Below are 55930 nucleotides of genomic sequence, written 5' to 3' on the forward strand. Positions count from 1 at the left end.
CAGCGCGCGGTTTCTGATGCAAAAGATTGTCACAATCAGCCCGCGCTGCAATGGCTGCAGCGCCATGGGCTAAGCTCGATCGGGGCCATCCTGGCCGGCGTCGGCCAGCGTTTCCTGGCGCGGCGTTGGCTCGGCCGGGGCCGGCAACTCACCCTTTTTCCGACCCGAGAACATGGTCCACCACACAATAGCGACCAGAATGGCCAATGCCAGCAGTGCTTCAAGCAAAATCAGACCCATGAATTTCCATCTCCTGCGCCGTTTTTCACTGGCGCTGATTGTAGGAACCCTGGTGGCCTGCACCACCACCAAGCAGCAAAACGATCCGGCACCGGTGCCCGAGATGGCGCCGCATGGCGGGCCAGCCTCCACGGCCAAGCCGCCGTTCACCGCCAATGTACCGACAAAAAGCCGCTGGGTGGCGGTGGACTGGGGCGAGCTGCCCGGCGTGCCCCAGGATTCCTTGAACGAGGCCTGGAATGCCTGGATCAAGAACTGCGAGCGTCCCAGTACCGTGTTCGCCAATCTGTGCGGCGAGGTGCGCCGCCTGAGCATTGCCTCGGAAGACGAGCAGCGCAGCTGGATGATGAACACGCTGCAGCCCTATCGCATTGAAGCGACCACGGGCAGCCCCGACGGCATGCTGACCGCCTATTACGAGCCCTTGTACGAGGCGCGCCGGGTGCAGGGCAACGGCTTCAACGTGCCCATCTATCAGGTCCCGCAGGGCTTTGGCAAGCGCAAGCCCTGGTTCACGCGCCAGCAGATCGACACCATCCCCGAGGCGCAGGCCGCCCTGGCCGGCCGCGCCATTGCCTGGCTGCGCGACCCGGTGGACATGCTGGTGCTGCATATCCAGGGTTCGGGCCGGCTGATGCTGACCGAGGCCGATGGCCGTCAGCGCATGATCCGCGTGGCCTATGCCGGCACCAACGATCAGCCCTACAAGAGCGTGGGCCGCTGGCTGCTCGACCAGAACCTGGTGCGCGATGCCACCTGGCCCGGCATCAGCGCCTGGATTGCCGCCAACCCCTCGCGTGTCAACGAGATGCTCTGGAGCAATCCGCGCTATGTGTTCTTCCGCGAGGAGGCGCTCAATGACTTCGATGCCCAGTTCGGTCCCAAGGGCGCGCAGGGCGTGGCACTGACGCCGGGCCGCTCCATTGCCGTGGACCGCAACAGCATTCCCTATGGCACGCCGGTCTGGCTGTCCACGCCCGGACCTACGGTCTCGCTCAACCGCCTGGTGTTCGCGCAGGATACGGGCAGCGCCATTCTGGGCGCCGTGCGCGCCGACTATTTCATGGGCTGGGGGGCCGAGGCCGGTGATGTGGCGGGCCGCATCAAGCAGCCGCTCAAGCTCTGGGCCTTCTGGCCCAAGGCCTTGGCCGGATCGGCGCCGCATCTGCGCTGATACAGAAACAGGAGCTGCCAGCGCTTGTCAGTCAATGAATTTCGATAAATAACTATCTGAAATCATTGCACTGAAAGCGCTAGCAGCTCTTTTTTAAAGAGCGTCGGTGAAGTAACGCTGCACCACGGGCGGCTCCTTGCCCTTGTGAAAGCTCAGCTTGCGGTCGCGCAGCGCCACATCGGCGGTCGTCACGCGCTCGAAGCGGCGCAGATGCTCGGTCCAGGACTCGTCGGTGATCTGCTCCACGAAGCGCTCTGGCTGGCTCATGCTGTGCAGCAGGCTCCAGGACAGCGCGCCCTGGCGCAGGCGGCTGCGCCGGCTCAGCTGCATCAGATCGCGGAAGGCGCCGGCCCTGGCCGGATCGATCAGGTACTCGATGGTCACCACCACGCGGCCGGCTTCGGGCGTCGACGCTGCCGTCGGCGGCGTGAAGGCGCGCGAAGGGCTGAGGTCTTCCTCGATGTCGCGGTCCGGGTTCAGGCGCTGCACGATCAGCAGGGCCGTCAGCCCGCTGACGGCGGCCACGGCCATGCTGATCTGTACCGAGGCCAGGCTGGCGATCTTGCCCCAGATGGCGGCGCCGATGGCCGTGCTGCCCATGATGGACATCTGGTAGATGGACATGCCGCGCGCCCGCACCCAGTTGGGCAGGGCCATCTGCGCAGCCACGCCCAGCGTGTTGGCCGTGGCCAGCAGGGCCAGGCCCGAGAGCATCATGCCCGGCACGGCCACGGCGATATGGGGGGCGAAGGCCACGGTCAGCGTGGCCAGACTTTGCGCGGCCACGCCGGCCAGCACCGTGCGCTCGCCCGACAGCATCTGGCGTATGCGCGGCAGCAGCATGGCGCCCAGGATGGCGCCCGCGCCCATGGACGCCAGCAGCAGCGTGAAGGTGCCGGCACTGCCGCTGCTGGCCGTGCCGTGGTCCAGGCGCTGGGCCGTCAGCGGCAGCAGCGCCATGATGGCGGCGGCCTGCAAAAAGTAGCAGACGGTGCGCAGCAGCACGGCATGCATGCGTGGCGACTCCTGGATGAACTGCAGGCCCACGCGCATGGCCGAGCCCAGGCGCTCGCGGCCCAGCGGGTTGGCGGGCTGCTGACGCTTCCAGCGCAGCAGCACAAAGCCCGAGACGATGGACAGCACGGCATTGAGCACAAATACCCAGGCGCTGCCCAGGCTGGCAATCAGGGCCCCGGCCACCAGCGGACCGATGATGCGCGAGGCATTCATGGCCACGCCGTTGAGCGCCATCGCAAAAGGCAGGTGGTGCTTGGGCACCAGCTCCGGGATCAGCGCCGAGAACACCGGCCAGCGCATGGCCAGGCCGATGCCGTTGGCAAACACCAGGGCCAGCAGCAGATAGGGCGTCAGCTGGCCCGAGAGCACGGCCAGGCACAGCAGCAGCGCCACGGCCGCCACCCAGAACTGGGTGACGATGAAATAGCGGCGCCGGTCCAGGATGTCGGCCAGCGCGCCGCTGGGCAGGGCCAGCAGCATGACCGGCAGGGTGGAGGCCGACTGCACCAGCGCCACCAGCACCGGCGAGGTGGTCAGCGATGTCATCAGCCAGGCGGCCGCCACATCGTTCATCCACATGCAGATATTGGCCGTCATCCAGATCATCCACAGCATGCGGAAGGTGGGCGTGGCCAGCGGTGTCCAGACGCCCGGGGCCGCGGCCGGCGGCGCGCCGCCGTCATGCATGGCCGAGGGATCTTCCAGCAGCTTGCCTGCAGGGACCTGGCCGGAGTCTGAAATTATTGGATTGTGGGAAGCGCGTGCTGCGGAATCATCGTGGGCCATGGTGCACGATTCTGTAGCAGGAAAGTTGTGCTGACAAATACGTAGTTCCTCACAGCGCCAGGCTGCGGCGGCCATCTGTCGCAGCGGTGACGGGTGCTATTGATTAGTGAGCTTGCTGCGTATGTAATTCAATGATTTCAATGCCAATTCAGCAGGTATTTCCCATGGATCAAGCGGTACACGCTTCACTTTTGAAGTGCCCCGGCCGTGCTCAGGCATGCGTCAGCGTGCTGGGCAGCGGCAGCGCGCTGCTGGACTTCACTTCGCCCAGCGAAAAGATCGTGTGCACGTCTTTGACGTTGGGCAGGCGCAGCAGCACATTGCGCACAAAGCCCGAAAAGCTCTCCAGATCCCTGGCCACGACCTGCAGCTCGAAGGTGCCTGCGCCGCTGATGTAGTGGCAGGTGGTGACCTCGGGCAGCAGGCGAATGGCTTCCTCCATGCGCAGCGTGATGTCGGCCGTGTTCTGTGCGGCATCCACGCGCACAAAGGCCAGCACGCCCAGGCCCAGCTTGTGGCGGTCCAGCGTGGCGTGATAGCCGGTGATATAGCCCGACTCCTCCAGCGCACGCACGCGCCGCCAGCAGGGCGCGGCGGACAGGCCCACGCGCTGGGCCAGCTCGGCATTGGTGAGGCGGCCATCCAGCTGCAGCTCATTCAGGATGGCCCAGTCGAAGCGATCAAGTTGATTCATGAGGCGGAATTTACAGAAAGATTCTTTCAAAAACTAGGTTAATCCCGGCAATAAAAAGAAAGCTCTATTCAGGGCGTTTTCCGTAAACTTTGCTCAAACAACTTGCGTTCCGTGCCTCTGGCGCAGGAATGCCCAAAGCAATATGCTGCTCTGGTAGCCAACAGCTGCCACGGGTGGTCACCCACATGGAGACAAGCCATGAATGCCCCTTTGCCCGATGAAGTCCGTCGTGCCCTGGAGTCTGTGACTCTGGACGACAAATATTCCCTGGCCCGCGGCCGCGCCTTTATGAGCGGCGTGCAGGCCCTGGTCCGCCTGCCCATGCTGCAGCGCCTGCGCGATGCGCAGGCCGGGCTCAATACCGCCGGCTTCATCAGCGGCTATCGCGGCTCGCCCCTTGGCACCTACGACCAGTCGCTGTGGGCCGCCAAAAAGCATATGGAGGCGAATCACATCGTCTTTCAGCCCGGCGTGAACGAAGAGCTGGGTGCCACGGCGGTTTGGGGCACGCAGCAGCTCGATCTCTATCCCGAGACCAAGAAGTTCGACGGTGTCTTCGGCATCTGGTATGGCAAGGGGCCGGGCGTGGACCGCTGCTCCGATGTGTTCAAGCACGCCAATATGGCGGGCACGGCCAAGCATGGTGGCGTGATTGCGATCGCGGGTGACGACCACATCAGCAAGTCTTCCACGGCCGCGCACCAGAGCGACCACATCTTCAAGGCCTGCGGCACGCCGGTGTTCTTCCCCAGCAATGTGCAGGACATCCTGGACATGGGCCTGCATGCCTTTGCCATGAGCCGTTTCTCGGGCCTGTGGTCGGGCATGAAGACGATCCAGGAGGTGGTGGAGTCCTCCTCCTCGGTCCTGGTGGACCCGGATCGCGTCAACATCATCCTGCCCGAAGACTTTCAGATGCCGGACGGCGGCCTGCATATCCGCTGGCCCGATCCGCCGCTGGAGCAGGAAGCGCGGTTGATGAACTACAAGTGGTATGCGGCCCTGGCCTATGTGCGCGCCAACAAGCTCAACCACAACGTGATCGAGGGGCCCAACGACCGCTTCGGCATCATCGCCAGCGGCAAGGCCTATAACGACACACGTCAGGCCATGGCCGACCTGGGGCTGGACGAGGACACCTGCCATCAGTTGGGCATCAGGCTGCACAAGGTGAATGTGGTCTGGCCGCTGGAGGCCACGATCACGCGCGATTTCGCGCGCGGCCTGCAGGAAATTCTGGTGGTCGAGGAAAAGCGCCAGGTCATCGAATACCAGATCAAGGAGGAGCTCTACAACTGGCGCGACGATGTGCGCCCCAATGTGGTGGGCAAGTTCAGCGACGAGCATGGCGGCGAATGGTCGCTGCCCAACCCCAGTACCGACTGGCTGCTGCGTCCCACGGCCGACCTGACCCCCGCCATCATTGCGCGCGCCATTGCCCAGCGCCTGAAGAAGCTGGGCGTGCCCGAGCATGTGCAAGCGCGCATGCAGCAGCGTCTGGCCGTGCTCGACGCCCGCGAAGCGGCGATCAAGGCGGCCAAGGAGGTCTCGACCGGTGACCGCACGCCCTGGTTCTGCAGCGGCTGCCCGCACAACACCTCGACACGCGTGCCCGAAGGCTCGCGCGCCGTGGCCGGCATCGGCTGCCACTACATGACCACCTGGATGCCCGACCGCCGCACCAGCACCTTCACGCAGATGGGCGGCGAGGGCGTGACCTGGGTGGGCCAGGCGCCTTTCACCAAGGAAGCCCATGTCTTCGCCAACCTGGGCGACGGCACCTACTTCCACAGCGGGCTGCTGGCGATACGCCAGAGCATTGCGGCCGGCACCAACATCACCTACAAGGTGCTCTACAACGACGCTGTGGCCATGACGGGCGGCCAGCGCGTGGGCGAGCGGCCCGAAGGCCATTCGGTGCTGCAGATCATGAACAGCCTGCTCTCCGAGGGCGTGCGCAAGCTGGTCATCGTCACCGACGAGCCCGAGAAATACGATGGCGTGAAGCTGGGCGAGGGCGTGACCGTGCACCACCGCGACGAACTGGATGCGATCCAGCGCCAGTTCCGAGAGCTTGAGGGCTGCACGGCCATCATCTACGACCAGACCTGCGCCACGGAAAAGCGCCGCCGCCGCAAACGCGGTACCTTGAGCACGCCCGACAAGACCGTGGTCATCAACGAGCTGGTCTGCGAGGGCTGTGGCGATTGCTCGGTGCAGTCCAACTGCCTGTCGGTGGAACCCGTGGAGACCGAGTTCGGCCGCAAGCGCCGCATCAACCAGAACAGCTGCAACAAGGACTATTCCTGCGTCAAGGGCTTCTGCCCCAGCTTCGTCACCGTCGAGGGCGGTCAGCTCAAGAAGCCCAAGCAGGAGAAGAAGGGCAGCCTGGATGCCCTGCCCAACATTCCCGAGCCCATGCTGCCCGTGGCCGAGCAGGCCTGGGGCATCGTGGTGGCCGGTGTCGGCGGCACGGGCGTGATCACCATCGGCTCGCTGCTGGGCATGGCCGCGCACCTGGAAGGCAAGGGTGTGGTCACCCAGGATGCGGCCGGTCTGGCGCAGAAGGGCGGCTCCACCTGGAGCCATATCCAGATCGCCAACCGCGCCGATGCCATCTACACCACCAAGGTGGACATGGCCAAGGCCGATCTGGTCATCGGCTGCGACCCGATCGTGGCGGCCACGCCCACCACCTTGTCGGTGATGCAGCCGGGGCGCACCTATGTTGCGCTCAACAGCCATGCCGCGCCCACGGCCACCTTCGTGGGCAACCCGGACTGGCAGTCGCCGGCCGCACGCTGCGCCACGGCGCTGGCCGAGGCCGTGGGTCATGGCGCCCTGGGCAGCTTCGACGCCGAGAAGGCCTCCACGGCCCTGCTGGGCGACAGCATCTACGCCAATCCCATGATGCTGGGCTACGCCTGGCAAAAGGGCAAGGTGCCGCTGAGCCATGCCTCGCTGATGCGTGCCATGGAGCTCAACGGCGTGCAGGTGGCGCGCAATCAGGAGGCTTTTGAATGGGGCCGCCGCTGCGCCCATGATCTGGAGGCCGTGCGCGCTCTGTATCAGGCATCGCAGGTGATCCAGTTCGTCAAGAAGCCGTCGCTCGAGGAAATGCTGGACAAGCGTGTGGAATTCCTCACGGCCTACCAGAACGCGGCCTATGCCCAGCAATACCGCGAATTTGTGGCCAAGGTGCGCGCGGCGGAAGAGCCGCTGCAGCAAGGCACGCGGCTGTCCCAGGCCGTGGCGCGCTATCTGTTCAAGCTGATGGCGTACAAGGACGAGTACGAGGTGGCGCGTCTGCACACCGAGGCGGCGTTCACCCAGAAGATCAGCGACATGTTCGAGGGCGACTACAAGCTCGTGCATCACCTGGCGCCTCCCGGCTTTGCCAGGAAGGACGAGCAGGGCCATCTGCTCAAAAAATCCTATGGCCCCTGGATGCGCAAGGCCATGGGCTGGCTGGCCGGCATGAAGGGATTGCGCGGCACGGCGCTCGATCCCTTCGGCCGCACCGAGGAGCGCCGCACCGAGCGCGCCCTGATCGTCGAATACCGCCAGTGCATCGACACCCTGCTGACAGGCCTCACGGCCGACAAGCTGGCGCTGGCTGTGGAGATTGCCTCCATCCCCGAGGACATTCGCGGTTACGGCCATGTGAAGGAGCACCATCTGGCGGCGGCGCGCATCAAGTGGCAGGCGCTGATGACGCGCTGGAACGGCGTTGCGGCGCCTGCGGCCGCAGCGGTGCGGCGGATGGCAGTGAACTAATTGCGCCGAAGCGCATCAGAACAAGGCCGGGGCGACCCGGCCTTTGTATTCATGGCCAGAGGCGTGGTGCTGGCGGTGGTTTATCGAAAGTTGATAGCTGCCAGCGCCTGTATTGACTGATATTCAAATATAAAACAGTCAGAAAACAATACAGGTAATGCGCTAATAGCTATGCTTTTTGCAGGATCTGTTGATGTGGGAAGGGAGGTCCTCATCGCATCAGGGAATGCCTGTGCTGCGCGGCTGCCCATGCAAATCTTGGGCGCAAGCCAGCCGAATACAATGTCCCGCTGACCTGGCCAGACGCGCAACCGTGCATCTGCCGGGACCTATTCCTGACAAATTCACTCTTTCGGAGTCTTTTTCGTGTTCATTTCTTCTGCTTTCGCCCAGACCGCTCCTGCCGCCGCTGCTGAAGGCGGCTTCATGGGTTCGCTCACCGGCATGCTGCCTCTGGTGCTGATGTTCGTGGTGCTGTACTTCGTGATGATTCGTCCCCAGATGAAGCGCCAGAAGGAACACCGCTCCATGATCGACGCGCTGGCCAAGGGTGACGAAGTGGCTACCGCCGGCGGCATCATCGGCACCGTGACCCGCATGGCCGAGCAATTCATCTACATCGAAGTGGCTTCCGGCGTGGAAGTCCAGATCCAGCGCTCGGCTGTGGTGCAAGTGCTGCCCAAGGGCACGGCCAAGTAAGCCTGTCCGCTGTGGATTTTGAGGGGTACGGCGCTCGAACAGAGTGTGCGTACCCGTTGTGCGTTGCTGTAAAAAAAAGAGCGCGATCATGAACCGATACCCGGTCTGGAAGTACGCGATCATCGTGATCGCGCTGCTGGTGGGGGTGCTCTACACCCTGCCCAATTTCTTTGGTGAAGCGCCTGCGGTGCAGGTGTCCTCGGCCAAGTCCACCGTGAAGGTGGACAACGCAGTGCTGCAAAAGGTGGAATCCGCCTTGAGCGCGGCCAGCGTCAAAGCCACTTCGCTGTCGCTGGAGGGCACTTCGGTGCGCGCCCGCTTCGATACGCCCGACGAGCAGCTCAAGGCCAAGGACGTCATCCAGAAGGCTCTGGTTGCCGACCCCTCCGATCCCGCCTACATCGTGGCGCTGAACCTGGTGTCGCGCTCGCCCGACTGGCTGACGGCCATCGGTGCCAAGCCCATGTATCTGGGTCTGGACCTGCGCGGCGGCGTGCACTTCATGCTGCAGGTGGACATGGCCGCGGCCCTGACCAAGAAGGCCGAGAGCTATGCGGGCGATCTGCGCTCCACCATGCGCGACAAGAACATCCGCCACGGCGGTGTCAGCCGCGACGGCAACAACGTCACCATCCGCGTGCGCGACGAAGCCACGCTGACGGCGGCGCGCAACCTGATCGCGGACCAGTTTCCCGATCTGACGGCCACTTCCTCGCCTGATGGCACCGGCTTCAAGCTGGTGGCCTCGATCAAGCCCGAGGCCCTGCGCAAGGTGCAGGAGCAGGCGCTCAAGCAGAACATCGTCACGCTGCACAACCGTATCAACGAGCTGGGCGTGGCCGAGCCCGTGATCCAGCAGCAGGGCCTGGACCGCATCGTGGTGCAGCTGCCCGGCGTGCAGGACACCGCCAAGGCCAAGGACATTCTGGGCCGTACCGCCACGCTGGAAGTGCGCATGGTGGACGAGTCCGCCGAAGCGCGTTCGGCCGAGATGGGTTCCGGCCCCGTGCCCTTCGGCTCCGAGAAGTATCTGGACCGCAACGGCCAGAGCATCATCGTGCAAAAGCAGGTGACGCTGACCGGCGAGAATCTGACGGACGCCCAGCCCGGCTTTGACAGCCAGACCCAGGAGCCCACCGTCAACCTGACGCTGGACGCCAAGGGCGCGCGCATCTTCAAGGACGTGACGCGCGAGAACGTGGGCAAGCGCATGGCCATCATCCTGTTCGAAAAGGGCAAGGGCGAGGTGGTGACGGCTCCCGTGATCCGTGGCGAGATCGGCGGCGGCCGCGTGCAGATCTCCGGACGCATGACCACGGCGGAAGCCAACGACACCTCGCTGCTGCTGCGCGCCGGTTCGCTGGCCGCACCCATGGAGATCATCGAGGAATACACCATCGGCCCGAGCCTGGGTGCTGACAACATCAACCGCGGTATCCACTCCGTGGTCTGGGGCATGGTGGCGATTGCGGCCTTCATGTGCATGTACTACATGCTGTTCGGCGTGTTCTCCACGATTGCCCTGTCGGTGAACGTGCTGCTGCTGCTGGCCATTCTGTCCATGCTGCAAGCCACGCTGACCCTGCCCGGCATTGCCGCCATGGCGCTGGCGCTGGGCGTGGCCATCGACTCCAACGTGCTGATCAACGAACGCATCCGCGAAGAGCTGCGTGCCGGTGCCTCGCCCCAGGCGGCCATCCATGCCGGCTACGAGAATGCCTGGCACACGATTCTGGACTCCAACGTGACCACGCTGATCGCCGGCCTGGCCCTGCTGGCCTTCGGTTCGGGCGTGGTGCGCGGCTTTGCCGTGGTGCACTGCATCGGCATTCTGACCAGCATGTTCTCGGCCGTGTTCTTCTCTCGCGGCCTGGTCAACCTCTGGTATGGCGGCAAGAAGAAGCTCAAGAGCGTCTCCATCGGTCAGGTCTGGAAGCCTGAGGGTGAGGGTCTTCGTTCCGTGGCCGGTCGCGGCAGCAACAACTAAGGAGGAAGATCATGGAGTTCTTCCGCATCAAAAAAGACATTCCGTTCATGAGGTACGCGTTGGTCTTCAACGCGATCTCCTTCATCACCTTTGCGCTGGCCGTCTTCTTCCTGTTCTCGCGCGGCCTGCATCTGTCGGTGGAGTTCACGGGCGGTACGGTCATGGAAGTGGCCTATACCCAGCCGGCCGATATCGGCAAGGTGCGTGAAACCGTTTCCAAGCTCGGCTATGCCGATGTGATCGTGCAGAATTTCGGCACATCCAAGGATGTGATGATCCGTCTGCCCGTGCAAAAAGGCGTGACGACTGCCCAGCAAAGCGAGCAGGTGATCACTGCGCTGAAGGCCGAGGATGCCGAGGTCACCCTGCGCCGTACCGAGTTTGTCGGCCCCCAGGTGGGCGACGAGCTGATGCATAACGGCCTGATGGCGCTGGGCATGGTGGTGCTGGGCATCATCATCTATCTGGCCTTCCGCTTCGAGTGGAAGTTCGGTGTGGCCGCCATCATTGCCAACTTGCACGATGTGATCATCATCCTGGGCTTCTTCGCCTTCTTCCAGTGGGAGTTCTCGCTCTCCGTGCTGGCGGGCGTGCTGGCCGTGCTGGGCTACTCGGTCAATGAGTCCGTGGTGATCTTCGACCGTATCCGCGAAGCCTTCCGCAAGTTCCGCAAGCTCAGCACGCACGAGGTGATCGACCACGCCATCACCTCGACCATGAGCCGAACCATCATCACCCACGCCTCGACCGAAGCCATGGTGCTGTCCATGTTCTTCTTCGGTGGCCCCAGCCTGCACTACTTTGCGCTGGCACTGACGATCGGCATCTTGTTCGGTATCTATTCTTCGGTGTTCGTGGCGGCTGCCATTGCCATGTGGCTCGGCGTCAAGCGCGAGGATCTGGTCAAGGCTCCGACCAAGCCCGGCTCGCAAGACCCCAACGATCCCAACGCGGGAGCCGTGGTCTGACGCTTTGACCATTACGGCGGGCGCATAACCGCTCCCGCCGACTTACACTTACGGAATGGCTCCATCGCAGTCTTCCTCCACCGCGCCTGCGGCCCCGCAACAGCTGGGCTGGCAGGCGCGTTTGCGTTGGGTCCATGGCATTTGCCAGGGCCTGTCCAAGGTCGCCCAGCAGCTGGATGAATTTCTTGCCAACCAGACCGGCGTCGTCTCCACGGCCCAGGAGATGCAGGAGTGGCGCGAAGCCTGGGTCGGTTTTCAGCAGCACAAGGACGCCTGGGTACAAGCTTGTTCGCAGGCGCTGCAGCAGGCTGCGCGCAAGCCGCCTTCCCAAGCAGGCGAGAGCAGCGCTTCGGGATCGGCTCCGCTGAACTTCGAGCTGCTCAGCGACGACGTCGTCGAAAACAAGATTCTGGCCTCCCGCATGGCCCTGGCCATGGGAGAGACGCTGCAGCCCGGTTTCGAGGCCATGCGCCTGCGCATGCAGGCACTGGAAGGGCATGAGCTGCCTTCCCGGGACATGTTCCGGGCCGAGACCATTTGCCTGCATCTGGTCGAGCAATGGCTGAGCTGCGGCATGGAGCGCAAGCATTTGCTGCGGGCCGTGGAGCCTTTGCAGAATGCGCTGGCGCCGTTGATGGAGTCCGAATACGGCATTTTGCACAAGCTGCTGGATGCCAAAGGCGTCAGCAAGGCCCAGGATGCCCCGCTGCGGGTGAAGCGCACGGAGGGCGGCCCGTCTACCGGTGCCATTCCTCTGGGCGGCGCCAGCGGCTTTGGCCATGCTGCCGAGACCGGTTGGAGCAGCTCTGCCATGCAGCAGTTCATGCCCGCAGGTATGGCGGCAGGTTTCGGCGCCGAGCCGGGTATTGCCCTACCGCCAGGCGCCAGCGCCGGTCTCGGCATGCTGGCGCGGGCGCGCCATCGCGCGCTGGATGCCATGAATCAGCTGCGCCAGGTGCTGAGCCAGCCGGCGGTCGGCATTCCAGGCCTGATGCCCGGTGCCCCGCTGGTTCCCATGCCTCCGGCCTCTGCCGCCCTGGCGCAGGCGCTGCAGGAGCAGCAACAGCTGATGGTGGCCGAGTTCCAGGCGCAGTATCCGGCTGCGGCCGGTTCGGCCATGGCCATGCCTGCCATGGACTACAGCCCGGCAGCGATCGGCCAGTTGGTCAATCAGGTGCGCGAGCGCTCGGCCGACTGGAAGCAAAAGGCCCAGACAACGGGGGAGAAAGCGACCATCGAGGTGGTGGCGCTGATGTTCCAGAGCATTCTTTCGGAAGACCGGCTGCCGCCGTCCATTCGTGTCTGGTTCGCGCGCCTGCAGGTGCCGGTGTTGCGCGTGGCCCTGGCCGAGCCGCAGTTCTTCAGCGACCTGAATCACCCGGCGCGCAAGTTGATCGACCGCATGGGCTCCTGCGTCATGGGCTTCGATGCCAGCAGCATCAATGGCAATGCGCTGGAGACGGAGATTCGCCGCGTGGTCCAGGTGATAGAGCAGTATCCCGAGACCGGGCAGAAGGTCTTCGCCCTGGTGCTGCGCGAGTTCGAGGCCTTTCTCACCAAGCACTTTGCCCAGAACCGGTCCACGGCCAAGATCACCAGCGTGGCCCAGCAGGTGGAGCAGAAGGAAACGCTGGCCATCCAGTACACCATCGAGCTGCGCAATATGCTCACCGATATGCCGGTGCGCGAAGAGGTGCGCGACTTTCTCTTCAAGTCCTGGGCCGATGTGCTGGCCATGGCCACCGTGCGCTATGGCGCCAAGGATGCGCGGGCCATGCGCTTCAAGCAGGCGGCCAGCGAGCTGGTCTGGTCGGCCAGTGCCAAGCCATCGCGTCAGGAGCGTGCGCGCGTCATCCAGGGTCTGCCGACCTTGCTGCAGACCTTGCGCGAAGGGCTGGAGCTGGTGAGCGTGACGGGCGATGCGCAGTCGACCGCGATCAAGGTATTGACCGATACGCTGGCGCAGGCATTCATGTCCAAGACTGCGGCCATCCCGGCCGAGCGTATCGAGGCCATGGCCAAGCGTCTGTCGGAGCTGGAAAAATACATCAGCGAGGATGGCAAGCTCGACGATATGCCGCTGTCCAGCGAGAGCATAGAGCTGATGCTGGGCGTGGATGCGGGCGACCTGAACGTCATTCCCAACACGGACAGCCCGGTGGAACCGGCGATGCTGGAGTGGGCCCGATCGCTGGAAAGCGGCCGCTGGTTCACGCTGGACCACAACGGCAGCCGCGTACAGGTGCAATATGTCTGGCACAGCCGTCGCCGGCATCTGCATCTGTTCGCCTCGCTGGATGGCCATTGCTATCTGCTGCAGGCGCAGCGCATGGCCACCTATCTGCAGGCCGGCCTGCTGGCCGTGCATGACGCCGAGGCGCTGACGGTGCGCGCCACGCGCGATGCGCTGCAGAAGATTCAGGCGAATCCGGAAAGGCTGGCCTGATCTAAAGGCGCTAGGTGTCCTCCCGGTGTCTCTTTGCGCAGGGGCGCGAGTTCCGGGGCGTTTCAGCCTTGTGTGAGTCGCTGGTACAGGCCGCCCGGCAGGCGCGCGACCAGCCCATCGAGCTCCAGCTCCATCAACTGCGCCTGCAGATGGGCGGCATCCCAGCCCGTGCGATCGCTCAAGGACTCCGGCGTCATGGGATCATGGCCCAGCGCCCGCAGCAGCGGGTGCTCGGATATGGATGTCTTGTTTCCGATGGTTTCTTGCGCCTGTTCAACTTGGATTGGAGCGGGTTCCAGCCCCTGAAGCTCTTCGAGCACGTTGTCGGCAGTTTCCACCAGCTTGGCTCCCTGGCGTATCAGCGCATGGCAGCCCTTGGACTGCGGTGCGTGGATGGAGCCGGGAATGGCAAAGACTTCACGCCCCTGTTCGTTGGCCAGGCGGGCCGTTATCAGCGAGCCCGACTGCAGGGCGGCCTCCACCACCAGTGTGCCTTGCGACAGGCCCGAGATGATGCGGTTGCGCTGCGGAAAATGCTGGGGAAGGGGGCCGCTGCCCAGCGGGTATTCGCTGATGACCATTCCCTGGAGCGCAATTTGCTGCGCCAGTCTGGCGTGAGCGCGCGGATAGACCTGATCCAGTCCGGTGCCGACCACGGCAATCGTGCAGGGGTGTGTGCCTGAACGGGCTTGAAGCGCTCCCTCATGGGCGGCTGCATCGATGCCGCGTGCCAGACCCGAGACGATGCACAGACCTTGTTCGGCCAGTGCCTGTGCCATGCTGCGTGCATTGATGAGGCCCTGGGCCGAGGGATTGCGGCTGCCCACCATGGCCAGGGTGGCAGGATAGGGAAACCAGGGCCGGGCAGATGCCAGCAAGGTCGCCGAGCCCTGGACAAACAGCAGCAGGGGCGGATCTTCGGTCTGCAGCAGGCAGTCAGGATATTGGGGGTGGCCCAGATGGATCACGGTGTGCAGCAGCCCCGACGCGGGGGAGGCCAGCCAACTGGCCAGTACGCTGCAATGCTGTTCCCAGTCGGCGGGAGGCTCGGATCCGGCCTTGATCTGGGCCTGGGTGGCGCATTCCGCCCAGATGGACGGCGGCAGCCGCCAGACCGCCTCGGCACTGCCGGCCCTGGTCAGCAGACGGCGTGCCGTGGTGCGCCCCAGGCCGGGCGTCAAGAGCAGGCGCAGCCAGGCCAGGGTCTCGGCATCGGGCCAGGCATGGTGCGTATCTTGGGAGGCGGTGGGCACCATGCTTTGGCTCCATGTCAGGGCAGAGGCGACTGCAGGCCGTCGCCCACATTCACGCCGCGCTGGGCCGTGGTGATGAGCGCGTAGGAAACCCGGTCAAACACCTTGAAGACCATGGCATAGCCATTGGCCTCGTCGGGCAGCTTCACGCGGTCACGGCTGGGGCTGGTCTTGTCCACAATGACATTGCCCTTGCTGACGAGTTCCAGCACCGCGCCGATGTCCATGCCGTCCCGGGCCCCCTTGTTGATGGCAATGACCTGGTTCTGGGCCGCGTTATAGCCCACCGAGTCGCCGTAGATGGAGACCACGGCGGCGTCCACCGCCTGGCGCGGTGCATGAGGCACATAGCTCAGGTATTGCTGCTCGGGCGAGGGCAGCAGACGGTCGCCGGCGCGGATTTCGTTCTTGGAGCGGATGATGTCCACCGTGCCGGGCGCCGTCTGTGCGGGCTGGCCTGGCTCGGATGCCAGCAAGGTCTCGCCACGCGCCACGGTGGCACTGCCCAGGTACTTGGCTTCGTAGCCCAGGATTTCCCCGGTGACGGGGTCCTTGAGAGGCGTGGCATCGCGGAAGATGCGGTAGCTAGCGGGCTGTCCCTTGCCGGTGGTGATCAGCGCACCGCCGGAGTTGCGCACATAGGCGCGATCGCCATTGGCCATGAGCACGCGCTTGTCCTGGGTGGCGATGATGCGCGGCGCCTGTGCCAGGGCCTGGCTGTCCACGACCAGTGGCTCGGCCAGGAAGGGCTCGATCAGGTGCGGCGGCAGCGTGGGCAGGGCCAGATCGTTCAGTGAGGATTCACGTGTCTGCGGTGACACGCGCACCACTTCGGGATCGCCGTTAGGAGCCGTGGTCGACAGACGGGCATAGCCGTTGCTGCGCACCAGATACAGCACCTGGCCGGGGTAGATCAGATGCGGGTTGGCGATGCTGGAGAGGTTCATGCCCCAGAGTTCGGGCCAGCGCCAGGGCTGGCGCAGATACAGGCCCGAAATGCCCCAGAGCGTGTCGCCGCGCTTGACGGTGTATTGCGCGGGAGCGCTGGGCGCCAGTTCGCTTTCGGGGATGCCTTGCTGAGCGACTTGCTGTGCAGTGGAGCGCTGGGTGGCGGTCACAGGGTAGCTCTGGGCGTGGACCGAAGTCAGGGCTGCAAGCAATGTGGCACCGATGCTCAGGGTGCGTGCAGTGGCAAATGCGGTCATGAAATTCCTTCTGGCGGGATTCGTTTGCTGCAGCGTCCCTCGCGTCGCCGCACTGTGGCCGATCTTGGCATAGCCAGCCTACAAGTCTTACAAATGTGTCGAAATTCTCGATGCAAGGCCTCGATAGATCAATGTTTATTGAGGGCGTGACAAGCGTTTGGCGTCAAATGTTGGGACAATAACGACAGATTTACCGACACACCATGGCCATTCTTCCCATTCTCTGCTATCCCGATCCCCGTCTTCACAAGGTTGCCAAGCCCGTGGCGCAGGTGGATGAGCGCATCCAGACCCTGGTGAAAGACATGCTCGAGACCATGTACGACGCCCAGGGCATCGGCCTGGCCGCGACGCAGATCGATGTGCATGAGCGGGTCATCGTGATCGACGTGTCCGAGGAGCGCAACGAGCCCATGGCGCTGATCAACCCCGAGATCCTCTGGGCCAGTGACGAAACGCAACTGGGCGAAGAAGGCTGCCTGTCCGTGCCCGGCATCTACGACGGGGTGGAGCGCTCCATTGCCGTCAAGGTCAAGGCCCTCGACGAGAACGGCAACAGCCGCGAGATCGACGCAGAAGGCATGCTGGCCATCTGCATCCAGCACGAGATGGATCACCTGCTGGGCAAGGTGTTTGTCGAATACCTCTCGCCGCTGAAACGCAACCGCATCAAGACCAAGCTGGTCAAGGCCCAGAAGCAGGCCCTGCGGGCCTGATCGGAGCTTCCATGTCCCTGTCTCGCCTGCAAACCCTGTTGACTGCAAGTCTGCTGGCAGTGGGGCTGGCGGGTTGCATGGTGCCCCAGTGGCAAAAGCCCGGCATGCCTCAGGCCGAGGTGGAAAGAGGCATGGGCAAGCCCACTCTGGTCGTGGCCTTGCCCGAGGGCGGCCAGCGCCTGGTCTACAGCCAGCAGCCGGCCGGTCAGCAGGTCTATCACATGGATTTCGATGCCCAGCGCAAGCTGGTGCGCGTGGAGCAGGTGCTGGATACAGCGCACTTTTTTGCGCTGCGCAATGGCGTGGATACCCGCGACGATGTCTATCGCATGTTCGGCCCGCCCGCCATAGTCGAGGGGGTCTACAGCTTCAAAGGTGACATCTGGACCTACCGTTTTCTGGACAATACCTTTGGTCGGCGTGCTCATGTGCACATAGACCCGCAAGGTGTGGTGCAGAAGGTCATGTTCACTGATGAGAGCATGTACCTCAGAGAGCCGCACCGTTGAAGACCTGGCAGCCGACGGCTGCCTTTTTAATTTGTGAGTTCCATGAAAGTCATTTTTGCGGGTACGCCCGAATTTGCGCGCGTGGCCCTGGAGAGTCTGCTGGCCGCAGGTTTTGAAGTTCCGCTGGTGCTGACCCAGCCTGATCGCCCCGCCGGGCGCGGCATGAAGCTGCAAGCCTCTCCCGTCAAGCAGTGCGCGCTTGAACAGGGCATTGCCGTGGCCCAGCCGCTGAGCCTGCGTCTGGACGGCAAGTATCCCGAAGACGCTGCTGCCGCCAAGGCCGCGATCGAGGCCGCTCAGGCCGATGTGATGGTGGTGGCGGCCTATGGCCTGATCCTGCCGCAATGGGTGCTCGACACGCCGCGCCTGGGTTGCCTGAACATTCATGCCAGCCTGCTGCCGCGCTGGCGCGGTGCAGCGCCGATTCATCGCGCCATCGAGGCCGGAGACGCCGAGACCGGTGTCACCATCATGCAGATGGATGCCGGTCTGGATACCGGCGATATGTGCGTGATCGAGCGTCTGCCGATTGCTGCGCACGACACCACGGCCAGCCTGCACGACAAGCTGGCCACGCTGGGTGGTCGTCTGATCGTGGAAGCACTGGAAATGGCGGCCTGCGGTGGCCTGTCGCGCACGCCCCAGCCTGCCGCTGGTGTGACCTATGCCCACAAGATCGAGAAGGCGGAGAGCCTGATTGACTGGAGCGAAAACGCCGAAGTCATCGCACGCCGCCTGCGTGCCTTCAACCCCTTCCCAGGCGGCGCCACCAGCCTGGACGGCGAAGCCATCAAGGTTTGGGAGGCCAGGGCCGAGGAAGGCTCTGGTGCGCCCGGCATGGTGCTGTCGGCCGATGCTCAGGGGGTGCGCGTGGCCTGCGGCAGCGGCGTGCTCAATATGACGCTGTTGCAGCGTGCGGGTGGCAAGCGCCTGGCCGCCGGCGATTTTCTGCGCGGTTTCGAGCTCCCGGTTGGTGCGCTGCTGGGAGAGGGCGCTGGCGAGGTATGACGGATATGGCGATCACGCTGGGTCAGCGTGCGAAATCGATAGTCAGGGATCCGTTTTTCTGGGTCGGCTCCAAGGAGATGGGGGGCACGGCCCTGGGCATCGCCGCCTGGGGGCTGGTGACTGGCGTGGCCATGGTCAAGAGCGGTCTTTCCGTGCCTCTGGCGCTGTTCATGGGCCTGAGCGTCTATGCGGGCAGCGCCCAACTGGCCGTGCTGCCGCTGATGGCCGTGGGGGCGCCGCTGTGGGTGGTCTGGTTCACCGCCATCTGCGTGAACCTGCGTTTCGTGATCCTGTCCAGCATGTGGCGCAGCTATTTCGCCCATCTGAGTCTGCGTCATCGCCTGGCGGTCGCCTATTTCAGCGGCGATGTGATTTTCGTGAACTTCATGCGCCGCTACCCCGAGGCCAGGCCGCAGGCCGAGCAGTTGCCCTATTTCTGGGGTGCAGCACTGACCAACTGGCTGGCCTGGCAGATCCCGTCCACGCTGGGCATTTTTCTGGCCGACCAGATTCCCCTGTCCTGGGGCCTGGGCTTTGCCGGTGTGCTGGCACTGCTGGGCGTGCTGCTGTCCATGCTCAAGGATCGCGCGACCTGGGTGGCGTCCATCGTGGCCTGCACGGCCGCCGTGGCGGCTTTTGCGTTGCCGCTCAAGCTCAACATCCTGGTGGCGATTGCCGCCGCCGTGGCTGCAGGCCTGATGGCCGAGCAGTTGCAAAAGCAGGCCGGCCAGCTGTCAGCGGCAAAGAATGAGGAGCCGCGGTCATGATGAGCAGTTTCTGGGTCATCGTCGCCTGTATCGGTCTGGCCCTCATCACGCTGATCACGCGTGCCTTCTTCATGATTCCCGAGCGTGAGCTGCCGCTGCCCACCTGGCTCAAACGCGGGCTCAAATACGCGCCGCTGGCGGCCTTGGCCGCAGTGATTGCGCCCGAGATCGTGATGAGCAATGGTCAGCTGATAGGCAGCCTGGCCGATGCGCGACTGCCTGCGCTGGCCGCTTCTGTGGTGTATTTTTTTTACAAGCGCAGCATTCTTGGAACCATCGCACTGGGAATGGCGATCTACCTGCCGCTGCATATCGGCATGGGCTGGTAGCCCCAAGGCCAGAGAAAACAGGAGCTGCGTGCTCCTGTTTTCATATGGTCTGCCGCTGAAAAGGCCTGAAATCCAGTTACAGCGTGCGCAAGATGCTCCTGTTTTTGAGTCGAGTAAGCCGTTAAAAACGATGGCTGCAAAGGGCGAACGACCTAAAATGCAGACAGATTTTTTGTTTTCCAACCTTTGTATGGGCGACTTTCGGAGTCGCTTTTTTGCTGCATGAACATCATCCGCTTCTCCGATCTGTGCGCTCAGGGCAAGGCCCAGGGTCAACGTGTTTTCATCCGTGCCGACCTGAACGTGCCCCTGAACGAGGCTGGTGAAATCACCGAAGACACGCGTGTGCGCGCTTCCGTGCCGGCCATCGAGATGGCGCTGAAGGCTGGCGCTGCGGTGATGGTCACCAGTCACCTGGGCCGCCCCACCGAAGGTGAATTCAAGCCCCAGGATTCGCTGGCTCCCGTGGCCAAGCGTCTGTCCGAGCTGCTGGGCCGCGATGTGCCTCTGGTGGCCGACTGGGTGGACGGCGTGCAGATTGCTCCCGGCCAGGTCGTGCTGCTGGAGAACTGCCGTGTCAACGTGGGCGAGAAGAAGAACAAGCCCGAGCTGGCCCAGAAGCTGGCCAAGCTCTGCGACATCTTTGTGAACGACGCTTTCGGCACCGCTCACCGCGCCGAAGGCACGACCTACGGCATCGCCGAATACGCCCCCATCGCCTGCGCCGGTCCGCTGCTGTCGGCCGAGATCGACGCGCTGAACAAGGCGTTGGCCGCGCCTGCACGCCCCCTGGCCGCCATCGTCGCCGGCTCCAAGGTGTCCACCAAGCTGACCATCCTCAAGAGCCTAGCCGACAAGGTCGATCAGCTCATCGTGGGCGGCGGCATTGCCAACACCTTCATGCTGGCTGCCGGCCTGAAGATCGGCAAGTCGCTGGCCGAACCCGATCTGGTGGCCGATGCCAAGGCCGTGATCGACGCCATGGCTGCCCGTGGCGCCAATGTGCCGGTGCCCACTGACGTGGTTACCGCCAAGACCTTTGCTGCCGACGCCGTGGCCACCGTCAAGAAAGCCTCCGAAGTGGCGGACGATGACATGATTCTGGACATCGGTCCGGAAACCGCAGCCCTGCTGGCCGAGCAGCTCAAAAAGGCCGGCACCATCGTCTGGAACGGTCCCGTGGGCGTGTTCGAGTTCGACCAGTTTGCCAATGGCACCAAGGTCATCGCCCAGGCGATTGCCGAGTCCCCAGCCTTCAGCATTGCCGGCGGTGGCGACACCCTGGCCGCCATTGCCAAGTACGGCATTGAAAAGGACGTGGGCTACATCTCCACCGGCGGCGGTGCCTTCCTGGAAGTGCTGGAAGGCAAGAAGCTGCCGGCCTTCGAAATCCTGGAAAAGCGCGCCAACGGCTGATTTGATTGAGATAGGGCGCTAACCTATATGGTTAGGCTGATATCAGCTATCAAAAAAGGATCGACTAGTCGATCCTTTTTTTGTTGGAGCAGATCAGAATGCAGACATCTGGAGTGTGCAAAAGTAACTCGGCGGCGCAAGTGATTGGCGGGACTGTCGGAGTCGCTTAGCATTCAGCCTGCGTTGATGGTCAACCATGGCGCGCTATGAATTTCTTTTGCCCTGAGCGGCCGGGATGTGAATCCGGAGTTGTCCACCCGGATGGCATGCGGCGTTCGCGTTCTACTCACTGCTTATGTTCGCTTCCACACCTCAGGATTTGTCGGCGCTGGTCCAGGCGATGACAACTTCGGTTGCCACCGATACCGCCCAAAACGTGCTCAGTGCCGCGCAATGGGAGTTGTTGGCGCCGTATCTGCAGCCGATCAACCTGGCGGCCAGCGAAGTGTTGTTTGCCGAAGGGGCGCTGGATCGCAATCTGTACATGGTGGAATACGGCTCGCTGAGCGTGCATTACCAGGATTCGAAGGAAAGAATCCGCCTGGCCTTGGTGGGGCCGGGGGCGATTGTGGGGGAGGGCGCCTTCTTCGCCCATAGGCCACGCAAGGCCACGGTGCAGGCCGCAGCGCCCAGCCGTCTATGGTGTCTGACAGCGCTGCGTTATTCGGAAATTGCCAATCGCCAGCCTGCGCTGGCCCTGGCGCTGCTGACCATGGCAGGTCAGGTACTGGCACGCCGTGCAGGGGACAGTCGCCGCCGGGTGGCGAGCACCTGAGCGAAGATTTTTTTGTATCTGGCGCGGGTTGGGCGCTTGATCCACGTCGGACAAAGGCTAATATTTCAGCCAATGTCACAAGCTGCTTCAGACCAGGAGGCAGAATGTGTCCTATTGTAAATACAGCCTGATCGAGTGTGCTCATGTCCCTGTTTCGATGGTTTTCTCGCGCGCCTCGCCAAGACGATGGCACGCCAGCATCGCGCCACGAGGATGATCCGGGGGCGCGTCAGTCGCAGCGCCGGGAGCGCTCCGCCAGACGCGAGCAGCTGTACGTCATCGTGCGCGAAGCCATGGTCAGGGTCGGCATTCTCTCTGCCGGCTACAAGTTCAAGGTGCTCTCGCTGGACAACGTCGGCCAGCGCTTTGTCGTGATGGTGGATCTGGCCCCCGCGTATGCGGCAGATGCCTCGCAGCAAAGACGTATCGAGGCCTTGATTGCAGAGCTCGCCAGAACCCGCATGGATGCCGGGGTTCACGCCGTGTACTGGCGCGTGAATGGGCAGCTGCAAGCCGCCGCCACCCCCGATTTTGCGCAGACACAGTTTGACGGCTTTGCCCCAACAATGACCGCGCCGCGCCAGGCGCCGCCTGCCGTGGCGGTGCAAGCGGGCCGCCCCTTCGAGCCCATTGACGCGCAGGAGATGGATGCTTTCAAGCAGGCAGTGGCCATGGCCGCTGCCTCCTCTGCGGCAGGCGCGCGCCACTCCCGCCAGGCACCCTTGCTGGGTCCTGGCTCAGGCCACGAGGAAGGTGGCGAATTTGCCGTCTCCGGCCTGGGCTCTCTGGGTGCGACGCAGTATGGGGAGTTGCGCTGATCAGGGCTGTGAGCAGCTCGGTCAGTGTCCGGCGAAATCCACCAGGGTGAACAGCGGCAGGCCGCTGTCCTTGAGATGCTTGGAGCCGCCCAGTTCCGGCAGGTCCACGATCGCCGCGCCTTCCACCACCGTTGCCCCCAGCTTTTCCAGCAGCTTCTTGCCGGCCATCATGGTGCCGCCGGTGGCGATCAGATCGTCAATCAGCAGTACACGGTCTCCCGATTTGACGGCATCGGTATGCAGTTCCACGGTGGCGCTACCGTATTCGAGCTCATAGGTTTCTTCAACCGTGGTGAAGGGCAGCTTGCCTTTTTTGCGGATGGGCACAAAGCCGATATTGAGCTCGTGTGCGATCACTGCACCCAGAATGAATCCGCGGGCATCCAGACCTGCGACCACGTCGGGACGAAGCTTGGGGTCCATGTAACGGTGCACAAAGGCGTCGGTCATGACGCGAAAGACCTTGGGGTCCTGCAGCAGGGGCGTGATGTCGCGGAACTGCACGCCCGGTGCAGGCCAGTCCGGCACGGTGCGGATATGGTCGCGCAGATAGTCGTTGACGCTGGTGGAGGTTTGCATGGCTAGCCCGAGTTCTTTGAATGCTCGTCAGTGTATGGGCTCAGGCGTGAAATGCGGGCCAAAGGGATGTTGCCCGCTGCCCGGCAGGCAGGGGCTGGCTAAAATCCGGGCATGAATTCTGATGCTGCCAATTCGCGTCTGATCGACGCACCGCGAGCTTTGAACCTGGCCCGCGAGGCCCTGGATATCGAGGCCGCCGCCCTGCGTTCCATGTCCGAGCGCCTCAATGGCGCATTCACGGCCGTGGTGCAGCGCATTTTGCAGCTGCCGGGCCGGGTGGTGGTCATGGGCATGGGCAAAAGCGGGCATGTGGGCCGCAAGGTGGCCGCAACCCTGGCATCCACCGGGACTCCCGCCTTTTTCGTGCACCCGGCTGAAGCCAGCCATGGGGACCTGGGCATGCTGACGCAGGATGATCTGGTGCTGGCCTTGTCCAATAGCGGCGAGACCGACGAGCTGACCGGCGTGTTGCCCGCCATCCAGCGTATGGGCGTTCCGCTGGTGGCCGTGACCGGCGGGCTGAGCTCGACACTGGCCAAGCATGCCGACTGGGTTCTGGATACCCGTGTCGACAAGGAAGCCTGTCCTTTGAATCTGGCACCCACTGCCAGCACGACAGCGCAACTGGCCATGGGAGACGCGCTGGCCGTGGCCTTGCTCGACGCCCGGGGCTTTGGGGCCGAGGATTTTGCGCGCTCGCATCCCGGTGGAGCGCTGGGTCGGCGCCTGCTGACCCATGTGCGCGACGTGATGCGCCGCGGTGCCGATGTGCCCCAGGTGGCCCAGGATGTGAGCAGTGTGGAGCTGATGCGCGAGATGAGCGCCAAGGGCCTGGGCTGCTCTGCCGTGGTCAACGCCGGCGGCGAGCTGGTGGGCATTTTCACCGACGGAGACTTGCGCCGCTGCGTGGAAGCCGGCGTGGATCTGCGCAGCCGTGTGGCCAGCGATGTCATGCACGCCAAGCCTCTGACGATCAAGCCTGACCTGCTGGCGGTGGCCGCGGCCCGCATGATGGAAGAGCATGGCGTTACCGCTGTGCTGGTGACCGATGACAGCCAGCACCTGCAGGGTGTGGTGCATATTCGCGACCTGATGCGCGCCAAGGTGATTTGATGAACCGACCTGCTCTGACACCCAGCCAGCAATGGGATCCGCAGTTGTTGCTCAAGGCCCAGGGAATCCGCGTGGTCTTCTTCGATGTGGATGGCGTTCTGACCGATGGCGGTCTTTACTTCTCGGGCGAGGGCGAGGTCCTCAAGCGTTTCCACACGCTGGACGGCCATGGCCTGAAGATGCTGCAAAAAGCCGGCATCACGCCGGCCGTGGTAACAGGGCGCGACTCCGCTCCGCTGCGTTTGCGCCTGAAGCAGCTGGGCATTGAGCATGCGCGCTTTGGCACCGAGGACAAGGTGCCTGCTGCCGAGTCCATCCTGGCGGAACTGGGGCTGCACTGGGAGCAGGCGGGCGCCATGGGGGACGACTGGCCCGACCTGCCCGTCATGCGTCGCAGCCACTTTGCCTGCGCCCCGGCCAATGCGCATGACGAGGCTCAGCATGTGGCGGACTGGGTCAGTGCCAGGCATGGCGGGGAGGGCGCGGTGCGGCAGTTCTGCGATCTGCTGTTGGCCGCCAATGGCGCTTATGCCGCGCTGCTCGCGGGGTATGGCACATGAGCGGGCAATGGCGCCGTGTCGGCGATAAGGCCTCGATGTACCTGCCGGTGCTCATCATGGGCCTGCTGGCATTGGGAACCTGGTGGCTGGTGCGCAATGCCCCCAAGCCGCTTTCCAGCGGCACGGAGAAGGCCGTACGGCACGATCCGGACTATTTCCTCAAGGACTTTGTCATCAAGAATTTCGAGGCGTCGGGACGTCTCAAAAGCCGTCTGAATGGCACGACGGGTGAACATTTCCCCGATACCGATACGCTGGAAATCCAGGACGCGCGCATGCTGAGCTTCACGCCGGACGGGCGCAAGACTATTGGCAGCTCCAACCGTGCCCTGAGCAATGGCGATGGCTCGGAAATCCAGATGTTCGGGCAAGCCGTCATCACGCGCGAGCCCGTGCCTGCCACTGCGACCCAGAAGGCCTTGCCGGCCATGCAGCTGGAGAGCGAGTTTCTGCAGCTCTGGCCCAATGAGGAGCGCGCCAGCACCAACAAGCCGGTGGTCATGACCCGCGGCAGCGACAAATTTACCGGTGACAGCATGCAGTACGGGCATCTTGATCAGATTCTGCAAATGCAGGGGCGGGTCAAGGGCGTCATTCAGCCCAGCCAGAAGCCATAAGCCATGGCAGGACACGGAGCTGGACTTGTCTACATCACCGGTGCCTCCAGCGGCATAGGCCAGGCCCTGGCCTGGCACTATTACCAGCGGGGCTGGTCAGTTGCCCTGGTGGCAAGACGCACCGAAGTCATGGAGCAATGGGCGCAGTCCAGGCACATGGACGCATCCCGCTACGCCGTCTATGGCGCGGATGTCACGGACATCGACAGCATCTGCAGTGCCGCAAAGGCCTGCCTGGAGCGCCAGGGCCTGCCCGACGTCGTGATCGCCAACGCGGGCATCAGCTGGGGTGTGGACACTTCCTTGCGCGAGGATCTCGAGGTCATGCAGCAGGTGCTGGCCAGCAATGCCATGGGGCTGGCTGCAAGCTTTCAGCCATTTATTGCCCCCATGGTGAAGCGGGGCAGCGGTCGTCTGGTGGGTATTTGCAGTGTGGCCGGTATTCGCGGATTACCGGGCCATGCCGCATATTCAGCGAGTAAGGCGGCTGCTATTGCCTATTGCGAAAGTCTGCGCGTGGAATTGCAGAAAACCGGCGTCTCGGTGACCAGCTTATTGCCGGGCTACGTTGACACCCCGTTGACTCGGCATAACCCGTATTCCATGCCTTTTCTGCTGACGCCCGAAGAATTCGCAAGGCGTGCCGTTCGCGTCATCGACCGCAAAGCCCGATATGCAATTATTCCCTGGCAGATGCGGGTTGTCGGCGGCGTAATGCGGGTATTGCCCGCTTATCTATGGGATAGATTGACCCTGGGGAAAACCAGAAAGCCCAGGCATCTCCAAAAGGATTGAACGAGAAAGTGCAGGGGCATTGAGAAAATGACTATGCATTTGAATATCTTGGCAAATAAATAAAGGCACGATGACGTGCCTTTATTTACAGAGGTGAAAGAGGCTTATTCGCCGTGGTTATTGCCACCACCGTAGCCGCCGCGGCCACCGTGACGCGGTCCAGAGCCATAGGGGCTGCGGAAGCCGCCTTCGCCGCGGCCGCCACCGCCGTAGCCGCCACCGTCGCCGCGGCCATAGCCACCGCCTTCATTACGGCCGCCACCATAACCGCCATCGCGATTACCGCCGCCAAAGCCGCCTTCACTGCGGAAGCCACCGCCATAACCGCCGGTGCGAGGAGGACGGGGTTCCATGGGACGCGCTTCATTCACGACGAGGCTGCGGCCACCCAAGGGTTGGCCATTCATGCCTTGAATGGCAGCCTGTGCTTCCGCTTCACTGGCCATTTCCACAAAACCAAAGCCTTTGGAGCGGCCGGTGTCTCGTTCCATCATGACGCGCGCACTTGCGACGGCTCCAAACTGGCCGAACGCCTGCTCCAGATCGTTGTCGCGCACACCATAGGGAAGGTTGCCGACATACAGCTTATTGCCCATTAATAACTCCTAGCTCCTCAATGCTTCAATGGCGCGATTGAATTCAAGATGGTCGTTGCACTTTTATGGAAAAACGCGCGAAGGACCCCTGAACACCTATTCGCTTGTGAACGGGAAATTCCCCGAGAAAAGAATTATGACGGAGAACAAGGAAAAAAATAAATGCTCGAAAACCGCGTTGCTAACGTTTAGCAACAAAAAAAGGATCCGAAGATCCTTTTTTTGTTATTGGCAATAACTGATTAGTAGCTATTGCGACGGCCGTAGCCGCCATCGCCACGGCCGCCGCCGAAGCCGCCGTCACCACGGCCACCGCCGAAACCGCCACCGCCTTCACGGCCGCCACCGAAGCCGCCGCCAAAACCGCCGGAACGGGGAGGACGGGGTTCCATGGGACGTGCTTCGTTCACGACCAGGTCACGGCCGCCACGGTTTTGGCCGTGCAGGCCCTGGATAGCGGCTTGTGCCTCGGCATCGCTGCCCATTTCCACAAAGCCGAAGCCCTTGGAACGGCCGGTGTCGCGCTCCATCATCACCTTGGCGCTGTTCACAGTGCCGAATTCGCTGAAGCTGTCTTGCAGATCTTGGTCGCGGAAAGAGTAAGGCAGATTGCCTACGTAAAGCTTGTTGCCCATGCTGGACTCCTGAAAAAACTTGAAAACGCGATGGAGCCCTAGGGAGTCAGCCTTGGATGACAACATTAGAGACGCTAACGCACTTGCCCCCACCCAGAAATTGCTTTCCAGACAAAGACTCATGCATTATGAATCACAAGAGAAGCCGTAGTATTTCGAAAAGATCAAATTTCGTGCTTGTAACAACATTGTCCGGATGGGAGTTACCCTGAAATACAAAATTTTGAATATTCAAATAAGCAGTTGTCTTACAGGGTTAAACAGATAGAATGACGGCTTACTTTCTTTGGGGAGTAGGCCGTTCGGCAGCCAGCTGCCGGATGCATGCGTCAACAGACTTGGGTCCTCGTGACCTATGGCGCATGCGGCACAGCGTGCAATGCGCAGTGCGACTGGCCGAGACCATTGATTACGTACCGAGAAAACCTATGAAGAGATAGGCCGGAGTCGGTGCGTGATCAATGCGTTCTGGCAACTCCGGCCGTCTTTCCCCATCATGGAAGCTTTCCTCATATCCACCTCCATCGTCGCCCTGGCCGAGATGGGGGACAAGACCCAACTCCTCTCATTGGTACTGGCGGCCAAGTTCCGCAAACCCCTGCCCATTGTTGCGGGCATTTTTGTGGCGACCCTGGTCAACCATGCCCTGGCCGGCGCCGTGGGCAACTGGATCACCACGGTGCTCGGCCCCGATGTGCTGCGCTGGATACTTGGCGTTTCATTCATCCTCATGGCAGGCTGGATGCTGATCCCCGACAAACTCGACGATGACGACACCGGCAATGGTGCCGGGCGCTGGGGTGTTTTTGGCACCACGCTGCTGCTGTTCTTCCTGGCCGAGATGGGTGACAAGACCCAGCTGGCCACGGTGGGCCTGGCCGCCAAGTACCCGCTGGCCTACTACTGGGTGGTGGCCGGCACCACGCTGGGCATGATGCTGGCCAATGCGCCGGTGGTGTGGTTTGGCGAGAAGATCACCAAGAAGCTGCCCATCAAGACGATTCACCGGGTGTGTGCGGTGATCTTCCTGGTCCTGGGTATTGCCGCTCTCCTGACCAAGGTATGACGCTACAGGAAATGTAGCTTTCTGCATTTGCCTGATAGGGGATGCGGTGTTGTGACATCCGCAGCCCTCGGGCAGGCGCAGCGAATGCAGTACACTGCACTTTTCACGCGCCGATTTGCCAAAGCTTGCGGGCGCTTTATAAATCCAGCTAAAGACCCGTCCGCGAAGTGACAGTACACCGACCCGGCCTCGTTTTTAGCGATGCCGGGTTTTTTCATATGTCCTTCATCGCGACACCTCAGTTCATGCATTTTGATGAACCGCTGCCCTTGCAAAGCGGCGGTTCCATCGCCGATTACGACCTTGCCTTCGAGACCTATGGCCAGCTCAATGCCGACAAGAGCAATGCCATCGTGGTCTGTCATGCGCTCAATGCCTCCCACCATGTAGCCGGCAGCTATGAGGGCCAGCCCAAGAGCGAAGGCTGGTGGGACAACATGATCGGCCCGGGCAAGCCCGTCGATACCGACAAGTTCTTTGTCATCGGCATCAACAATCTGGGCTCCTGCTTCGGCTCTACCGGCCCCATGCACACCAACCCGGCCACGGGCAAGCCCTATGGCGCGGATTTCCCAGTGGTGACGGTGGAAGACTGGGTGGATGCGCAGGCGCGTCTGCTGGACCGGCTGGGAATTCAGACGCTGGCCGCCGTGCTGGGTGGCAGCCTGGGCGGCATGCAGGCCCTGTCCTGGTCGCTGCGCTATCCCGAGCGCATGCGCCATGCCGTGGTGGTGGCCAGCGCGCCCAATCTGAACGCCGAGAACATTGCCTTCAACGAGGTGGCGCGTCGCGCCATCGTCACCGACCCGGATTTCAACGGCGGCCATTTCTACGAGCATGGCGTGGTGCCCGCGCGCGGCCTGCGCATCGCGCGCATGGTCGGTCACATCACCTATCTCAGCGATGACGTGATGAACCAGAAGTTCGGCCGTCAGCTGCGCGACGGCCTGAAGCTCAAGTACAGCACCCAGGATGTGGAGTTCCAGATCGAGAGCTATCTGCGCTACCAGGGCGAGAAGTTCAGCGGCTACTTCGATGCCAACACCTATCTGCTCATCACGCGCGCCCTGGACTATTTCGATCCGGCGCGCTCCCATGACGGCGATCTGACCCGGGCACTGGCCGTGGCCAAGGCCCGCTTCCTGCTGGTGAGCTTCACGACGGACTGGCGCTTTGCGCCGGCACGCAGCCGCGAGATCGTCAAGTCGCTGCTGGAGAACAACCGCGACGTCAGCTATGCCGAGATCGACGCACCCCATGGTCATGATGCGTTTTTGCTCGACGACCCGCGCTATATGAGCGTGATGCGCTCCTATTTCGAGGGCATTGCCAAGGAACTGAAGACCACCGAACGCGCAGGAGACGCCGCATGACCGAGTTGACCACCATGAAAGCCATTGCCCAGTTGGTGCCGCAGGGCGCACGCGTGCTGGACCTGGGTTGTGGCGACGGCGCGCTGCTGGAGCATCTGGTGCGCGAGCGCGGCTGCACGGGTTATGGCGTGGAGCTGGACGACGCCAATGTGCTGGCCTGTACGCGCCGTGGCGTGAACGTGCTGCAGCTCAATCTGGAGGACGGCCTGGCCATCTTCGGCGACAACAGCTTTGACGTGGTGCTGCAGATCGACACGCTGCAGCATCTGCGCAATGCCGAGGTGATGCTGCGGGAGACGGCCCGCATCGGCAAGCAGGGCGTGGTCGCCTTCCCCAACTTCGCACATTGGCAAAACCGTCTGTCCGTGCTGCGCGGGCGCATGCCGGTCACGCGTCGTCTGCCCTATCAGTGGTATGACACGCCGAATATCCGCGTGGGTACGTACAAGGACTTTGAAGTGCTGGCCACCAAGAACCGCTTGCGCATTCGCGACTCCTTCGGCCTGCAGAACGGCCAGGTGGTGCGCAGCCTGCCCAATCTGCTGGCAACGACGGCGGTGTTTCACTTCGAGCATGCCTGATTTGCTATTTAAAAAATAGCTTACAGCGCTTTATCTGTAATGAATTTGATGTCGATTGATATTGAATTTGTTGATTGATAAGCGCAATGAGCTATCAAATGGGAAGTAATAACCTTGCAGGAGTGAATCGGCGCGGGGGCCTTGGCTGTCGGCCAGGCACATGCGCTGGCCGGTGCGCTGATCATCGTCAGCGTGAATGTCCCAGAAACGGCAGAGTGCCGGCCGACCAGGCTGGCAGCCCCAATGGGGGGGCGCCGGCACTGCCATGCCAATGCCTGCGGTGCAGCCACCGGCAATGGCGCACAATCACGGGCATGGCGCGGGCCTGCCATGGCTCGTCGCCCCGTCACAGAAGGAGCCGACCATGAACGCACGTACTCCCGCCAATCTGCTGCAGCCCCAGGATGCGCTGCAGCACATCACCCAGCAGTGGGACCAGAGCATTGTCCCGGAGCTGACGAACTACATCACCATCCCCGCCAAGTCGCCCATGTTTGCGCCCGATTGGGAGCAGCAAGGCCATATCGCCACCGTGCTGCGCAACGCTGCGGCCTGGGTGGAAGCGCAGAAGGTGGCCGGGCTGAAGCTGGAAGTGATTCAACAGCCGGGTCGCACGCCGCTCATCTTCTTCGAGGTGGAAGGCACGGCCGAGAAGGCCTCGACCAGCCCCACGGTGCTGATGTACGGCCACCTCGACAAGCAACCCGAGTTCGAAGGCTGGCGCAACGATCTGGGTCCCTGGACGCCCAAGTACGAAGACGGCAAACTCTATGGCCGTGGTGGAGCCGATGACGGCTATGCGGTCTATGCCAGCGTGGCTGCGATTCAGGAGCTCAAGCGCCAGAACGTGCCCCATCCGCGCATCGTGGCCATCATCGAGACCTGCGAGGAAAGCGGCTCGGCCGATCTGCTGCCCTATGTGGATGCCTTGCGCCCGCGCCTGGGCGATGTGGGCCTGGTGATCTGTCTGGACAGCGGTGCCGGCAACTACGACCAGCTGTGGCTGACCACCAGCCTGCGCGGCATGGCCAGCGGAACGCTCAAGGTGCAGATCCTCACAGAGGGCGTGCACTCGGGCGATGCCTCGGGCGTGGTGCCCTCGTCCTTTCGCATCATGCGCCAGGTGCTGGACCGTCTTGAAGACAGCAAGAACGGCCGCGTGCTGCCACAGAGCTTTCACTGCGAGGTGCCAGACGAACGCATGGCGCAGATCCGTGCCACGGCGGAGATCCTCGGCGAGGATGCCTATGCGCGCTTTCCCTGGGCGCATTACGACTGCGGCGGCTCGGCCCGTGTGTCCCTGCCCACGACCACCGATCCGGTCCAGGCCCTGGTGCGCCGCACCTGGGAGCCCACGCTGAGCGTGACCGGTGTGGAGGGCATGCCCAATCTGCAAAATGCCGGCAATGTGCTGCGTCCCTACACGGCCTTCAAGCTCAGCCTGCGGCTGCCGCCGCTGGTCGATGCCGCAGCCTGCGTGCAGGAGATGAAGGCCCTGCTCGAGGACAATGCGCCCTATGAAGCCAGGGTGACCTGGGAAGGCCTGTCCAGCTCCAGTGGCTGGAATGCCCCGGGCATGGACGGCTGGTTCGAGAATGCGCTCAATGCCGCCAGCCGGGCCCACTTCGGCGCCGGTTGCGGCTATATCGGCCAGGGCGGCACGATTCCGCTGATGAATATGTTGAGCAAGGGCTTCCCCAAGGCGCAGATGATGGTCTGCGGCGTGCTGGGCCCCAAGAGCAATGCTCACGGTCCCAACGAGTTCCTTCATGTGCCCTATGCCAAGAAGCTCACGGCTTCGGTGGCCGAGGTGATTGCCGCCATGGCCCGTCATCAGACCGAGGCTGCGCAGGCCTGATGCAAGTATCGAGAGCACAGCCGCTGGCGATGGTCACCAAAGCTTCCGGCGCTCTCTTCCTTGATAACACCATGACCGGTCGCCATGATCGGACCGGGGACTGCCACGGTTGACGGGCGCTGGCGGCGGCTGCATCCTGCAAGCTCTTGCCAGCCTGATGAGATCGTGCATGACGCCCACCGATTCCAGTACCCATCCGCCCCGGCTGCTGCATATGGCCGCATCGGACGCCACCCAGCTTGCGCTGCGCGACTGGCCGCTGGCGCCGGGCGTCAAGTCCCGTGCCCAGGTGTTGCTGGTGCACGGCCTGGGCGAGCACAGCGGACGCTATGCCGCACTGGCGCAGCGGCTCAACGAGCTTGGCTTTGCGGTGCGGGCCTATGACCAGTACGGCCACGGCCTGTCGGGCGGGCCGCAGGGCGGCCTGACCAGCGATATGCGCTTGCTCGACGATCTGGCGGTGGTGCTGGATGCTACCCGTGCAGCCATGCCCAAGCATCAGCCCCTGGTGCTGCTGGGGCACAGTCTGGGTGGACTGGTGGCGGCGGATTTTGTTGCGTCCGGCCTGCGTCATGTGGATGGACTGGTGCTGTCCTCTCCGGCGCTGGCCCTGCATCTGTCGGGAGTGCAGAAGGCGCTGGTGGCGAGCCTGCCCAGGCTGCTGCCCAATTTGCGCGTGGCCAATGGCGTGCAGTCCGCGCATCTCTCGCATGATCCCGCAGTGGCCCTGGCCTATGACGCCGATGCACTGCAGCACAGACGCATCAGCGCCCGGCTGGCGCGCTATATGGCCGAGGCCGGCCGCCATGTGCTGTCCAAGGCGCCAGCCTGGTGCGTGCCCACGCTGCTGCTGTGGGCGGGCGAGGACAAGCTGGTCAACCCGGCTGGCAGCGCGGCCTTTGCCGCCCAGGCTCCGAGCGATCTGGTGCAGGCCCAGTGCTTCGAGGCGGCCTATCACGAGATCTTCAACGAGAGCCCCGAGCTGGCAGCCCCCGTGTTTGCGCGATTGGAGCAGTGGCTGGAACAGCAGTTTCCAGCCCCCTGATTACCACTGCTGTGGCGGCTGCTTGCGGCCTTTTTCCACGGGGTTGGCACGCAGTTTTTCCGCCGGGTAGGGGCGCAGAAACTCCTTGGCCTTGTTGACCTTGGCATTGAGCCAGGCGTCGTATGCGCCTTCGTTGAGGATGGCCGGCATGGCCTTGTCGTTGCCGGGCTGGCCGTAGCGGTTCATCAGCGCATGGGCATTGGCATTGATGGTGATGAGGGCATAGCTGACGATGACCTCGCCGTCCTCGCCCACCCAGCGTGCCCAGACACCGGCGGCGCCCATGGGCTGGTTGTCCACACGGGTGATGCGTGTGGGCAGGGGCTTGCCGGGGCGCAGGTCGTCGACCTGAAAGGACTGCAGCGGCACGATGCAGCGCTGGCCGGCCAGCCAGGCATCGCGGAATGCCGTTCCCGTGGTCAGATTGTCTATCTTTGCATTCACCAGCTTGAGCGCGCGCAGGCGGCCGTCAGACGCCGACTTCACCCAGTGCGGCACCAGACCGAAGCTGGCGGGCACCAGCACCCGCTCCACAGGCAGTGCAGGCGCTCCTTCTTCGGGAGCTGTAAACGTTCGGCCCAGCAGCGCTGCAGAGGATTCTGCGGCTGCATTGACGATGATGAGACCCATGCGCCTTGGGGTCAGCACGGCCTCGGGCAGAGACTCGGGGGCCTCCACGCGAAAGTTCTGCGTATAAAACTCGGGCTTGGCCAGAGAGAGGTGACAGCTGCTCATTGATTTACTCCAGGGCCAGCAGGGACAGGGCGGCAACAGATGCCGTTTCAGCGCGCAGCACGCGGGAGCCTAGGCTGGCAGGTTTCCAGCCCTGCTCCAGGGCCCAGTCTTCTTCCTGGGCTGTCAGACCCCCTTCGGGGCCATGCAGCACCCAGACTGCCTGGGCATCGCCGGCGGCGGTACGCAGCGGCTGATTGCCTTCGCGCAGCGACAGCACCAGACGCGCCGCATCGGCCGCTGCTGCCTGCTGGCTGCGCAGCCAGTCGGCCAGCGACTGGGGCGCGTGAATCACGGGCACCTGGTTGCGGCCGCATTGCTCGCAGGCCGAGACGGCAATCGACTGCCAGCGCTCGATCTTCTTGTCGGCGCGGTCGCCCTTGAGTTTGAGCACGCTGCGCGCCGCCATTACAGGCTGAATGCTGGCCACGCCCAGCTCGGTGGCTTTTTCCACCAGCCAGTCCATGCGCTCATTGGCAGGCATGCCCACAACGAGGTGTACGGCACGGGCGGCTTCACGCTCGGCCGGACTGTGGCTGTCCACGCGCACGCCGACATCGCTGCGGCCCATATGGGTGATAGTGGCTTGAAACTCGCCACCGGTAAAACCGTTGCCGGTCTGGCCCTCGAACAGGGTGATGACATCGCCGGGCTGGTGGCGCAGCACCTGCACATGGCGGGCAGCACCTGCAGGCAGGTCCAGCTCGTTGCCAAGATGCAAAGGGATAGGGCAGTGATAGCGCGGCATAGGGAAAAATTCGGGGTTCGTGATTCATGGTGCCACGCAGAGTCCGTGGCTCGCAAAACTGGCGCTGAATCACCTCAGGGACGCCAAGCAAGGGCCGCCCCGCAGCGAGGGCGTCGTCCCCCTCCCGCATTGCGAAGCAAGGCGAGAGAGGGGGAAGCCGCAAGCGGCTCAGGGGGTGTGTTCACATCCGCCCGTAGGCGTAACCCACCTGCGTCTGGATGCCCTCGATCTCGTCGATCAATTTGAGGAACGGGCCCAGCGCGCGATAGCGGTTGCAGGTGGAGCGGATGTAGTGGATGAAACGAGGTGCATCGGCCAGATACTTGGGCTTGCCGTCGCGCAGTGTCAGGCGCGCAAAGATACCCGCAACCTTGAGGTGGCGCTGCAGACCCATCCATTCAACCCCACGGTAGAACTCGCCGAAGTCGTCACCCCAGCCGCTGGCGCTGTTGGCGCCCACCAGACCAGCCTTGCGGGCCTTTTCCCAGTAACGGATGGTGATGTCGATGATGAAGTCCTCTTCCCAGCTGATGAAGGCATCGCGCAGCAAGCTGGCGATGTCATAGGTGATGGGGCCATAGACGGCATCCTGAAAGTCCAGCACGCCCAGGGGTGCGCCGCTGACCACAGGCTGCATCAGGTTGCGCATCATGAAGTCACGGTGCACATAGACGCAAGGAGCCTGCAGATTGTGGGCAACGATCTGATCGAAGGTCTTGCCGAGCAGGGCCTGCTGCTTGTCGTCCAGCGTGAACTGACGGTGCTTGGCGATGTACCAGTCGGGAAACAGTTGCAGCTCGCGGCGCAGCAGGGCTTCGTCATAGAGCGGCAAGGCCCCGGCATTGCCGGCCTTGGAGGCCAGTTGCCAGTCCAGCAGGACCTCGACGGCGGAGCGGTACCAGGCTTCGGCATCCTGGGGCTTTTCGGGATCCAGAGCCTCGATGACGGTCTGACCACCCAGGTCGCTCAGCAGCATGAAGCCATGGCCGGCGTCCCAGTCCAGAATCTGCGGCACGCACAGGCCGGCCTGGTTCATCAGGCCCTGAACCTTGGCAAAAGGCGCGCAATCTTCCTTGTCGGGCGGCGCGTCCATGACGATCAGGCTGCTGCCATCGCTGCGATCCAGGCGCAGATAGCGGCGAAAGCTGGCATCGGCCGAAGCGGCGCGCAGGGTTGCGGGAAGCAGCTGGTGCTTTTCAGCCAGCGGTGCCAGCCAGGCGTCGAATGCGGCGTGGCGGGCAGAATCTGCCCAGGCAACGCCAACTGTGGGGGTGATAGGAGCGGTCATGGATAATCGGATTTTACAAACCGATGCCGCCGCATCTGTGGACAGTGGTGCTAGGCTCTCGGTTTCCTGTTGACGTGTGCCCGGGCACGCGCGCTTTTGACGTTCAAGATCATCGTGCAATCCCCATCCCATCCGCGAGATTTCCTACCTGTCCGCTCTGCTCGTCCGATGCGGGCGGGAACCGCCCGGCCGGTGATTCGTCCTCTGGCATGGGCTGTGGCACTGGCATGGGCGGGCGCTGGCATGCAGGTCCATGCCCAGTCTGCCGAAACGAGCGGATCGTCCTCCTCCAGCGTCGCGGGCGAGTTGCCGGCCCTGGAGCTCAAGTCCAGCAGCGCGCTGCAAGAAAGCTACCCGCAGGAGGTGCGCGACCAGCAGCCCACCTATATCAAGGGTGACAGCCTCTCCGGCCAGCCCGATATCAAGGCCTCGGTCCATGGCGAGGCAGAGCTGCGCCGTGGCGACACCATGATCCGTGCGGACAAGCTGGACTACGCGGTTCCGGATGACAGGATCAACGCCGTGGGCTCGGTCCATATCAACCAGGCCGGCAATGTCTACGAGGGCACGGCGCTGGATCTGCAGATGGATGCCTTCAAGGGCCAGTTCGACAATGCCAACTATCGCTTTCTGGCCACCGGCGGCCATGGCGAGTCGTCGCGCGTGGATTTCATCGACAAGAGCCGTTCGGTGGTCCATGACGCCACCTACACCACCTGCCAGCGCGATGACGAGGCCAGCTGGGAGCCGGCCTGGGTGCTGGAAGCAAAGACCATTCACCTGGACATGGCCGAAGAGGTGGGCGTGGCCGAGGGTGCGTCCCTGAAGTTCAAGGGCGTGACCGTCCTGCCCGTGCCGCGCATGAGCTTTCCGCTCTCGGACAAGCGCAAATCGGGCCTGCTGCCGCCCATGATAGGCATGGACAAGCTCGGCGGCATCGAGTATTCGCAGCCTTATTACTGGAATATCGCCCCCAACCGCGATATGACCATCACGCCCACGCTGATGACCAAGCGTGGCGTGAACCTGACGGGACAGTTCCGCTATCTGGAGCCCAGCTACTCGGGCGAGACCTATGCCAGCTACATGCCGGGCGACAATCTGCGCAGCCGGGATCGCTGGGGCTATTCCTGGCAGCATCGCGCAAGCTTTGACACGCCGATTGGCGGTCTGGGGCTGAACCTCAACCTGAACCGCGTCAGTGACGGTGACTACTGGCGTGACTTCCGCCTGGCGCCCGTGACGTTGCGCCAGCGCCTGCTGCCCAGCACGGCCAATCTGAGCTGGGCCAAGGGCGATGGGGTGCTGAGCCTCAATGTGTTGCGCTATCAGGTGCAGCAGGATGTAACTTCGCCGATTGCGCCGCCCTACAGCATGGTGCCGCAGCTGCAGTACCGCTATACGCCGCTGGATCTGCCGCATGGGCTGGATTTCTCCGTGGTGGCCGACACCACGCGTTTCGAGCTGATTCGCCCCATCACGGGCCAGGTGGGCAACAACGGCCAGCGCAGCTATGTGCAGGCGCAGCTGAGCCGGCCATTCCTGTCGCCCGGTGCCTTCATCACGCCCAAGCTGATGCTGCATACGGCCATGTATCAGACCGATCAGCTGATGAGCAACGGCAGCAAGAGCGCCAACCGCACTCTGCCCACCTTCAGCCTGGACAGCGGCCTGATCTTCGAGCGCGACACCTCGTGGTTCGGCAAGAACCTGCTGCAGACCTTCGAGCCCCGGGCCTTCTATACCTATACGCCTTATCGCGACCAGAGCATGCTGCCGCTTTATGACACGGGGCGCAGCGACTTCAACTTCGCGAGTATTTTTTCCGAGAACGACTATGTCGGTCAGGACCGCATTGCCGACAACCATCTGGTGACCCTGGGTGCGACTTCGCGCTTCATCGACCCCGAAAGCGGTGCCGAGAAGCTCAAGTTCGCCGTGGCCCAGCGTGTGCGCCTTTCCGACCAGCGCGTGCTGCTGCCCGGAGAGGTGGCCGCCACCAGCAAGCTTTCCGACATCTTGCTGGGCGCGGCTTTCAACTGGACCGACAAGTGGTCTCTGGAAGGCACGACCCAGTACAACAAGGACTTGAACCGCACGGTTCGTACCACGGCCACGGCGCGTTACAGCCCGGGCAACTATCGCACCTTCAATATCGGCTACCGCACGCAGCTGGATACGGTCACCAAGAAGCCGTCCAGCGAGCTGGTGGATGTGGGCTGGCAATGGCCGATCAACGACCTCTGGGGCGACAAGGGCAAGGATCTGGGCGCCGGTCGCGGTCAGGGCGGCGGTCGTTGGTATGCCGTGGGCCGCCTCAACTACTCCATCAAGGACAACAAGCTGGTGGATACCGTGGTCGGATTCGAATACGACGGTTGCTGCTGGATTGGCCGAGTGGTGCTGGAGCGTCTGCAAAGCTCGGTCATCCAGTCCAATCTGCGTCTGCTGTTCCAGATGGAGTTCGTGGGCTTCTCGCGCCTGAGCTTTGGTGCCGACCCCACCTCCAGTCTCAAGCAGAATGTGCCGCGCTACCAATATTTGCGTGAGGCGGTGACTCCGCCCAGCCGCTTTACCAATTACGATTAATCAAGGCTTTTTTCATGCGTTTTTTCTCCAAGACATCCAATGCATGTGCTGTTGCCGTGGCACTGGCTGTAATGGCTGCCGGTGTGCAGGCCCAGGGTCTGAAGAGCCCCGGCAGCAAGGCCAAGGCCGGCAATGACTCCTCCGTCTCGCGCGCACTGGAGGCCACGGCACAGCCCTCGGGACGCCAGGCTCCGGCAGCCGCGCAGGGAGTTCGCTCGGCCGACTACATCGTGGCCGTGGTCAATTCCGAGCCCATCACCAACAACGAGGTGCGTGCGCGCATGGCGCGCGTGGCGCAGAACGTGACCGAGCAGGGCGGCCAGCTTCCGTCCCAGAGCGAGCTGGCCCGACAGGTGCTGGAGCGCCTGATTGTCGAGCGCGTGCAGTTGCAGGAAGCCAAGGACACGGGCATCAATGTCGACAACCTGGCCGTGGACCAGGCCGTGGCCAATGTGGCTCGCCAGAACAGCACCGACAAGGCCGGCCTGGTGTCGCGCTTGAAGGCAGAAGGCATTTCCGAAGCGCAGTTCCGTGCGGAAATCCGCAGCCAGATGTTGATGCAGCGCGTGCGCGAGCGTGACGTGGACGGCCGCGTCAAGGTCACGGAAGCCGATATCGACCGCTATCTCAAGGAGCAGAAGCGCCCCGGCGAGGCGGCTGCGGGTGCCGCAGCCAATCTCGGCCATATCCTGATCACCGTGCCTGAAAACGCCAGCCCTGCCGTAGTGGCGGAGCGCGAGGCCAAGGCCAAGCAGGCCGCAGAAGCGGCGCGCAAGAACCCCGACTTCATCGCTGCCGTGCGCGAGTTCTCGGATGTGCCCAATGGCCAGGGCGGCGGTGCCATGGGCATGCGCGCCATGAGCGACTACCCCGAGCTGTTCGTCCAGCAGGTGGGCAATGCCGCGGTCGGCACCATCGTCGGCCCGTTCCGCTCGGGCGCTGGTTTCCACGTGCTCAAGGTGCTGGAGAAGTCCCAGTCCGGTGCGCCTGTGTACATCACGCAGAATCACTCCCGCCATATCCTGCTGACCGTGGGCGAGGGCATGACCGAAGCCCAGGCGGCCAAGCGTCTGGAGGACTACAAGCGTCGCGTGGAAGCCGGTCAGGCCACCTTCCAGCAACTGGCGCAGGAGTTCTCCAAGGACGGCAGCGCCCGCAATGGCGGTGATCTGGGCTGGTCCTCGCCAGGCCAGTTCGTGCCCGAGTTCGAGCGCGTGCTCGACAGCCTCCAGCCCGGCCAGATCAGCAACCCCGTGGTGTCGCGTTTCGGCGTGCACCTGATTCAGCTGATCGAGCGTCGCCAGGAAAAGCTCACCGAACGCGAACAGCGCGAAATGGTGCGCAACGTGGTGCGCGAGCGCAAGGCAGAGCAGGACTACGAAACCTGGCTCAAGGAGCTGCGCGGCAAGGCCTTTGTGGAATACCGCGAGCCACCCCAATAAGCCCATTCAATCCGCTTGAGTGCCCGGTAGTGTCATCATTGCGCACCGGGCATCGGAGCTCCCCCCATTCCAAGCGGTGCCCAGGCACCGCTTTCGCATTCATGAAACATATTCCCCGCAAGCGCTTCGGCCAGAACTTCCTGACCGACGGCGCCATCATCGACAACATCGTCCAGGCCATCGATCCCAAGGCGGGCGAACCCATGGTCGAGATCGGCCCCGGCCTGATGGCGCTGTCCCAGCCCCTGGTCGAGCGCCTGGGCAAGCTCACCGTGATCGAGCTGGACCGCGACCTGGCGGCCCGTCTGCGTCTGCGCGACGATCTCGACGTGGTCGAGTCCGACGTGCTCAAGGTGGACTTCCGTGCGCTGGCTGCGCGTCTGGGTGTGGCCAAGCTGCGTGTGGTCGGCAATCTGCCCTACAACATCTCCAGCCCCATTCTTTTTCATCTGCTGGAGCAGGTGGATGTGGTGCAGGACCAGCATTTCATGCTGCAAAAGGAAGTCATCGACCGCATGGTGGCCGACGCCGGCACCTCGGCCTACGGCCGTCTGTCGGTGATGCTGCAATGGCGCTACGCCATGGAGGATGTGCTGTTCGTGCCGCCGGGCAGCTTCAATCCGCCTCCCAAGGTGGACAGTGCCGTGGTGCGCATGATCCCGCGCGAGCAGCCTGCGGATCTCGATCCCAAGCTGCTGGAAGAGCTGGTGCAGGTCGCTTTCAGCCAGCGCCGCAAGATCTTGCGCAACACCCTGGGCAAGTGGCTGGAAGCCAAGGGCTTTGCCGGCGAGTTCGATCTGCAGCGCCGCGCGGAAGAAGTGCCGGTCGCCGAATTCGAGGCCCTGGCGGCACAGCTTCCTGAATTGAGATAAAAAAGGCTTCAATCGCTTTTGTGGTAGGCGATTGAAGCTATTGATTTAATAGTTCAATCGGTGGCCTGCAGCGCATCGCCGAGTGCGTTGATCAGCCGCTCGATCTCGGCCTGCTCGCTGATGAACGGCGGTGCCAGCTGAATCGTGTCGCCGCCGTAGCGCACATAAAAGCCGGCCTTCCAGCATTTCATGGCGATCTCGTAAGGGCGTCTGGCGGGCTCGCCGGGCAGGGGGGCGATCGTGATGCCTGCCGCCAGGCCGATATTGCGGACGTCCAGCACATGCCTGGCGCCCTTGAGACTGTGCACGGCCTGCTCGAAAAAGGGTGCCAGCGCGCGCACGCGGCCCGGGCCGTCTTCCCGCTCCAGCAGATCCAGTGCCGCGATGCCGGCAGCGCAGGCCACGGGATGGGCCGAATAGGTATAGCCGTGCGCAAATTCCAGCATGTACTCCGGCCCTCCGGCTGCCATGAACTGCTCATAGATGGCGGGCGAGACCACGCAGGCTCCCAGCGGCTGGGCGCCATTGCTGACCTGCTTGGCGATATTCATGATGTCCGGCGTTACGCCAAAGGCCTCGGCCGCCGTCATCGCCCCGAGGCGGCCAAAGCCGGTGATGACCTCGTCGAAGATCAGCAGGATGTCGTGCTGGGTGCAGATTTCGCGCAAACGCTGCAGATAGCCGGCGGGAGGAATCACCACCCCGCCCGAGCCCGACATGGGCTCCACGATCACGGCGGCGATATTGCTGGCGTCATGCAGGGCGATCAGATCAAGCAGCCGGTCTGCCAGGGCGCGGCCATCGGTCTGGGGTTGGCCCTTGAAGAACGAACCGGGTGGCGGCTGGGTGTGAGGCAGATGGTCGGCTTCAATCCCTTGGCCGAACATCTTGCGGTTGCCCCCCATGCCGCCTACCGAGATGCCGCCAAAGTTCACGCCGTGATAGCCCTTCTCGCGCCCGATCAGTCGGGTCTTGCTGCCCAGGCCCCTGGCACGCCAGTAGGCCCGCACCATCTTCAGCGAGGTGTCGGCGGCTTCCGAGCCTGAGCCAGTGAAGAACACATGCTCAAGCCCCTGGGGCATCAGTGCCACGATGCGGTTGGCCAGCGCGAACGAAGCCGGGTGGCCGAACTGGAAGGCGGGAGCGTAGTCGAGCTGCAGCGCGGCCTTGCCAATGGCCTCGGCGATCTCGCGGCGGCCATGGCCCAGCCCCGAGCACCACAGGCCCGAGAGGCCGTCGAAAATGCGCCGGCCGTCGGCATCGCTGTAGTAGGCGCCCTGTGCGCCGGTGATGAGGCGGGGCCTGGCCTTGAAGTTGCGGTTGCCGGTGAACGGCATCCAGTGGGCGCTCAGCCATTGTTCGTCATGGCGGGAGAGGTCTGCGGATGTCTGGGGGTCTGCAAGCTGCATGGGAACTCCTTGGATTCCCGGCCATTGTTGGCCTTGGCCCCGGTTTGGCAAATAGCCTTAAACCCATGGGCGCAAGGCCGAAGTGGCATGTTCTGCATGACTTATCCACAGAAGCCGCTGGTGTTGTAGAGCTGAGCCTGGATGGCTTCCAGTCATGAATGATCAAAAAATCAGAAAAGCCTGGGATGTTCAATATTTATCCATGGCTTATAAAGAAGCTTGTAAACAGGATTTCTACAGATCATCGAGCTGGCCGTTGCAGTCGCCCAGCGTGGCCAGGGAGCGCAGCAGCCATTGCGCAAAAGTGGCGGGGTGGTCGGCGTTCATCGGCGGCTCTCAGGTGCTCAGTGCCTGTCCGGCAAGCGCTTGCTGCTCGCGTTTCTTCAGGCGGCGCTCCCAGACTTTTTCATGGAAGAAGAAGGCAAAGGCCTGGACCGTGGGCTCCAGCAGGCTCAGCGTCAGCGAGGCAATCAGATTGCCGGTCACGGCATAGGCAACGCAGGCGGCCACGGTGATGTGGATCACGTAATAGCTGGCGGTCTTGGTCAGCGTGAGCTGGTTCTGGCGCAATGTCTTGATCAAGCGTGTCATCTGTTTCTCCCTGAGCGATGAATGAATGGTAGGGAGGATGGCGCTGAGTTTCCAATTGAGAATCATTACCGTTGCGATAGCGCCTACAGGCTGCTGCGGGATGAACCGCTTGCTAAGCTATGTACTGGATTTTGATTGAAATTGGCAACCAGCCCTTTTCTGATAAGCGTTGGTAGCTATTGATTTGAGAGTTTCTTGATGCCGGAGTTGATGCCAATTCAGCTGCGCGCGCTGGGTGCGGACGATGTGGATGCCCTGCTGCGCATACAGGAGCATTGCTATGGCGCGGACTTTGCCGAGCCGCGCGAGGTGTTTGTGCGCCGTTTGCGGACGGCCGGGCATTGCTCCTGGGCGGCCGAGCAAGGAGGCGAGCTGGTGGCCTATCTGGCGGCCTACTGGTCGCGTCCCGGGGCCATCACGCCGCTCAACGGCGACTTTGCCGAATATGACGACGCCAGCGTGCTCTATCTGCACGATATGGCCGTGTCCGAGGCTGCAGCCGGCCAGGGCCTGGCGCGGCGGATGGTGCAGGCCCTGAAGGCGCAGGCCAGAGCACGCGGCGTGCAGCGCACGGCACTGGTTTCGGTGCAGGGCTCACGGCTTTACTGGGAGCGTCAAGGCTATGTGGTCGAATCCGTGACAAATGCTGCGCAGCAACAACATTTGGACAGTTACGGCGAAGGAGCGCTGTATATGGTGGGATTTATCTGACACATCGTCGGGTTGGGACAAGGATAATGCCCGCCATGCCCAATCGCTGGAAACCCAATGTGACTGTCTCGGCCATCATCGAACGCGATGGCCGTTTTTTGCTGGTGGAAGAACAAACGGCGGATGGACTGCGTCTGAACACGCCGGCCGGTCATCTCGACCCTTCCGAAAGCCCTGTCGATGCCTGTGTGCGCGAAGTCATGGAAGAGACGGCCTACAGCTTCACGCCCACGGCCCTGGTCGGCATCTACATGAACCGTTTTGTGCGCACGCGCACGGGATCGGACATCACCTATCTGCGCTTTGCCTTCACGGGCGATCTGGGCATGCACCATGCCCAGCGCCATCTGGACGACGGCATCGTGCGCAGTGTCTGGCTCTCGCTCGACGAACTGCGGGCTACCGAGCATCTGCACCGCAGCCCCATCGTGCTGGAGTCGGTGGGCGATTATCTGGCCGGCCAGCGCTATGACATAGGCCTGATCCATGCCGATGCCAGCATCTACAAGGTGCCGCAGCTGACGCGCCCGGTACCCGAAGAAGCCGGTGCCACACTGGACGATGTGCTGGTGCAGATTCACTGATCCTTGCATTCGGCAGTTGTGACAGGCGTGAAGGCCGGGGCTGTGCACAATGCCCTGTATGTCTGTAGCCAGCCTGATCCGACTCATGACACTGGCCGCTCTCTGGGGCGGCAGTTTTTTATTCATGCGCGTGGCCGTGCCCCATCTGGGGGCCGTGCCCACGGCCGTGGGGCGCGGCCTGTTTTCGGCGCTGGGCCTTGGCGCGGCGCTGTTTGCCATGGGCTACCGGCCCAGGATAGGGCGCTATCTGTGGCCCTTGCTGGGGCTGGGCGTCATCAATTCCGGCATCCCCTTTCTTATGTACGCCCTGGCGGCCCAGGTGCTGCCGTCGGGCTATAGCGCCATCTTCAATGCCACCACGCCGCTGGTGGCCACCGTGGTGGGGGCGCTGGTGTTTGCCGAGGCGATCACGCCCGCGCGCGTGGCTGCGGTGCTGCTGGGGATTGGCGGCGTGGCGGTGCTGGCCCAGGCCGGGCCGCTGGATCTCAGCACAGCCGTGCTGGGCGGGATGGCGGCCTGTTTTGTGGCCACGGTCTGCTATGCGTTTTCCAGCTATCTGACGCTCAGGCTTGCGGGTGCCAATGCGTGCGTGGACACGCGCGCTGCCGTTTTCATCAGCCAGCTAGGTGCGCTGATGGTGCTGACACCGGCGCTGCTCATCGACATGGCGCTGGAGCCCGGCATGCTGGCCAGGCTGCAGGCCGCGCCGCTGCTGGCATGGGGCAATGTGGCGCTGCTGGGCCTGTTGAGCACGGCTCTGGCCTATGTGCTGTACTTCCGGCTGATTGCCGACGAGGGGCCGCAGAAGGCGCTGACCGTGACCTTCATCGTGCCCGTGTTTGCCGTGCTCTGGGGCTGGGCCCTGCTTGATGAGTCCTTGACCGCAGCACATGCCATGGGGGGCGGGCTGATTGCGCTGTCGCTATGGCTGGTGCTGCGCCCCAAGGCGGATTGAGTCGGCGCGAGCGGTTGCCGTATCACCAGGCTGCGGGCAGGCGCAGCTGCAAAAGCTCCAGAAAGGACTGCGCCGCATGCGGCAGCGTGCGGCCGGCCAGGGTCTGCACCTCGATATCGCGCAGATCCATGCCGCGGTCGCTGAGCGGCACGGCCACGAGCGCTCCTGTGGCCACCATGTCGCGGGCGGCGATTTCGCTGGCCACGGCAACCGCCGTGCCCTGGGCCGCAAAGTTCAGCAGCGTCTTGCCGTGATTGCTCTCCAGGGCCGGTGCCAGCATCAGTCCCTGGCGGCTGCAGGCTGCGTCCAGCAGCTGGCGCACGGCCGTGCTGGGCGGCGTCAGTGCCAGCGGATAGCGCACCAGCCTGGCCAGTGCCACGCTGCGCTCCTGTGCCAGTTCATGGCCGGATGCCACCAGCGCCAGCACGGGCGCGGCCACGCGGCAGGCAACCGCAATGCCGGGCTCGGGGGCCCGGCTGAAACACAGGCCTATGTCGGCCATGCCGGTGCGCACGGCACCGGAAACCTCGTGCGTGGGCAGCACCGTCACCTCGAAGACGATGCCGCTGTGCTCGCGCTGGAAGGTCGCGCACAGGCGCGGCAGGAATTCGCTGGCGAAGGCGTCGGAGCTGGCGATGCGCACCTTGCCGCTGCGCAGGCCCTGCAAGGCCTTGATCTCGTCCAGTGCGCGCTCCGCGTCCAGTCCTGCACGGCGCGCATGATCGGCCAGGATTTCGCCGGCAGCGTTGAGCACCATGCCACGCGGGTGGCGCTCGAACAGCGGCGTGCCCAGGCGCGCCTCCAATGCCGCAATCTGGCGGCTGATGGCCGAGGCCGCCACATGCAGCCTTGCCGAAGCCTCGGTCAGCGAGCCGCATTGCGCGACTTCGTGAAAGTAGCGCAGCGCGGTGTCTTGGAGCAGCAAATGGCGGGACTCGGGCATGGCTGTCGGTGCAAGCAAACCGCCATTGTGCTCGGTTTGCTGTTTTGGCAATGATGACTTGCAAATTTGCCGATAGCGGCAAATGCCTTGGCTTTCTAAGATGTCCCGTTCGAGGGTTGCCGGGCAGCGGCGCCGCCTTTTGAACAAGCTGCCATTTCACCGGGAGTTGCCATGCGGGCACGGTTTACTGTTTCAACGACGCGCCGCCAGTGGCTCCATGCCGCAGCGGCGGTGGCCGGTGGCCTGCTGGCCTTGCCGGCCCTGGCCCAGGGCGAGGCCGCCTGGCCCACCCGACCGGTGCGGGTGATCGTGCCGTTTCCGGCCAGCGGCGCCACCGATCTGGTGGCACGCGTGATCGCGCAGCGCGTATCGCAGGAGCTGGGCCAGCAACTGGTCATCGACAACCGGCCCGGTGCCGGCGGCACCATAGGCACGGCCGAGGCCGCCAAGGCGACGGCCGACGGCTACACGCTGCTGTTCACCACCAGCAGCACGCATGCGATTTCGCCGCATCTGATGCCCAGGCTGGCCTACAAGGCGGACAAGGACTTCAGTCCCATCGCGCATACGGCGGACGCGGCCAGCGTGCTGCTGGTCACGCCCTCGCTGCCGGTCAAGAGCGTGCAGGAGCTGATTGCCTATGCCAGGGCCAATCCCGGCAAGCTCAACTACGCCACCAGCGGCAACGGCACCATCGTGCACCTGAACACCGCCGCCTTTGCCGCGCAGGCTGGCATACAGCTCGCCCATGTGCCCTACAAGGGCACGGCGCAATCGATCACCGATCTGGCGGCAGGCCAGGTGCATCTGCTGTTCGACTCCATTCCCACGGGCATGCCCCATGTGGCCAGCGGCCGCCTGCGTGCCCTGGCCGTGACCGGCGACAGGCGCAGCACGCTGGCTCCGAATCTGCCCACGGTGGCCGAATCGGGCCTGCCAGGCTATTCCTCGGTCACCTGGTTCGGTGTCTACGGCCCGGCCGGCATGAAGCCCGAGCTGGTCGGCAGGATCAACCAGGCCTTCAACCGCGCCATCCAGAATCCCGAGGTGATCGCCAGTCTGGGCAAGCAGGGCGTGGAGCCCGCCAAGCCGCAGACGCCAGGACAGTTCTCCGCCATGGTGCAGGCCGACAGCGCGCGCTGGGCCAAGGTCATCAGGGACAACCACATTACTTTGGAATAAAAACACCCCCTGAGTCGCTTCGCCTGGGCGGCCCCGCGCCTTCCCCCTGGCCGGGCGTCCTCTCTCGCTGCGCGGGAGGAGGACGACGCCCTCGCTGCAGGGCGGCCCTTGCTCGGCGTGCGCCGTTGGAGGTGCCCGTCTTGTGCGCGGCGCCCATGAATCACTGATCGGACTTAGATATGACCAACCTCGTCAAGGACTGGACGCTTCCCTATGCCTCGAACCGCTCGCCGGTGCTGGGGCGCAATGTGGTCAGCACTTCGCAGCCGCTGGCCGCGCAGGCCGGCCTTTCCATGCTGCTGGCCGGCGGCAACGCCGTGGACGCAGCGCTGGCCGCGGCGATGACACTGACCGTGGTCGAGCCCACGGGCTGCGGCCTCGGCAGCGACGGCTTTGCCATCGTCTGGGACGGCAAGGAGCTGCACGGCCTCAACGCCTCGGGCCGCTCGCCTGCGGGCTGGACGCCCGACTACTTTGCCCAGCTGGGCGGCATACCGGAGAAGGGCTGGAATGCCGTGACCGTGCCCGGCGCCGTGTCGGCCTGGGTGGCGCTGTCCAAGCGCTTCGGCAAGCTGCCCTTCGCGCAGGTGGCCCGGCCCGCCATCGACTATGCACGCAACGGTTTCGCGGTCTCGCCCACCATTGCCACGCTGTGGGAGCTGGGCGGCAAGAAGCTGGGCGACCAGCCCGGCTTTGCCGAGTGCTTTCTGCCTGGCGGCCGCGCGCCCCGGGCCGGAGAAGTGTTCAGGAGCGAAGCCCATGCGCGCACGCTCGAGGAGATCGCCGAGACCATGGGCGAGTCCTTCTATCGCGGCGCGCTGGCCAGAAAGATGGTCGAGCATTCGCGGGCCTGCGGTGGCGTGATGAGCGAGGAAGACCTGGCCGCGCACCAGGCCGACTGGGTGGGCACGGTGTCGCAGAAGTTCGGCGACTCGGTGATCCACGAGATTCCGCCCAACGGCCAGGGCATTGCGGCGCTGATGGCGCTGGGCATGCTGGACGAGCTGGGCGTGGGCAAGCAAGACCTCGACGGCGTGGACAGCGTGCACCTGCAGATCGAGGCCATGAAGCTGGCCTTTGCCGACCTGCACCAGTACAACGCCGACCTGGACCATATGCGCGTCACCCCCGCGCAGCTGCTGGACCGCGACTATCTGCGCGAACGCGCCCGTCTCATAGACCGCGAGCAGGCCAGCGCACCCACCTACGGTGCGCCCCGGCCCGGCGGCACGGTCTACCTGGCGGCGGCCGATGCCAGCGGCATGATGGTCTCCTTCATCCAGTCCAACTACATGGGCTTCGGCTCGGGCGTGGTCGTGCCGGGCACGGGCATCAGCCTGCAGAACCGCGGCCACGGCTTTACCACCGAGGCCGGACATGCCAACCAGGTCGGTCCGCGCAAGCGTCCCTCGCACACCATCATTCCGGCCTTTGCCATGCATGCCGACGGTACGCCGCAAATGGCGTTCGGCGTCATGGGCGGCCCCATGCAGAGTCAGGGCCATCTGCAGATGGCCCTGCGCGTGCTGCGCTACGGCCAGAACCCGCAGGCTGCGGCCGATGCGCCGCGCTGGCGCGTGACCGGCGGCAAGGGCGTGGCCGTGGAGCCGTCCTTCGATGCCGCCGTGGTTGAGCAGCTGCGCGCACGCGGCCATGAGGTCAGCGTCGAGGCCGGCCACGGCGTGTTCGCCTTTGGCGGCGCCCAGCTGGTGCTGCGCGACGGCGGGCATTACATCGCGGGCTCCGATCCGCGCAAGGACGGGTGCGCGGTGGCTTATTGATCCCCTTGTTGGGGACGACGGTCTTGCTGCGGGGCCTCGCCTTGGGCAGTGCCATTTTTTTGGCGCTGTGCATGCTGCGAAAAGAAAAATGGCGCTTCAGCGCCTTTTTTCTTGTGCCTCCCTCGTCTTTTGCGGCAACGGGTTAGTCCGCATTCCAGCCTGCCTAAGCGCGGGTTTCCGAATGGCGAAGCGGCTCTCCTGTCAAACCCTGGTGCCCCGGCGCGCGGGGCTCTCTATCGTTGCGGGCAGTGAACCGGAGACTGCCCATGACCGTCCGCCGCAGCTTGCTGGCCCTGCTGACCGCCCTGACTTTTGTCCCTTGTGCCGCGCAGGCGGCTGCCTGGCCTGAGCGGCCGATCACCATCATCGTGCCGGCCGCTGCGGGCGGCACCACGGACATCGCGGCGCGCGTGCTGGCCGAGAAGATGGGCAAGGATCTCGGCACGCCGGTGGTGGTGGAGAACAAGGGTGGGGGCGGTGGCTCCATCGGCACGGCCCAGGTGGCGCGCGCCAGGCCCGATGGCTACACGCTGCTGATGGGCAACATCGGTCCGGTGGCCATCAATTTCAGCCTCTACAAGCAGCTCAGCTACAAGGAGAGCGACCTGCGCGGCATCACCAACGTGATCTCCGTGCCCAACATCCTCGTGGTCCATGCGGACTCACCCGTGCGCAGCGTGGGCGAGCTGGTGGCGCAGGCCAGGACGCGGCGCCTGAATGTCTCCACCTCGGGCGTGGGCCAGTCGCCCCACATGTCTTCGGAGATGTTCCGCCAGAAGGCCGACATCGAGGTCACGCTCGTGCCTTTTCCGGGCGCTGCACCCGCCGTCACGGCCCTGCTGGGCCAGCAGGTCGACTACATGATCGACAACCTGCCCAGCTCCATGCCGCACATCAAGGCCGGCAAGTTCCGCGCCCTGGCCATCACCAGCGCCACGCGCTCGGCACAGTTGCCCGAGGTGCCCACCATGGCCGAGGCCGGCGTGCCCATGCAGGTCACGGCCTGGTTCGGCCTGCTGGCACCGGCCGGCACGCCCGATCCCGTGGTCGGCCGCATCCAGGAATCCGCAAAGCGCGCCATGCAGACGGCCGAGGTGCGCCAGCGCTTCGCCGACCTCGGCGGCATGCCCGGCGGCGAGACACCGGCCGAGTACGACGCCTTCATCGCCCAGGAGCGCAAGAGCTGGGCCCAGATCGTCAAGGCCGCAGGCCTGTCGCTCGAATAGTTTCCGTCCCCGTCTCCATCTCCATGCAAGAAGACATCGCCTCCCTGCTGCGCCAGCCCTTTGGCTCGCTGCCCGAACTCGTCGCGCTGCAGGCCCGCCAGCGCCCCCGCCACACCGCCCTGGCCATGGATGGCCGCAGCCTCGACTACGCCGCACTGCGCCTGGGCATGGACCGCGTGGCCCTGAGCCTGCAGCGCCAGGGCCTGGGCCCCGGCGACGTCGTGGCCATCTGCGCGAGCAGTTCGCCCGAGTACGTGCTGGCCTTCCTGGGTGCGCTGCGCGCGGGTGTGGCCGTGGCGCCGCTGGCCCCCTCGGCCACGGCCGGGCACCTGAGCGCCATGTTGGCCAACTGCGGCGCGCGCCTGGTGCTGCGTGACCGAGAGACGGCCTTGCAATGGCCGCTGCAGGCAGGCATCGAGCTGCAATGCGTGGCGCTGGACGATGCACCCGAAGCCGGCGCGCCCTGGTCGCAGTGGCTGGCGGAACCAGGCACGCCCGCCGCCATCGATCCCCGACCGGACTGGGCGTTCAACGTCATCTATTCCTCGGGCACGACCGGCGTGCCCAAGGGCATCGTCCAGTCCTGGGCCATGCGCTGGGCCCATGTGCAGCGCGCCATCAGCAACGGCTACGGGCCCGATGCCGTCTCGCTGTGCGCCACGCCGCTGTACTCCAACACCACCCTGGTCGCGGCTCTGCCCACGCTGGGCCTGGGCGGCACCCTGGTGCTGATGCGCAAGTTCGACGCCGCACACTACCTGGAGCTGGCCGAGCGCCACCGCGCCACGCACACCATGCTGGTGCCCGTGCAGTACCAACGCCTGATGCAGTGCCCGGCCTTCGACGATGCCGACCTCTCCGGCCTGCAGCACAAGTTCTGCACCAGTGCACCTTTCCACTCCGCGCTCAAGGCCGAGGTGCTGCGCCGCTGGCCCGGGGCCCTTATCGAGTACTACGGCATGACCGAAGGCGGCGTGCGCTGCGAGCTGCACTGCCATGAACATCCCGGCAAGCTGCACACCGTGGGCCGGCCCGGACCCGGCGCGGATATCCGCTTCATCGATGAGCTCGGCCGCGAGCTGCCGGCCGGCGGACAGGGTGAGATCGTGGGCCGCTCGGCCGGGATGATGAGCGGCTACCACGGCCTGCCCGACAAGACGCGCGAGGCCGAATGGTTCGACGCCGAAGGCCGGCGCTTCATCCGCAGCGGCGACGTGGGCCGGCTCGACGAGGACGGCTTCATCGTGCTGGGCGACCGCATGAAGGACATGATTATCACGGGGGGCTTCAACGTCTACCCCAGCGACATCGAGTCCGTGCTGTTGCAGCACCCGCAGGTGGCCGAATGCGCGGTGATCGGCGTGCCCTCCGAGCAATGGGGCGAAACCCCCGTGGCCTATGCCGTGGCACGGCCCGGCACGGAGCCATTGGCTGCGCATCTGCGGGACTGGCTCAACGCCCGCGTGGGCAAGACCCAGCGCGTGGCCGAACTGCGGCTGGCGGCCAGCCTTCCGCGCAGCGAGATCGGCAAGGTGCTCAAGCGCGCGCTGCGCGAGCAGTACCAGCCCGATGCCCTTTCCTCTTCATGAACCGCGAGCACGCCATGTCCCTGTCCACACGCCGCCGCATGCTGGCCTGCCTGGCACTCGCCGCCAGCGCCCTTTGCGCCACAGCCCTGTCCGCCGCACGGGCTGCCGATGCCTGGCCCGCCAAGCCCATCCAGCTGGTCATCCCCTACCCGCCCGGCGGCAGCGCCGACCTGCTGAGCCGCCCGCTGGCCGTGCAACTGCAGCAGCAGCTGGGCCAGCCCGTGGTGCTGGAGTACAAGCCGGGTGCGGGCGGCACGCTGGCCTCGCAGTACGTGGCACGTGCCAAACCGGATGGCTACACCGTGCTCATGGTGCTGGCTGCCCACGCCATCAACGACAGCCTCTACCCCAAGCTGCCCTACGACACCCGCCGCGACTTCGCGCCCGTGTCCCTGGTGGCCAACCTGCCCATGGTGGTTGCGGCGAGTAGCAAGCTGCCGGTGAAGAACATCCAGGAACTCATCCAGGCCGCCAGGGCCAACCCCGGCAAGCTCACCTTCGGCTCGGCGGGCAACGGCAACACGGGGCATCTCGCGGCCGAGTACTTCGGCTCCATGGCAGGCGTGCGCATGACCCATGTGCCCTACAAGGGCAGCGCGGGCGTGGTCAATGCCATGCTGGCCGGCGACATCGACCTGACCTTCGACAGCATCTCCACCTCCATGCCCCACATCCGCAGTGGGCGCATGCAGGCGCTGGCCGTCACCAGTCCCCAGCGCTCGGCACTGGCGCCCGAGGTGGCCACCATCCAGGAGCAGGGCATCGCAGGCTTCGACGTGACCGGCTGGTACGCGCTGATCGCGCCGGCAGGCACGCCGCCCGAAGTCACCCGGCACCTGAGCCGCGAGATCGCCACCGCCCTGCGCCAGCCCGCGCTGCAGGCCCAGCTGGCCGGCGGCGGCTACGAGCCCGTGGGCTCCACGCCCGAGGCGCTGCAGGCCCACATCGACCACGAGATCACGCGCTGGGCCGCCGTCGTCAAGGCGACGGGAGCCCGCGTGGATTAAAAATCACCCCCCTGAGCGACTGCGCCGCTTCCCCCTGAGGGGGACGACGCCTTCGCCGCGAGGCGGCTCTTGCTCGGCGTCCCTGACTCGAAGTGCGCCCGTTTTGGCTGCGTTGTCACAAAAGCTGTGCGTTCTGCGTCTAAGGCTTGGTGCCTGTCACACTGGGTGGCTGGCCCGGCCTATTTGCAGGAGACATCACGTGAGCCCCACTTCCCACGCTGCGCCGCCCGCCGATGCGGGACTGCAGGATTTCGAGCGCCATCGCCCGCGCCTGTTCGGGCTGGCCTATCGCATGCTGGGCCAGCGTGCCGAAGCCGAGGATCTGGTGCAGGATGTCTGGCTGCGCTGGCAGGACAGCGAGCGCGCCGCCATTGCCCAGCCCGAGGCCTGGCTGGTGACCACCGCCACGCGGCTGGCCATAGACCGGCTGCGGCGCCTGCGCGTGGAGCGCGAGCACTATGCGGGTTTCTGGCTGCCCGAGCCGCTGGTTCAGCCCTGGACCGAGGCCGCTCCCTCGGCCGAAGAGCTGCTGGAGCAGGCCCACGATGTTTCCATGGCGCTGCTGTTCGTGCTGGAGCAACTGACGCCCGAGGAGCGCGCGGCCTTTTTGCTGCGTGAGGTCTTCGATGCCGACTATGCCGAAGTGGCCCAGGCGCTGGGCCGCAGCGAGGCCGCCTGCCGCCAGCTGGTGCACCGTGCGCGTGCCCATGTGAAGGCCGGACGGCCGCGCTTCGAGGCGCCCGCACAAGCCCATGCCGAGCTGTTGCGCCGCTTTGCCCAGGCTGCGCGGGGCGGCGATCTGGCGCAGATCCAAGCGCTCTTCGCGCCCGACGCCGCGCTGATCAGCGATGGCGGCGGCAAGGTGGCATCCTTTGGCCGCGTGCTGGAGACCGGGCGCCGCCTTGCGCTGCTGTACTTCGCCACGGCCCGGCGTCTGCGCCGCGACGGGCAGGAGCAGACCCTGCATCTGGCGCGGGTCAACGGCCTGCCGGGTCTGGTGCGCTGTGTGGACGGCCGGGTGGAGTCGGTGCAGACGCTGCTGGTCGAGGACGGACTGATCCGGCGCATCTACACGCTGCGCAATCCGGACAAGCTGACCCGCGTGCTGGTGCCGGCTGCCTGATTGCCTGATGGGCGAGGCCCGTCGCAGAAGGTGAAAAAACAATAGCTGCTAGCGCCATTCAATCAACAAATTCAGATAGTTTTGTTGCTGAGTTTGTTTCATGCATAGCGATAGCAGCTATTTTTATTGATGGCTCGGCGATGGATGACGAGGCTTGTCACAAACCGCACCGCTGCCGCGTCTAAGAGGTATGGGCCGGCCGCAGGGGCGGGCCTGCAATGCTTCAAGGAGTATTCACATGGCCGACATCGCCAACCCCACCGTCAACCCCATTGCCATCCCCACGCCGCGCCTGGACTTCCGTGCGCTGGCTCCCGAGCTCTACAAGGCGCAGGCCGGCCTCAACGCCCAGATCGCGCGCTCCAGCCTCGGTGTGCAGCTACTGGAGCTGGTCTATCTGCGCGTCTCGCAGATCAACGGCTGCGCCTTCTGCGTGGACATGCATGTGCGCGAGCTGCTGTCGCGCGGCGAGGATCTGCAGCGCATCAACAGCGTGGTGGTCTGGCGCGAGGTGGACTTGTTCGAGATGCGCGAGCGCGCTGCGCTGAACTGGGCCGAGCGCTGCACCCAACTGAGCCTGGCCCACCCCGGGCAGCAGGACTTCGAGGTCCTGCGCCCCTACTTCAGCGAGCGCGAAATCGTCGAGCTCAGCTACGCCATCGGCTGCATCAATGTCTGGAACCGTCTGTGCGTGGGCTTTGCGGCTCCCGTGGAAAAAAAACCTATCACCCCCTGAGCCGCTGCGCGGCTTCCCCCGTTGCACGGCGCCCTCTCTCGCTGCACGGGAGGGGGACGACGGCCTCGCTGCGGGAGCGGCGCGGCCGGCGAGGCCCTTGCTCGCCGTCCTGACCTGGATTGCGCCCAATTCATGCCTTATGCATCGGCACGAGCGGGGTTGTGCTCTCAGTTCTGGGTGATCTTGCGTTCCCTGACCACCTTGCCCCATTGCTCGTATTCCTTCTTCATGAAGGCCGCGAACTCGGTACGGGTCGTGGGTTGGGGCGTCAGGCCGTGGACCTTGAGCGCCTCGGCCACGCCAGGGTCCTTGAGCACCTTGACGATCTCCAGGTTCCAGCGGTCCAGCACGGGCGTGGGGGTCTTGCCGGGGGCGACGAAGGCATACCAGTTCAGCGCCTCGAAGCCCGGATAGCCGGCTTCGGCCACGGTGGGAATATTGGGCATGTAGGCCGGGCGGGTGAGGCCGGTAGTGGCCAGCGGAATCAGCTTGCCGGTCTCGACATGCGGCAGGGCCGTCGGGGGTGCGGCAAAGTAGGAGGTGACGCGCTCGCCCAGCAGGTCCTGCAGGGCTGGTGCGCCGCCCTTGTAGGGCACGTGAACCATCTCCACGCCGGCGCGTTGGTTGAACAGCTCGCCTGCCAGGTGCGAGGCCGAGCCCGCGCCGGTCGATGCATAGTCCACGCTGCCGGGGCTCTTCTTGGCCTTGGCCACGAACTCGGCCAGATTCTTCACGCCGGCGCCCTTGTGGACCACCAGCACATTGGGGAAGTTCACGCCGCCCGAGATGGGCGCGAGATCGCTGAAGGGGTTGTAGCCCACCTTCATGATGTGGGGCGCAATCGTCAGCGGGCCGATGGAGCCGAACAGCAGCACCGAGCCGTCGATCGGTGCCTTGGCCACGAACTGGTGGGCGATATTGCCGCCCGCGCCGCCCTTGTTGTCCACCACCACGGTCTGGCCGATGTTCTCGCCCAGCTTCTTGGCAATCATGCGCGCCGCCGCGTCGGCGGCTCCGCCA

The 55930-nt window shown here is 64.1% G+C and carries 51 protein-coding genes (1 of these 51 only partly in view); 36 read left to right on the forward strand and 15 right to left on the reverse strand.

Annotated features, from left to right (window positions below):
* Nucleotides 1-69: 69 nt before the first annotated feature.
* Complete coding sequence (locus tag DJFAAGMI_RS18240; protein WP_167007731.1) at nucleotides 70-240, reverse strand: hypothetical protein; 171 nt, start codon at nucleotides 238-240, stop codon at nucleotides 70-72.
* On the opposite strand from DJFAAGMI_RS18240, the gene mltA reads away from it, so the two are divergent.
* Entirely contained in the window at nucleotides 239-1414 is a 1176-nt protein-coding gene (mltA, locus tag DJFAAGMI_RS18245; RefSeq protein ID WP_211458198.1) for a murein transglycosylase A, read from the forward strand. The two genes, DJFAAGMI_RS18240 and mltA, sit on opposite strands and share 2 nt — an antisense overlap.
* A 93-nt stretch (nucleotides 1415-1507) precedes the next feature.
* Here mltA and DJFAAGMI_RS18250 read toward each other — a convergent pair whose 3' ends face one another.
* Complete coding sequence (locus DJFAAGMI_RS18250) at nucleotides 1508-3217, reverse strand: MFS transporter (protein ID WP_211458199.1); 1710 nt, start codon at nucleotides 3215-3217, stop codon at nucleotides 1508-1510.
* A 211-nt stretch (nucleotides 3218-3428) separates the two neighbouring features.
* Complete coding sequence (locus DJFAAGMI_RS18255; protein WP_211458200.1) at nucleotides 3429-3911, reverse strand: Lrp/AsnC family transcriptional regulator; 483 nt, start codon at nucleotides 3909-3911, stop codon at nucleotides 3429-3431.
* Between the two features lie 198 nt (nucleotides 3912-4109).
* On the opposite strand from DJFAAGMI_RS18255, the gene DJFAAGMI_RS18260 reads away from it, so the two are divergent.
* From DJFAAGMI_RS18260 to DJFAAGMI_RS18280, 5 genes are all read left to right on the forward strand, one after another.
* Nucleotides 4110-7688 carry an indolepyruvate ferredoxin oxidoreductase family protein gene (locus DJFAAGMI_RS18260; protein ID WP_211458201.1) on the forward strand — a complete coding sequence of 1193 codons (3579 nt, stop codon included), beginning with the start codon at nucleotides 4110-4112 and terminating at the stop codon, nucleotides 7686-7688.
* 366 nt (nucleotides 7689-8054) lie between these two features.
* Nucleotides 8055-8387, forward strand: a complete 333-nt coding sequence (gene yajC, locus DJFAAGMI_RS18265) for a preprotein translocase subunit YajC (protein WP_003066810.1) — start codon at nucleotides 8055-8057, stop codon at nucleotides 8385-8387.
* An 88-nt stretch (nucleotides 8388-8475) separates the two neighbouring features.
* Nucleotides 8476-10374: a protein translocase subunit SecD gene (gene secD / locus DJFAAGMI_RS18270; RefSeq protein WP_211458202.1), complete on the forward strand. Its 1899-nt coding sequence runs from the start codon at nucleotides 8476-8478 to the stop codon at nucleotides 10372-10374.
* An 11-nt stretch (nucleotides 10375-10385) separates the two neighbouring features.
* Nucleotides 10386-11342, forward strand: a complete 957-nt coding sequence (gene secF / locus DJFAAGMI_RS18275) for a protein translocase subunit SecF (RefSeq protein WP_003060159.1) — start codon at nucleotides 10386-10388, stop codon at nucleotides 11340-11342.
* 55 nt (nucleotides 11343-11397) lie between these two features.
* Nucleotides 11398-13788: a DUF1631 domain-containing protein gene (locus DJFAAGMI_RS18280; protein WP_211458203.1), complete on the forward strand. Its 2391-nt coding sequence runs from the start codon at nucleotides 11398-11400 to the stop codon at nucleotides 13786-13788.
* A 62-nt stretch (nucleotides 13789-13850) separates the two neighbouring features.
* On the opposite strand, the gene dprA is transcribed toward DJFAAGMI_RS18280, so the two are convergent.
* Together dprA and DJFAAGMI_RS18290 are read right to left on the reverse strand one after the other, a co-directional pair.
* Nucleotides 13851-15044: a DNA-processing protein DprA gene (gene dprA / locus DJFAAGMI_RS18285; protein WP_211458204.1), complete on the reverse strand. Its 1194-nt coding sequence runs from the start codon at nucleotides 15042-15044 to the stop codon at nucleotides 13851-13853.
* A gap of 14 nt (nucleotides 15045-15058) precedes the next feature.
* Entirely contained in the window at nucleotides 15059-16246 is a 1188-nt protein-coding gene (locus DJFAAGMI_RS18290) for a LysM peptidoglycan-binding domain-containing protein (protein ID WP_043004570.1), read from the reverse strand.
* A gap of 203 nt (nucleotides 16247-16449) precedes the next feature.
* On the opposite strand from DJFAAGMI_RS18290, the gene def reads away from it, so the two are divergent.
* From def to DJFAAGMI_RS18330, 8 genes are all read left to right on the forward strand, one after another.
* Nucleotides 16450-16962, forward strand: coding sequence for a peptide deformylase (gene def, locus DJFAAGMI_RS18295; protein ID WP_003060164.1), 513 nt, complete (start codon nucleotides 16450-16452; stop codon nucleotides 16960-16962).
* Nucleotides 16963-16973: 11 nt separating this feature from the next.
* Nucleotides 16974-17471: a hypothetical protein gene (locus DJFAAGMI_RS18300; protein WP_211458205.1), complete on the forward strand. Its 498-nt coding sequence runs from the start codon at nucleotides 16974-16976 to the stop codon at nucleotides 17469-17471.
* A gap of 42 nt (nucleotides 17472-17513) precedes the next feature.
* Nucleotides 17514-18479, forward strand: a complete 966-nt coding sequence (gene fmt / locus DJFAAGMI_RS18305; protein WP_211458206.1) for a methionyl-tRNA formyltransferase — start codon at nucleotides 17514-17516, stop codon at nucleotides 18477-18479.
* Nucleotides 18476-19246, forward strand: coding sequence for an AzlC family ABC transporter permease (locus DJFAAGMI_RS18310; protein ID WP_211458207.1), 771 nt, complete (start codon nucleotides 18476-18478; stop codon nucleotides 19244-19246). The genes fmt and DJFAAGMI_RS18310 overlap by 4 nt, the downstream gene beginning before the upstream one ends.
* Complete coding sequence (locus tag DJFAAGMI_RS18315; RefSeq protein WP_211458208.1) at nucleotides 19243-19575, forward strand: AzlD domain-containing protein; 333 nt, start codon at nucleotides 19243-19245, stop codon at nucleotides 19573-19575. The genes DJFAAGMI_RS18310 and DJFAAGMI_RS18315 overlap by 4 nt, the downstream gene beginning before the upstream one ends.
* 222 nt (nucleotides 19576-19797) lie before the next feature.
* Nucleotides 19798-20991, forward strand: coding sequence for a phosphoglycerate kinase (locus DJFAAGMI_RS18320; protein WP_211458209.1), 1194 nt, complete (start codon nucleotides 19798-19800; stop codon nucleotides 20989-20991).
* A 295-nt stretch (nucleotides 20992-21286) separates the two neighbouring features.
* Nucleotides 21287-21766 carry a Crp/Fnr family transcriptional regulator gene (locus DJFAAGMI_RS18325; protein ID WP_043004576.1) on the forward strand — a complete coding sequence of 160 codons (480 nt, stop codon included), beginning with the start codon at nucleotides 21287-21289 and terminating at the stop codon, nucleotides 21764-21766.
* A 143-nt stretch (nucleotides 21767-21909) separates the two neighbouring features.
* Entirely contained in the window at nucleotides 21910-22584 is a 675-nt protein-coding gene (locus tag DJFAAGMI_RS18330) for a hypothetical protein (RefSeq protein WP_211458210.1), read from the forward strand.
* Nucleotides 22585-22605: 21 nt separating this feature from the next.
* Here the strand turns inward: DJFAAGMI_RS18330 and DJFAAGMI_RS18335 are convergent, their stop codons facing one another.
* Nucleotides 22606-23163 carry an adenine phosphoribosyltransferase gene (locus DJFAAGMI_RS18335; RefSeq protein ID WP_003060181.1) on the reverse strand — a complete coding sequence of 186 codons (558 nt, stop codon included), beginning with the start codon at nucleotides 23161-23163 and terminating at the stop codon, nucleotides 22606-22608.
* Nucleotides 23164-23274: 111 nt separating this feature from the next.
* Here DJFAAGMI_RS18335 and DJFAAGMI_RS18340 point away from each other — a divergent pair, with 111 nt between their 5' ends.
* The 4 genes from DJFAAGMI_RS18340 to DJFAAGMI_RS18355 are packed head-to-tail and all read left to right on the forward strand — an operon-like array spanning nucleotide 23275 to nucleotide 26248.
* A complete protein-coding gene (locus DJFAAGMI_RS18340; RefSeq protein ID WP_211458211.1) occupies nucleotides 23275-24276 on the forward strand; it encodes a KpsF/GutQ family sugar-phosphate isomerase in 1002 nt (333 codons plus the stop codon).
* Entirely contained in the window at nucleotides 24276-24836 is a 561-nt protein-coding gene (locus DJFAAGMI_RS18345; RefSeq protein ID WP_211458212.1) for a KdsC family phosphatase, read from the forward strand. Before DJFAAGMI_RS18340 ends, DJFAAGMI_RS18345 begins: the two co-directional genes overlap by 1 nt.
* Nucleotides 24833-25453 (forward strand): LPS export ABC transporter periplasmic protein LptC, encoded by a 621-nt coding sequence (gene lptC, locus DJFAAGMI_RS18350; protein ID WP_211458213.1) that lies wholly within the window; start codon nucleotides 24833-24835, stop codon nucleotides 25451-25453. The genes DJFAAGMI_RS18345 and lptC overlap by 4 nt, the downstream gene beginning before the upstream one ends.
* Before the next feature lie 3 nt (nucleotides 25454-25456).
* On the forward strand, nucleotides 25457-26248 hold the full coding sequence (locus tag DJFAAGMI_RS18355) for an SDR family oxidoreductase (RefSeq protein ID WP_211458214.1): 792 nt from the start codon (nucleotides 25457-25459) through the stop codon (nucleotides 26246-26248).
* A gap of 104 nt (nucleotides 26249-26352) precedes the next feature.
* Here DJFAAGMI_RS18355 and DJFAAGMI_RS18360 read toward each other — a convergent pair whose 3' ends face one another.
* Nucleotides 26353-26844 carry an RNA recognition motif domain-containing protein gene (locus tag DJFAAGMI_RS18360; protein WP_167007782.1) on the reverse strand — a complete coding sequence of 164 codons (492 nt, stop codon included), beginning with the start codon at nucleotides 26842-26844 and terminating at the stop codon, nucleotides 26353-26355.
* A 242-nt stretch (nucleotides 26845-27086) separates the two neighbouring features.
* Nucleotides 27087-27479, reverse strand: a complete 393-nt coding sequence (locus DJFAAGMI_RS18365; protein ID WP_003072279.1) for an RNA recognition motif domain-containing protein — start codon at nucleotides 27477-27479, stop codon at nucleotides 27087-27089.
* 496 nt (nucleotides 27480-27975) lie between these two features.
* Here DJFAAGMI_RS18365 and DJFAAGMI_RS18370 point away from each other — a divergent pair, with 496 nt between their 5' ends.
* The 5 genes from DJFAAGMI_RS18370 (at nucleotide 27976) to DJFAAGMI_RS18390 (ending at nucleotide 33402) form a co-directional block, all read left to right on the forward strand.
* On the forward strand, nucleotides 27976-28545 hold the full coding sequence (locus tag DJFAAGMI_RS18370) for a TMEM165/GDT1 family protein (protein WP_043004584.1): 570 nt from the start codon (nucleotides 27976-27978) through the stop codon (nucleotides 28543-28545).
* Between the two features lie 218 nt (nucleotides 28546-28763).
* On the forward strand, nucleotides 28764-29918 hold the full coding sequence (gene metX, locus DJFAAGMI_RS18375; protein ID WP_211458215.1) for a homoserine O-succinyltransferase MetX: 1155 nt from the start codon (nucleotides 28764-28766) through the stop codon (nucleotides 29916-29918).
* A complete protein-coding gene (metW, locus tag DJFAAGMI_RS18380) occupies nucleotides 29915-30499 on the forward strand; it encodes a methionine biosynthesis protein MetW (RefSeq protein ID WP_043004586.1) in 585 nt (194 codons plus the stop codon). Before metX ends, metW begins: the two co-directional genes overlap by 4 nt.
* Nucleotides 30500-30863: 364 nt before the next feature.
* Nucleotides 30864-32357: a M20 family metallopeptidase gene (locus DJFAAGMI_RS18385; protein ID WP_211458216.1), complete on the forward strand. Its 1494-nt coding sequence runs from the start codon at nucleotides 30864-30866 to the stop codon at nucleotides 32355-32357.
* 169 nt (nucleotides 32358-32526) lie between these two features.
* Nucleotides 32527-33402 carry an alpha/beta hydrolase gene (locus DJFAAGMI_RS18390; protein ID WP_211458217.1) on the forward strand — a complete coding sequence of 292 codons (876 nt, stop codon included), beginning with the start codon at nucleotides 32527-32529 and terminating at the stop codon, nucleotides 33400-33402.
* Here the strand turns inward: DJFAAGMI_RS18390 and DJFAAGMI_RS18395 are convergent, their stop codons facing one another.
* From DJFAAGMI_RS18395 to DJFAAGMI_RS18405, 3 genes are all read right to left on the reverse strand, one after another.
* On the reverse strand, nucleotides 33403-34137 hold the full coding sequence (locus tag DJFAAGMI_RS18395; protein WP_043375826.1) for an SOS response-associated peptidase: 735 nt from the start codon (nucleotides 34135-34137) through the stop codon (nucleotides 33403-33405). It lies immediately after the preceding gene.
* A gap of 4 nt (nucleotides 34138-34141) precedes the next feature.
* A complete protein-coding gene (locus tag DJFAAGMI_RS18400; RefSeq protein ID WP_211458218.1) occupies nucleotides 34142-34882 on the reverse strand; it encodes a 16S rRNA (uracil(1498)-N(3))-methyltransferase in 741 nt (246 codons plus the stop codon).
* A gap of 181 nt (nucleotides 34883-35063) precedes the next feature.
* Nucleotides 35064-36170, reverse strand: coding sequence for an aminoglycoside phosphotransferase family protein (locus DJFAAGMI_RS18405; RefSeq protein WP_211458219.1), 1107 nt, complete (start codon nucleotides 36168-36170; stop codon nucleotides 35064-35066).
* A 168-nt stretch (nucleotides 36171-36338) separates the two neighbouring features.
* On the opposite strand from DJFAAGMI_RS18405, the gene DJFAAGMI_RS18410 reads away from it, so the two are divergent.
* The 3 genes from DJFAAGMI_RS18410 (at nucleotide 36339) to rsmA (ending at nucleotide 41073) form a co-directional block, all read left to right on the forward strand.
* Nucleotides 36339-38759: an LPS-assembly protein LptD gene (locus DJFAAGMI_RS18410; RefSeq protein ID WP_211458220.1), complete on the forward strand. Its 2421-nt coding sequence runs from the start codon at nucleotides 36339-36341 to the stop codon at nucleotides 38757-38759.
* Nucleotides 38760-38773: 14 nt separating this feature from the next.
* The gene (locus DJFAAGMI_RS18415; RefSeq protein WP_211458221.1) at nucleotides 38774-40201 is read left to right on the forward strand and encodes a peptidylprolyl isomerase; all 1428 of its coding nucleotides are present in this window, start codon (nucleotides 38774-38776) and stop codon (nucleotides 40199-40201) included.
* A gap of 101 nt (nucleotides 40202-40302) precedes the next feature.
* Nucleotides 40303-41073: a 16S rRNA (adenine(1518)-N(6)/adenine(1519)-N(6))-dimethyltransferase RsmA gene (rsmA, locus tag DJFAAGMI_RS18420; protein ID WP_211458222.1), complete on the forward strand. Its 771-nt coding sequence runs from the start codon at nucleotides 40303-40305 to the stop codon at nucleotides 41071-41073.
* Between the two features lie 53 nt (nucleotides 41074-41126).
* Here rsmA and aptA read toward each other — a convergent pair whose 3' ends face one another.
* A complete protein-coding gene (gene aptA, locus DJFAAGMI_RS18425) occupies nucleotides 41127-42482 on the reverse strand; it encodes an omega-aminotransferase AptA (protein WP_211458223.1) in 1356 nt (451 codons plus the stop codon).
* A 336-nt stretch (nucleotides 42483-42818) separates the two neighbouring features.
* Nucleotides 42819-43073 carry a DUF2061 domain-containing protein gene (locus DJFAAGMI_RS18430; protein WP_211458224.1) on the reverse strand — a complete coding sequence of 85 codons (255 nt, stop codon included), beginning with the start codon at nucleotides 43071-43073 and terminating at the stop codon, nucleotides 42819-42821.
* Nucleotides 43074-43271: 198 nt separating this feature from the next.
* Between DJFAAGMI_RS18430 and DJFAAGMI_RS18435 the strand changes: the two genes are divergently transcribed.
* Genes DJFAAGMI_RS18435 through DJFAAGMI_RS18445 form a run of 3 tightly spaced genes read left to right on the forward strand, consistent with a single transcriptional unit; the run spans nucleotide 43272 to nucleotide 45323 of the window.
* On the forward strand, nucleotides 43272-43784 hold the full coding sequence (locus DJFAAGMI_RS18435; RefSeq protein WP_211458225.1) for a GNAT family N-acetyltransferase: 513 nt from the start codon (nucleotides 43272-43274) through the stop codon (nucleotides 43782-43784).
* Between the two features lie 26 nt (nucleotides 43785-43810).
* The gene (locus tag DJFAAGMI_RS18440) at nucleotides 43811-44368 is read left to right on the forward strand and encodes an NUDIX hydrolase (protein ID WP_059440011.1); all 558 of its coding nucleotides are present in this window, start codon (nucleotides 43811-43813) and stop codon (nucleotides 44366-44368) included.
* Between the two features lie 58 nt (nucleotides 44369-44426).
* Nucleotides 44427-45323, forward strand: a complete 897-nt coding sequence (locus DJFAAGMI_RS18445) for a DMT family transporter (RefSeq protein WP_211458226.1) — start codon at nucleotides 44427-44429, stop codon at nucleotides 45321-45323.
* Between the two features lie 22 nt (nucleotides 45324-45345).
* Here DJFAAGMI_RS18445 and DJFAAGMI_RS18450 read toward each other — a convergent pair whose 3' ends face one another.
* The gene (locus DJFAAGMI_RS18450; protein ID WP_211458227.1) at nucleotides 45346-46266 is read right to left on the reverse strand and encodes a LysR family transcriptional regulator; all 921 of its coding nucleotides are present in this window, start codon (nucleotides 46264-46266) and stop codon (nucleotides 45346-45348) included.
* 171 nt (nucleotides 46267-46437) lie between these two features.
* Here DJFAAGMI_RS18450 and DJFAAGMI_RS18455 point away from each other — a divergent pair, with 171 nt between their 5' ends.
* The 7 genes from DJFAAGMI_RS18455 to DJFAAGMI_RS18485 all read left to right on the forward strand — a co-directional run bounded on the left by DJFAAGMI_RS18455 (nucleotide 46438) and on the right by DJFAAGMI_RS18485 (nucleotide 54910).
* Nucleotides 46438-47448 carry a Bug family tripartite tricarboxylate transporter substrate binding protein gene (locus DJFAAGMI_RS18455; protein WP_211458228.1) on the forward strand — a complete coding sequence of 337 codons (1011 nt, stop codon included), beginning with the start codon at nucleotides 46438-46440 and terminating at the stop codon, nucleotides 47446-47448.
* 179 nt (nucleotides 47449-47627) lie between these two features.
* Nucleotides 47628-49229, forward strand: coding sequence for a gamma-glutamyltransferase family protein (locus tag DJFAAGMI_RS18460; protein WP_211458229.1), 1602 nt, complete (start codon nucleotides 47628-47630; stop codon nucleotides 49227-49229).
* Between the two features lie 266 nt (nucleotides 49230-49495).
* The gene (locus DJFAAGMI_RS18465) at nucleotides 49496-50455 is read left to right on the forward strand and encodes a Bug family tripartite tricarboxylate transporter substrate binding protein (protein WP_211458230.1); all 960 of its coding nucleotides are present in this window, start codon (nucleotides 49496-49498) and stop codon (nucleotides 50453-50455) included.
* A 23-nt stretch (nucleotides 50456-50478) separates the two neighbouring features.
* The gene (locus DJFAAGMI_RS18470) at nucleotides 50479-52044 is read left to right on the forward strand and encodes a class I adenylate-forming enzyme family protein (protein WP_211458231.1); all 1566 of its coding nucleotides are present in this window, start codon (nucleotides 50479-50481) and stop codon (nucleotides 52042-52044) included.
* A gap of 14 nt (nucleotides 52045-52058) precedes the next feature.
* The gene (locus DJFAAGMI_RS18475) at nucleotides 52059-53051 is read left to right on the forward strand and encodes a tripartite tricarboxylate transporter substrate binding protein (RefSeq protein WP_249334508.1); all 993 of its coding nucleotides are present in this window, start codon (nucleotides 52059-52061) and stop codon (nucleotides 53049-53051) included.
* 199 nt (nucleotides 53052-53250) lie between these two features.
* Nucleotides 53251-54174, forward strand: coding sequence for an RNA polymerase sigma-70 factor (locus tag DJFAAGMI_RS18480; protein WP_211458233.1), 924 nt, complete (start codon nucleotides 53251-53253; stop codon nucleotides 54172-54174).
* Between the two features lie 238 nt (nucleotides 54175-54412).
* Nucleotides 54413-54910, forward strand: a complete 498-nt coding sequence (locus tag DJFAAGMI_RS18485; RefSeq protein WP_211458234.1) for a carboxymuconolactone decarboxylase family protein — start codon at nucleotides 54413-54415, stop codon at nucleotides 54908-54910.
* Between the two features lie 167 nt (nucleotides 54911-55077).
* Here DJFAAGMI_RS18485 and DJFAAGMI_RS18490 read toward each other — a convergent pair whose 3' ends face one another.
* Nucleotides 55078-55930: the 3' portion of a Bug family tripartite tricarboxylate transporter substrate binding protein gene (locus tag DJFAAGMI_RS18490; RefSeq protein ID WP_211458235.1), read on the reverse strand. The gene runs 131 nt beyond the window's last position; only the last 853 of its 984 coding nucleotides appear in the window; its start codon lies off the right edge, out of view; it ends in the stop codon at nucleotides 55078-55080.

It is taken from the genome of Comamonas brasiliensis, assembly GCF_018292285.1.
GTDB classification, from domain to species: domain Bacteria; phylum Pseudomonadota; class Gammaproteobacteria; order Burkholderiales; family Burkholderiaceae_C; genus Comamonas; species Comamonas brasiliensis.

Coding starts and splice junctions, on each gene's coding strand:
- mltA (WP_211458198.1), top strand. CDS start 239: ATGAATTTCCATCTCCTGCGCCGTTTTTCACTGGCGCTGATTGTAGGA.
- DJFAAGMI_RS18240 (WP_167007731.1), bottom strand. CDS start 240: ATGGGTCTGATTTTGCTTGAAGCACTGCTGGCATTGGCCATTCTGGTC.
- DJFAAGMI_RS18250 (WP_211458199.1), bottom strand. CDS start 3,217: ATGGCCCACGATGATTCCGCAGCACGCGCTTCCCACAATCCAATAATT.
- DJFAAGMI_RS18255 (WP_211458200.1), bottom strand. CDS start 3,911: ATGAATCAACTTGATCGCTTCGACTGGGCCATCCTGAATGAGCTGCAG.
- DJFAAGMI_RS18260 (WP_211458201.1), top strand. CDS start 4,110: ATGAATGCCCCTTTGCCCGATGAAGTCCGTCGTGCCCTGGAGTCTGTG.
- secD (WP_211458202.1), top strand. CDS start 8,476: ATGAACCGATACCCGGTCTGGAAGTACGCGATCATCGTGATCGCGCTG.
- secF (WP_003060159.1), top strand. CDS start 10,386: ATGGAGTTCTTCCGCATCAAAAAAGACATTCCGTTCATGAGGTACGCG.
- DJFAAGMI_RS18280 (WP_211458203.1), top strand. CDS start 11,398: ATGGCTCCATCGCAGTCTTCCTCCACCGCGCCTGCGGCCCCGCAACAG.
- dprA (WP_211458204.1), bottom strand. CDS start 15,044: ATGGTGCCCACCGCCTCCCAAGATACGCACCATGCCTGGCCCGATGCC.
- DJFAAGMI_RS18290 (WP_043004570.1), bottom strand. CDS start 16,246: ATGACCGCATTTGCCACTGCACGCACCCTGAGCATCGGTGCCACATTG.
- def (WP_003060164.1), top strand. CDS start 16,450: ATGGCCATTCTTCCCATTCTCTGCTATCCCGATCCCCGTCTTCACAAG.
- DJFAAGMI_RS18300 (WP_211458205.1), top strand. CDS start 16,974: ATGTCCCTGTCTCGCCTGCAAACCCTGTTGACTGCAAGTCTGCTGGCA.
- fmt (WP_211458206.1), top strand. CDS start 17,514: ATGAAAGTCATTTTTGCGGGTACGCCCGAATTTGCGCGCGTGGCCCTG.
- DJFAAGMI_RS18310 (WP_211458207.1), top strand. CDS start 18,476: ATGACGGATATGGCGATCACGCTGGGTCAGCGTGCGAAATCGATAGTC.
- DJFAAGMI_RS18315 (WP_211458208.1), top strand. CDS start 19,243: ATGATGAGCAGTTTCTGGGTCATCGTCGCCTGTATCGGTCTGGCCCTC.
- DJFAAGMI_RS18320 (WP_211458209.1), top strand. CDS start 19,798: ATGAACATCATCCGCTTCTCCGATCTGTGCGCTCAGGGCAAGGCCCAG.
- DJFAAGMI_RS18325 (WP_043004576.1), top strand. CDS start 21,287: ATGTTCGCTTCCACACCTCAGGATTTGTCGGCGCTGGTCCAGGCGATG.
- DJFAAGMI_RS18330 (WP_211458210.1), top strand. CDS start 21,910: ATGTCCCTGTTTCGATGGTTTTCTCGCGCGCCTCGCCAAGACGATGGC.
- DJFAAGMI_RS18335 (WP_003060181.1), bottom strand. CDS start 23,163: ATGCAAACCTCCACCAGCGTCAACGACTATCTGCGCGACCATATCCGC.
- DJFAAGMI_RS18340 (WP_211458211.1), top strand. CDS start 23,275: ATGAATTCTGATGCTGCCAATTCGCGTCTGATCGACGCACCGCGAGCT.
- DJFAAGMI_RS18345 (WP_211458212.1), top strand. CDS start 24,276: ATGAACCGACCTGCTCTGACACCCAGCCAGCAATGGGATCCGCAGTTG.
- lptC (WP_211458213.1), top strand. CDS start 24,833: ATGAGCGGGCAATGGCGCCGTGTCGGCGATAAGGCCTCGATGTACCTG.
- DJFAAGMI_RS18355 (WP_211458214.1), top strand. CDS start 25,457: ATGGCAGGACACGGAGCTGGACTTGTCTACATCACCGGTGCCTCCAGC.
- DJFAAGMI_RS18360 (WP_167007782.1), bottom strand. CDS start 26,844: ATGGGCAATAAGCTGTATGTCGGCAACCTTCCCTATGGTGTGCGCGAC.
- DJFAAGMI_RS18365 (WP_003072279.1), bottom strand. CDS start 27,479: ATGGGCAACAAGCTTTACGTAGGCAATCTGCCTTACTCTTTCCGCGAC.
- DJFAAGMI_RS18370 (WP_043004584.1), top strand. CDS start 27,976: ATGGAAGCTTTCCTCATATCCACCTCCATCGTCGCCCTGGCCGAGATG.
- metX (WP_211458215.1), top strand. CDS start 28,764: ATGTCCTTCATCGCGACACCTCAGTTCATGCATTTTGATGAACCGCTG.
- metW (WP_043004586.1), top strand. CDS start 29,915: ATGACCGAGTTGACCACCATGAAAGCCATTGCCCAGTTGGTGCCGCAG.
- DJFAAGMI_RS18385 (WP_211458216.1), top strand. CDS start 30,864: ATGAACGCACGTACTCCCGCCAATCTGCTGCAGCCCCAGGATGCGCTG.
- DJFAAGMI_RS18390 (WP_211458217.1), top strand. CDS start 32,527: ATGACGCCCACCGATTCCAGTACCCATCCGCCCCGGCTGCTGCATATG.
- DJFAAGMI_RS18395 (WP_043375826.1), bottom strand. CDS start 34,137: ATGAGCAGCTGTCACCTCTCTCTGGCCAAGCCCGAGTTTTATACGCAG.
- DJFAAGMI_RS18400 (WP_211458218.1), bottom strand. CDS start 34,882: ATGCCGCGCTATCACTGCCCTATCCCTTTGCATCTTGGCAACGAGCTG.
- DJFAAGMI_RS18405 (WP_211458219.1), bottom strand. CDS start 36,170: ATGACCGCTCCTATCACCCCCACAGTTGGCGTTGCCTGGGCAGATTCT.
- DJFAAGMI_RS18410 (WP_211458220.1), top strand. CDS start 36,339: ATGCGGGCGGGAACCGCCCGGCCGGTGATTCGTCCTCTGGCATGGGCT.
- DJFAAGMI_RS18415 (WP_211458221.1), top strand. CDS start 38,774: ATGCGTTTTTTCTCCAAGACATCCAATGCATGTGCTGTTGCCGTGGCA.
- rsmA (WP_211458222.1), top strand. CDS start 40,303: ATGAAACATATTCCCCGCAAGCGCTTCGGCCAGAACTTCCTGACCGAC.
- aptA (WP_211458223.1), bottom strand. CDS start 42,482: ATGCAGCTTGCAGACCCCCAGACATCCGCAGACCTCTCCCGCCATGAC.
- DJFAAGMI_RS18430 (WP_211458224.1), bottom strand. CDS start 43,073: ATGACACGCTTGATCAAGACATTGCGCCAGAACCAGCTCACGCTGACC.
- DJFAAGMI_RS18435 (WP_211458225.1), top strand. CDS start 43,272: ATGCCGGAGTTGATGCCAATTCAGCTGCGCGCGCTGGGTGCGGACGAT.
- DJFAAGMI_RS18440 (WP_059440011.1), top strand. CDS start 43,811: ATGCCCGCCATGCCCAATCGCTGGAAACCCAATGTGACTGTCTCGGCC.
- DJFAAGMI_RS18445 (WP_211458226.1), top strand. CDS start 44,427: ATGTCTGTAGCCAGCCTGATCCGACTCATGACACTGGCCGCTCTCTGG.
- DJFAAGMI_RS18450 (WP_211458227.1), bottom strand. CDS start 46,266: ATGCCCGAGTCCCGCCATTTGCTGCTCCAAGACACCGCGCTGCGCTAC.
- DJFAAGMI_RS18455 (WP_211458228.1), top strand. CDS start 46,438: ATGCGGGCACGGTTTACTGTTTCAACGACGCGCCGCCAGTGGCTCCAT.
- DJFAAGMI_RS18460 (WP_211458229.1), top strand. CDS start 47,628: ATGACCAACCTCGTCAAGGACTGGACGCTTCCCTATGCCTCGAACCGC.
- DJFAAGMI_RS18465 (WP_211458230.1), top strand. CDS start 49,496: ATGACCGTCCGCCGCAGCTTGCTGGCCCTGCTGACCGCCCTGACTTTT.
- DJFAAGMI_RS18470 (WP_211458231.1), top strand. CDS start 50,479: ATGCAAGAAGACATCGCCTCCCTGCTGCGCCAGCCCTTTGGCTCGCTG.
- DJFAAGMI_RS18475 (WP_249334508.1), top strand. CDS start 52,059: ATGTCCCTGTCCACACGCCGCCGCATGCTGGCCTGCCTGGCACTCGCC.
- DJFAAGMI_RS18485 (WP_211458234.1), top strand. CDS start 54,413: ATGGCCGACATCGCCAACCCCACCGTCAACCCCATTGCCATCCCCACG.